The sequence below is a fragment of the Mesorhizobium sp. M0293 genome (genome assembly GCF_040321735.1).
Taxonomy (GTDB): Bacteria; Pseudomonadota; Alphaproteobacteria; order Rhizobiales; family Rhizobiaceae; genus Mesorhizobium.
Genome location: NZ_JAMYSA010000007.1, coordinates 1 through 54,319, shown reverse-complemented (window position 1 = coordinate 54,319; position 54,319 = coordinate 1). Strand labels below are relative to the sequence as shown.

Here is a 54,319-nt window from a genome sequence, read left to right as displayed (position 1 = left end):
CTGATATCATCGGCGCGACATGCGTGGTGTAGTCGAGCGGCACTGAAATATCCGGCAGTTCGAAGAAGTTCTTCGTCTGCGGCAACAGCAAGAAACCGTCGCTGCCGTTGAGTGCGACGCGGGCCGGGTCGTCCGGCCAAGTTTCGCCAAGCCATTTCAGTGCCTGCGCCAGCCGGCCGGTCACCAGCGGCCGCGCCGCCTCGGCGTTGTCGGTGCGGAATTCGTAGGCGGCGTCGAGTTCGGGCACACCGGACGACAAGTCCTGCATCTTGCTGGCGAACATGCCGCGGAAGAAGCCGACGACCGCATTGGTCCGGCGCGTTGCCACCAATACCCCCGGGAACGGCTCGATCGCTTCGAAAGCAACAATGACACCCTTGAAGACTCGCGATGAATCCTTGCCCGACCCTACTCGCAGTTCTGCTTCGTAAAGCTCGAACGGAAATTCTTCGTAACGGCCCGAAACGACATCGTCGAACGACTGCTTGTTGAAGGCGCCGACCGCCTCGCGCGGCAGCCGGTCGAAAGAATTCGGCCTCCCTCCATGCTGGTAACGCATATCCGCGATGAAGCCGAAGATGATTGGCAGCAGAGTCTCGCGGAAAGATTGCTGCAGCCGCGTCGCCGGTCTCATGGCCTCGAAGTAGAGCACGCTCGAAGCCACCAGGCCGATGCCATAGAGAAACACATGTGGCGTCGAGAACCATTGCTCGTTGGGGTCGGCGACCTTGTTGAACAGCCAGGCGACCAGCGCCACGAACACCAGCACAAGGCCGACGAACAGTGGCACCCGCCAGCGCACCTGGCGGACCGCGGACGCCCTTGCCGCCTCATAGGCCCCGATGTCTTTCCGGATACCGGCAATCACCGCGTCGCCAGGCATGAAATCTGCTGTTTCCACCGCCACCCCCGCCAGCTTGCCTCTGCCGGCGCATGATAGCCGGTTTTGCAGGGGCCGCCAGATGGTTAGGCGGTGACGTCCTCTTCGCTTGAAGAGGCAGGAAAGATCGCTCTCAGCCGGCCCTCGGCCTTGCCGCGCATTTGCCCCACCAGTGCCTTCACCGGTACCAGCCGCTCATGGTCGCCGGGGCGCAGGCGCATGAAGGGATGCAGCCGGTAAGACGCAATGGCGCCGCGTGTGCCGGCATCGGCACTGACATCGACAATGAGGATGCAGCCGATGCGACCGGGCCATGGCTGGCGGGCAAAGGCGGTACCGAGGAAATCGCCGAGCCCATAAGCGACGATCGTCTCGTCGATCCTCTCCACCGGCTGCACGACATGGGCGTGATGGCCGGCAATCAGCCCGACCCCCTGCCCGGCCAGCCGCTTGGCCAGCGCTCGTGTTGCAGCACGCGGAAAATGCCTGAACTCCCAGTCCCAATGCGGCACGGCGCAAAGAAGATCGACACCGTCATGCGTCCAGCGAGCCGGATCGCTGTCCATCGACACGCGCCCGGCGAACAGGTTTTCATCCACGTTGCGCCACAGCGTGAAGGCGGCAAAGCCGATATCAAGCGGTCCGACCTGTACAGGCACCACCGGGCCGTCGGCGGCCAGGCCGATCATGCGGATGCCAAGCCGCTGCAACGCCGCGACCGTCACGTCGAAACCGGCGACGCCCTGGTCGAGCACATGGTTATTGGCCAACGACAGCACGAGCTTTTCGCGCGCAATGCCGACCGCCGCGAGCGCCTCGGCCAGGAACCGCACGCTCATCGCATGATGCGTGCCGAGCCTCGTCCCCAGCACCGCGCTTGGTCTGTCCACAACAGGGCTTTCGCAATTGCCGATCACCAGATCGGCAGCGCCGAGCAACGCCTTGATCTCCGGATCACAGTCCGGCGCGCTGCGGTTGGCCACAGCCGAGATATCGCCGACGAAGGCCAGCCGTACCGCCTGCTTTGGCGGCGGATCCATCAGCGTCCCGGCCATCGGCGCAAAGTCTTGCTCGTCACCGGCCAGCGACGGCTTCAGGAAGCGCGGCAGCCAGGACAGCTTGTAGGAAAGCGGATAATTCGACACGCGGCGCCCAATTGTTTGCCCTGTGTAGACCGTCCGCGGGGCGGGTTGAAGCGCGACGCTGCAAATGGTGTATATTTGCTCTGCGCGACAAATATTGGGGGGAAAAGATGACACGACTGGCAAGCCTGCTGACATCCGCTTTCATGCTGATTGTGCCGCTGTCTTCCGCGTCGGCGGCAATGCCCGAAGCGGCATCCGCTCTGTTCGAGGCGAAGACCGTGGCCGCGCGCGACAGCGCCCTGTCGACGCTGGAGGCCGCCGCGCCAAAAGACCCGGCATCAGCTTACGCCGCCGGCGCCGGCGAGTTCTTCACCGCGCTGGAGATCCTGGCCAGCGGCCTGCACCGTCATGGCTTCGAAAGCCCGCAATCCTTCGTGCTGCCGCTGATGCGGCTGCCGGTGCCCGACAATCCCAATCCCGAGCCGCTGACCTATGAGCAATTCCGCGCCATTCTGGTCGCCTTCCGCGACCGGCTGGAAAAATCGGCCGCCACCTTTGCGTTGGTGCCGGCGGACGCCGATATCGGCATGGCCATCGACCTCACCCATGCCGGCATCGACCTCAACGAGGACGGCACGATCGCGCCTGATGAAAGCATGGCGGCGATCATCGCCTCGTTATCACGCGGCGGCATCTCGTCGGACGACGCCGCCCCCACGCTCACATTCCGCTTCGACCGCGCCGATGGTTTCTGGCTGCAGGGTTATGCCGAGTTCCTGATGGCGCAGGCCGATTTCTGGCTGGCGCATGATTTCCGGAGCACTTTCGACGGCTCGTTCCACATGCTGTTCCCGCGCGCCAAGCTGCCGTTGCAGGATATTCTCGTGCCGCCGGCCGGCGACATGGGCAGCAGCATCTTCTCGTCGGAGTGGCGCATCGCCGATTTCATCTCGCTGGTGCATCTCGTCAACTGGCCGGTGGTCGAACCCGAGCGCCGGCAAGCGGCACGCCGCCATCTGCTGGAAATGATCCGGCTGTCACGCGAGGACTGGAAGGCGATCCGCGCCGAGACCGACAATGACCGCGAATGGCTGCCGGGACCGCAGCAGAAGGGCGAGAACCCACTCACCGGCCTCGAAGTCGGCGAGGAGCAGGTCCAGGCCTGGCTCGCCACCTTGACCATGGCCGAGGACCTCCTGGAAGGCCGCGTGCTGCTGCCGCATTTCCGCATTGCCGATAAGGGCATCAACATGAAGCGCTTCTTCGACGAGTCCAAAAACTTCGACCTGGTGCTGTCGATCACCGGCCCGGCCATCGCGCCCTACCTCGAAAGCGGCGAGATCGTCTCCAGCAGCGATTTCGACCAGATCCAGCGCCAGTTCGGCGGCGGCGGGTTCCTGACCTTTGCGCTGTGGTTCAATTGAGGGCGGTCGTCTCCGGCTGGGATTCTTGTGACCGGAGCGAGCCAGGCTCCTAACACGAGTCGATGGCCGTCCGGGGCGGCCGTCTGGGCGAGGAATTTGGGGCCGGACAGCGACAATTTGCCGATGCCATCGGCTTTTTCGGCCTCGCAAAATCGCCCTGCGATCACCGCGTGGCTCGCCGGACCTGCCTCTATCACAAATTGGCAAGGGCTGTTTTGCTTGACTCGGCTGTCAAAAACAGGCAGCAAAACCATCTCGGAGAGGCAACAACACCATTTTCCTGGCCGTGGACGAAGCCTGATTTGGCCCAAATCCACATCTCGTCGTTGGTTTTGAGAGGGATTAATTAACCAACTTTGTCCATATTTTGAAGCAATCGGCAACCAAAGACAGACGCGGCAAACGCGTCGGGGACCACCTGGGATCACTCACAGAATGGTCGTCGCGGCTCTCAAGGCCACGTACGGGGAAACCGGTTGGAGCAAGATTGGTTGCATGGCGTTGTTGAGTAAAAAAATTGTCGGGGACGAGCGTTGGGACGGCGTGACCGCCTGCGACGCGCCGCGTTCCTCTTCCTTCACCCCTGAACGGATCGTCCGCTGGGTCGCCGTGCCCGGTATCAGCGCTGCGGTTGGCCTGTGGCTGATCGGCACCATGGCCGGCCTCAGTTCCGTCGGCGCCTCGCTGTCGGCGACATCAGGTGGCCTTCCGCAGACCCTGTCGATGCCGGGATCCTTTGCCCTTGCCGATCCGCTCAAGCAGCATTTTTTGAGAGCACCCTTCGTACTTGCCAATGCCCATGGCGGCACGCAGGCCCTTCACGACCATGCCGTGCAGTGCGGCGCCAGCTGCTTCAAGCTTGCCCGGTTGAGCCCGCAGGCGGAGAAATCCGCGCGCCTTGTGGCGCAGGCAAAGCCCGTTCCCACTGGTGCAAAGTCGAAGTCGCAGGAGCGTTTCGAGCGCATGGAGGCGTCGCTTTCGCCAATGAAGCTCGCCGCTGCCTTTGCCGGCGTTGGAAAGCCCGTAGTCGTGGCCAACGCGCCGGTGCACCCTGTTATTCCCACCGTCGCGCCGCAAATTGCCGAGGCGTCGCTGGTGCCGTCCGTCCAGGTCATGGCCAGCCTGTCCGACGACATGCCGGCTCCGGCGGCCGAACGTTTCGCCCGGCTGGATACCGGCTCCGCTGTCGTGCAAACCGCGCCGCAACCGATGGGCTTTGCCCAGTCGGATTCGCAGACGCCGGATAATTCGCAGTTGGCGCTGGCCCTCGTGCAGTCGCTGCCGGTCGACGACGAGGCGTTTGCCTCACCGCTGCCGATCGAGGAATCATCGGCTGACGTCGCGGTTTCGCCTGTCGAAACCCAGCACGGACAACCTGGCGATGCTGCCTCGCTGCCGGACGCGCTCACCGACGATGTGCCTTTGCCGACCCGGCGCCCACAATTCGACGCACCGCAGCCCAAGGTTGTACAGCAGTCCAAACCTGTCCAGCAGCCGAATCCTGTCCAGCAACCGAAGCCGGCTCGCGGGACCGTCCAGCAAGCCCAGACTGCCCAACCGGCCAAACCGGCCCGGCAAGGACGGCCGGCCGATGGCGGCAACGTGCTGGCCTATGCCAAGCCGGACACGCCTTCGGGTGGCCTCGGCAAGGCTTTCAGGAACCTGTTCAACTCGCCAGGGTCCAGGAGCGGAGCCAGCAATGGCGTCGCCGTTTACGACATCAGCGCCGGGACCGTCTACATGCCTGACGGCTCGAAGCTCGAGGCGCATTCAGGCATCGGCGCCATGACGGACCAGCCGCGCTATGCCAACCAGAAGAACCGCGGACCGACACCGCCCAACACCTACAATCTGTCGCTGCGCGAGACGCGCTTTCATGGTGTGGAGGCCTTGCGCCTGACACCGGTCGATGGCCGCAACAAATACAATCGCGACGGCTTTCTGGCCCATACCTACCTGCTTCGAGGCCGCTACGGCCAGTCGAGCGGCTGCGTCGCCTTCAAGGACTATGCGCGCTTCCTCGCCGCCTACAAGAAGGGCAAAATCAAACGCCTCGTTGTGGTGCCGCGCCTGTCGTCTTCGCCGACGCAGGTCGCATCGGCCGCCCGGGGCGCGTAGTACCAACGGGCATTCGGCCGCATCTTTCGCGCCTGCTCCTGACAGCCTACTGTCAGGAGCCACGTTGTCCGGTTCGCCTCTCCCCACCGCGCTCTTTCCATTTTGGCCAGGAAATCCCATATTCGGGACATGGCCAAATCTCCCGATAAAAAAACGCCGCCGACGGCGAATGACGACCGCGCCGCGCCGAAGCGGCGCAGTCCGCTGACCGATTTCCTCCACGCTTCCGAGCCGCTGCACAAAGGCGGCTTCGCCGAGATGCCCCAGCCAGAGCTGTCGGGCACGCCGCTGTCCGGTTCGATCGCGGATTGGGCCGACCAGATCGAGCAGGAGGCCGAGAAGGAAGGCCGCGCCACAGGCAAAGGTGGCGGCGCCAAATCGCAGAAAAAGATTCCGGAACGCTCGTCTTCGCCCGGCCGCACCGCACGCGGCACCTCGATGGGTGGCGCGGCATCGGCGCGCGAACGCACGGCAGCCGGCCTCAATCCGGTCGCCGGTCTCGACATTTCGCTGGAAGACGCTGAGACGATGGCCTCGGGCAGCGTCACCGCGACGGTGGCAGCGCTGTCGGCGCTGATCGAATCCGGCAATCCGCTGCACAAGGACGGTGTGCTGTGGACGCCGCACCGCCCTGCCCGCCCGGAAAAGTCCGAAGGCGGCATCGCCATCAAGATGGTGTCGGATTTCGAGCCGGCCGGCGACCAGCCGACGGCGATCAAGGATCTGGTCGAAGGCGTCGACAACTACGACCGCACCCAGGTGCTGCTCGGCGTCACCGGCTCCGGAAAAACCTTCACCATGGCCAAGGTGATCGAGGAGACCCAGCGGCCTGCTCTCATCCTGGCACCGAACAAGACGCTGGCGGCCCAGCTCTATTCCGAGTTCAAGAAATTCTTCCCCGATAACGCGGTGGAGTATTTCGTCTCCTATTACGACTATTACCAGCCGGAAGCCTACGTTCCGCGCACCGACACCTTCATCGAGAAGGAATCCTCGATCAACGAACAGATCGACCGCATGCGCCACTCGGCGACGCGTTCGCTGCTGGAGCGCGACGACGTCATCATCGTCGCCTCGGTGTCCTGCATCTACGGTATCGGCTCGGTCGAAACCTACACCGCGATGACCTTCCAGATGCAGATCGGCGATCGGCTCGACCAGCGCGCTCTGCTCGCCGACCTCGTTGCCCAACAGTACAAGCGGCAGGACATCAATTTCGTCCGCGGCTCGTTTCGCGTGCGCGGCGACACGATCGAGATATTCCCGGCCCACTTGGAAGATCGTGCCTGGCGCATTTCGATGTTCGGCGACGAGATCGAGCAGATCACCGAATTCGACCCACTGACCGGCCAGAAGACCGGCGAGCTGAAAAGCGTCAAGATCTACGCCAATTCGCACTATGTGACGCCGCGCCCGACGCTGAACCAGGCGATCAAATCTATCAAGGAAGAGCTCAAGCACCGACTGGTCGAACTGGAGCGCGCCGGTCGCCTGCTGGAAGCGCAGCGGCTGGAACAGCGCTGCCGCTTCGACCTAGAGATGCTGGAGGCCACCGGCTCCTGCGCCGGCATCGAGAACTATTCGCGCTATCTCACCGGCCGCCAGCCGGGCGATCCGCCGCCGACCCTGTTCGAGTACATTCCCGACAATGCGCTGGTCTTCATCGACGAAAGCCACGTCACCGTGCCGCAGATCGGCGGCATGTATCGAGGCGACTTTCGCCGCAAGGCGACACTGGCCGAATACGGCTTCCGTCTGCCGTCCTGCATGGACAACCGACCGCTGCGCTTCGAGGAATGGGATGCCATGCGCCCGCTCTCCGTCGCCGTCTCGGCAACGCCCGGCGCGTGGGAGATGGAACAAGCCGGCGGCGTCTTCGCCGAACAGGTCATCCGCCCGACCGGGCTGATCGATCCGCCGGTCGAAGTACGCCCGGCCAAGAGCCAGGTCGACGATGTCGTCGGCGAAATCCGCGACACCACCAAGGCCGGCTACCGCACGCTGGTGACGGTGCTGACCAAGCGCATGGCCGAGGACCTGACCGAGTATCTGCACGAACAAGGCATCCGCGTCCGCTACATGCATTCCGACATCGACACGCTGGAACGCATCGAGATCCTGCGCGATTTGCGCCTCGGCGCCTTCGACGTGCTGGTCGGCATCAACCTGCTGCGCGAGGGCCTCGACATTCCCGAATGCGGCTTCGTTGCCATTCTCGACGCCGACAAGGAAGGTTTTCTGCGCTCGGAAACCTCGCTTATCCAGACCATCGGCCGTGCCGCCCGAAACGTCGATGGCAAAGTCATCCTTTATGCCGACCAGGTCACCGGTTCGATGGAGCGGGCGATGGCCGAGACCAACCGCCGCCGCGAGAAGCAGGTGGAGTGGAACGAAGCCAACGGCATCACCCCGGAATCGGTCAAGTCGCGCATCTCCGACATTCTGGACTCGGTCTACGAGAAGGACCATGTCCGCGCCGACATCTCGCAGTTCACCGACAGCGCCGGCGCCATGATGGGCAACAATCTGAAAGCCCATCTCGACGCCATGGAAAAGCAGATGCGCGACGCCGCCGCCAATCTCGACTTCGAGAAAGCGGCCCGCATTCGCGACGAGATCAAGCGGCTGCGCGAGATGGAACTGTCCATCTCCGAAGACCCGCTGGCCAAATACGCCGACATGGAAAGCCCGGTTTCGGGTCGCGAAAAGGGCAAGCACAACAAGGGCGTGGCCAAACATCGTACATCAGAGGAACAGGAGCGTTTTCGCAAGCTCGACCGAGCACGCGCCGCCGAAGAGGCCACCAAGGCTGCCCGTCCTAACCTCTTCCGCAAGCCTGATCTCGACGAGATGGGCGCCGATGGCGCCGTTCCGGTGAAGAAGCCGCTGTTTTCGAAGCCGTCGCTCGACGCGATGGGCCCGGGCACCGATATGCCAACGCCAGCGGGTGCGGTGTCACGCTCGCTGTTCAAGAAACAGTCGGCGGAAGAGGCGCATGGTTCCGATTTCGGCATCCCCGGCGACGCAACCAAACCGCTGTTCAAGAAGAACTCACTCGATGAGATGACCGTGCGGCGGACCGAGACGCCGATCGAGGGTGACAAGCCGGTCAAGCGTGAGCGCGCCGGCATTGGTTCGTATGAGGATCCTGGCGACGCCCGCCGTGAAAAGCGCCGGCCGGGGAAGACAGGCAGACCGGGACGGTAGGGCCTGGAGTCATACTGTTGACTGGCTGGACCACGCTCCCAGCCTTGTCAGTTGCCAGTCGAAGCGATACGGGCCACGGCAGCTTCGCCGCTCCCTACCGCAAGAAACTCCCACGGCCGCCCGCACAATGAAACCCACGGACATCGCCGCCTATATCTTCCTGGCCATCACCTGGGGCTTGTCGTTCCTTGTGCTGCTCAAGGTGGTGCACGCCTTCGGCTGGGTCGGCGCGGTCACCTTGCGCTCGCTGATCGCCGGCATCACGCTCCTGCTGCTTGCCGCCGCGACCCGACGCCGGCTCGATTTCAGCGCCGGCTGGCGGCGCTTCGCCGTTGTCGGCGCGACGACGGTTGCCGCGCAGCTTGTCGGCCTATCCTATGCCACCCCGCGCATCGGCACGGCGGTGGCGGCCATCCTTGTTGCCGCGATCCCGCTGTTCTCGATGATCCTCGGCCAGCTATGGGGGCTTGAGCGCATCACCGTTCGCGGGTTGGCCGGACTACTGCTCGGCGCCTTGGGCATCATCGTCCTGGTCGGTTTTCCCGCAGTGCCGATCACGGCATCCTTCGCTTTCGGCTGCGCCGCCTCTCTGTTCAGTTCCTTCTCGGCCGCTTTCGGCAGCAATTATGCAAACCGACATCTGCGCTCGGCCGGCTCGTGGGAACTCACCAGCGCCGCCTTCCTGTTAGGCGGCCTGATGACGCTGCCACTGCTTCTCGCCGTACCGGTGCCAGCGATGCCGCGCGCCATCGACTTCCTCTATCTCGCTGTCCTCGCCTGCCTGATGAGCGCGTTGACCTACATCGTCTATTTTCGGCTGGTTGCCAGTATCGGCGCGACGAGGACGATCAGCGTCGAATTCGCCGTGACCGTGATCGCGGTGTTGGTCGGCACCAGCATGCTTGGGGAGTCGCTGACCGTAATCCAGGGCTTCGGCGCTGTCGCGATCATCGGCGGCTGCATACTGGTGCTCGATCCGTTCCCGGGCCGGGCGAAAGCGGTAGTCTTGCCATCCGCCACGCCCTTGGTGTAGTCAGTCCGCACACTCGAACGTCTTGAAAGGAGGGCTCACGTGTTCGATTTTTCTCGTCACCATCGTCAGCGTGGCCCGATTTCTGCCCTGCGAGCTTGCTTGCAGGGCTGACCAGGGACGGTCCGGGTTTTCCCGCTTCGATTTTTTGGTCTGCCCTTCGTGGTGCCGCAACGCCGAGCCTGATGGCTGGTAGGCGCACCGTCAAAGTGCATTGAGCCGCTAGAGCATGATCCCGAAAAGTGGGAACCGGTTTTCGGAAAAGATCATGCTCCGACAAAGAGGCGGCCAAGACCAGAGAAATCAAAATGGCCCTGATCAGCCTCAAATCCCTCGGCGTCACCATGAGTGCGCCGCTGTTTTCCAACCTCGACCTCACCTTCGGCACCGGCGACCGGCTCGGCATCGTCGCCGCCAACGGCCGCGGCAAGTCGACCTTGCTCAAATGCCTGACCGGCGAGATGGAACCGACCTCCGGCGACATCACCCGCACGCGCGGCCTGCGCGTCGGCCATGTCGAACAGTCCGTTGCTCCGGCCCTTCTCACCCGCACGTTCCATCAAGTGGTCGCTGACGCCTTGCCGCCGGAGCAGGCCGAGAGCGAGATGTGGCGCGTCGACGTGGTGCTCGATTCGCTCGATGTGCCGGAGCCGATGCGCGAACGGCAAATGCAGGCGCTGAGCGGCGGCTGGCAGCGGCTGGCGCTGATCGCCCGCGTCTGGGTCACCGATCCGGACGTGCTGCTGCTCGACGAGCCGACCAACCATCTCGATCTGGCCCGGATCAGCCAGCTCGAAAGCTGGCTCAACACGCTGCCGCGCGAGGTGCCGGTGGTGATCGCCAGCCATGACCGCGCCTTTCTCGACGCCACCACCAACCGGACGCTGTTTTTGCGCCCGGAACAGTCGCCGGTGTTTGCCCTGCCCTATTCCCGCGCCAGGCAGGCGCTCGACGAAGTCGATGCCTCGACGGAGCGCAAGTTCCAGCGCGACATGAAGGTGGCACAGCAATTGCGCCGGCAGGCGGCCAAGCTCAACAACATCGGCATCAATTCGGGCAGCGATCTGCTGACGGTCAAGACCAAGCAGCTCAACCAGCGCGCGGAAAGGCTGGAAGAGGCGGCGGCTCCGGCGCATCGCGAGAAATCGGCCGGTGCCATCAGGCTGGCCAATCGCGGCACGCACGTCAAGGTGCTGATCACGCTCGACGACGCGGCGGTGGAAACGCCCGACGGCACGCTTCTGTTCCGGACCGGCAAGCGCCACATCTGCCAGGGCGACCGCATCGTGCTGCTCGGCCGCAACGGCGTCGGCAAGTCGCGCTTCGTTACCCTGATCCGCAATGCCATCGTCGAACCGGACACGGTGCCGAATGTGAAGGTGACGCCGTCGACCGTGCTCGGCTATAGCGACCAGGCGCTGTCCGGCATCAGCGGCGACGACACGCCGCTGGCGCTGGTCTCACGCCGCTACGAGGTCGGCGAGCAGCGCGCACGATCGTTGCTGGCCGGCGCTGGCGTGGTCATCGAGATGCAAGAGAAAAAGATCGGCGTTCTGTCCGGTGGCCAGAGGGCACGGCTGATGATGCTGGCGCTCAGGCTCGCCAATCCCAACTTCTACCTGCTCGACGAGCCGACCAACCATCTCGACATCGACGGCCAGGAAGCGCTGGAAGCCGAGCTGCTGGCGCATCAGGCAAGCTGCGTGCTCGCCTCGCACGACCGCTCCTTCATCCGCGCTGTCGGCAACCGCTTCTTGCTGATCGACAAGCGGCGCCTGATTGAAGTCGAAGATCCCGAGGAGTTCTTCCGCTCGGTGGCCAAGGCGGCAGGATGAGGCCCACGGACCATGAAGGGCGACTGGCGTGTAAATTATTTGCTTACAGCCTCTTGATCTGTGTAAGCAATCTGTTTACATATATCAATGATCAAGTCCTTCAAGAACAAGGCGCTATCGGACCTCTTTCAAACCGGAAAAACCGGCAAGATCGACGCCAAGATGCACAAGCGCATTCTTGTCCGGCTTGACCGCCTGGAAGCGTCAGAGAAGCCGGAAGAGATGAACCTCCCCGGCTTCGATTTCCACCTGCTGAAAGGCTTCGATCCCATCCGTTACACGGTCCACGTCAACGGCCCGTGGTGCATAACATTCGAGTTCGACGGCAAGGACGCCGCCCGCGTCGATTTCGAGCAATACCACTGAGGCGGCCAGATTGGAGACGTTAGACTTATGACTGTGCACGAGCCGACGCGTCCTATTGAGCGTTGTCCCTCCCACCCGGGAGCGCTGCTTGAGGACATTATCCCGGCAACTGGAAAGACCAAGGTGGAAATTGCAAATCTGCTCGGGATCTCCCGGCAGCAACTCTATGACATCATCCGCGAAAAGAAGTCGGTTTCGCCGGCTGTGGCCGCTCGCCTCGGGAAGCTGTTCGGCGACGGCGCCGCGATCTGGCTTCGAATGCAGGCGGCTTTCGATGCCTGGCACGCGGAGCGTGAAGTCGATGTTTCAGCCATCCCAACGCTCAAGGTTGCGTAGGCGCCGCTCGGCAGCGCCTGAATAAGATATCAAACGCTGCCAGCAAAAATTTTCGACCGTCTGTCGGATGACCGCCACGCGCCACGTCCTTGGGATGCCGACACGATGATGCCGGCTTCAACCGAGGAGAAAGCATCATGTTCACCCTGTCATCCATAGGTCGCGCTGCCACCCGTTACGCGCAGGCTCGCGCCCGCTATCGCAGCGAGCGCGCCCTCCTTTCACTGCCGATCGAACTGCGCAAGGACATCGGCTGGCCCGAAATCGTCATCGATCCGCAGAACGGCCCTCGTATCTGCAGAGCACCCTGATCGAGGCGCCCGCTGATCAGTCATGCGTATCGCCCGAAAGCGGCGTCGCCTGCATCGATACACGCTTTTCGAAAGCCTTGAACCAGCGCATCAGTCGCGCCCGTGAGCGAAAAGGCGGAAGGTGCCGGAACGCCATCCAGGACAAGGTGGTGGCGAGCGCAATATGGCCGACATGGAGCGGTGCCTCGTCGTCCAGCATGCTTTCGATCCAGTCGTAGCTCGCCTCGATCTTTTCGCGGAATCCGTCGGCAAGAGCACTGTAGCGCAGCTGTTCGGGTCGCCTGTCCGTCTCCCAGCGCAAGCCTATGCCTGTCTGCGCGAGGCCCTGGGCGACCGACTGCAGCCGCAACGCCTGCCAGCGCGCCTCGCCGTCTTGCGGCAGCAGCTTGCGGCCATCATGCAGCGTGTCGAGATAGGCGCAGATAACATCGGAATCGAAGATCGGCGACGCGTCGGGCCGCAGCAGCACCGGTACTTTGCCGAGGGGATTTTCGGCGTAGACGCGGGCATTGTGCAACGTCGGACTGGTCTCGTGATGAATGACCTCGAGCCGATCGGCAATACCGACCTCATGAGCGAAGACGAGCGCCTTGCGCGCGAAGGGTGAGTGGGTCTGATAGTAGAGGATCATGGTCGCCTCAGGAGTTGAGGAAGCATCGGATGATCCACCTGTTCTAGACCGGGAGCTGCGAGAATTGCGCTCTGATTGCGGGGCGTCGGCGCAAGTTCATTTCACGCCTCTCGCTCAAGCCCGCCGGTTGCCCGGTCCGTCCAGACACAGCCTTCGAAGAAAATTCGAGGCCATGTAGGATCGCCGTCATCTCATGCGTCCTATGTCTCGCAAGGCCAAGCCAAACGCAAAGAGGAGCAAGACATGACTGATCAGACCCCCGTTCAGCCCGCGGCCAAAGTGCTCGGCGGATTGACCCCTTATCTGCAGCTGGATGGCGCCTTCAAGGCCGCCGAATTCTACAAGAAGGCCTTCGGCGCGGAGCAGGTCTTTGCCTATCCGGCGGACGAAAAAGGCCGCACCATGCACATCCATCTCCACATCAACGGTTCGACGCTGATGCTCTCCGATTTCTATCCCGAAAACGGGATGCCCGCCGTCAAGCCGCAAGGCTACACCATGCAGCTCCATCTCGGCAGCGACGACATCGATGCCTGGTGGAAGCGCGCCGTCGATGCCGGCTGCGAAGTCGCTGTGCCGCTCCAGGTCATGTTCTGGGGTGACCAGTGGGGCAATATGCGCGACCCGTTCGGCGTCGAGTGGGCGATGAACGCGCCGACGAAGAAAGCCTGATCTATCGCCAACGGCCAGGTCCCTCACCGGCTGGCGCCGGTGGGGCGCTTTGAACTTCCACGAGGAGACCCACAATGTCCTATGTCGATGGCTTCGTGCTTGCCGTACCCAAGGCAAAACTCGACGACTACAAGAAGCTGGCCAATCTCGCAGGCCCTATATGGATGGCACACGGCGCGCTCGCCTATGTCGAATGCATCGGCGACGACGTACCCTATGGCGAGGTCACGTCCTTCCCGCGTGCCGTGCAGGCCAAGGACGACGAGATCGTCGTCTTCGCCTGGGCCGTCTATGAATCGCGGGAGAGCCGCGATGCCGTCATGGCCAAGGTGATGGCAGATCCGCGTTTGAAGGCCGATTGGGAGAAAATGCCGTTCGACGGCAAGCGCATGATCTTCGGTGGCTTCAAGCCATTCATAGAGCTGTAGGCCCGCACACGAAATACTCCAAGCGCGTCGCGCGAGTTCCTTTCGCGCGGCGCTTCCATCGCTTCGTCATCCTATGGCGGAGCCAGGAGCGAAGCGACGCGGCGCAGACCATGGGATCCATGCCGCGACGTGGCCCTTCGCCTAAACTGCAACCAGGCCGCTAATCCAGCCTATCCAGCAGCGGCTTCAGCCGGTCGCCATAGCGCTTCCACAGATCGACCGAGCCCTGATACATCGGCTGGCGCACCTGTGCGGCGGAAGCCGTTCGCACCGGCCGGTCGGTCTCGTGGAAGGACAGCGCCGCATCGTCCCAGGGCAGGCCGAGATGGGCGATCAGCGCCCGCGTCTGGCCTTCCTGGTCGGCGACGAAATCCTCATAGCGCACATCATGCACGACGCCTGGCAGCACGGTGTGCCAATGCGCCATGATATCGGTGTAGAGATTGTGGAAATCGGCGAGTTCGCCGAGATCGTAGCCATAGCGATGGCTGTCGCCACGGAAATGCACCTTGTAGATCGACAGGCAGGTGGCCGCCGCATCGCGTGCGCAATGGACGATCTTGGCCTTCGGCAGCATCAGATGCAGGAAGCCGATCAGCAGGAAGTTGCCCGGCATCTTGTCGGTGACATGCTTGAAGCCGGGATAGCGGCCGTGCAGCATGTCGAGATAGGCCTCGCCGGCCTCGGCAAAGGCCTTGTCGGGCATATCGGCGATCCCTGCCGGGAACCCGCCCTTCATGGTCAGGGGAAACTGCCTGCCGACCGCCGTTTTCAGGATGCTGAGCTCGCCCGCGCCGTAGATCTGGGGATGGCTGGCGATGATCTGCTCGACCAGCGTCGTGCCCGAGCGCGGCATGCCGACGACGAAGATCGGCGTGTCGTCGCTGATTGAGCTGGGCTTGTGCTTTTCGAAGAAGCCGGCATCGAAGGTTGCCTTCATCGCCTCGAACTCGGCCCGCGTCTTGGCCTGGTCGTAGTCGATGCCCTTGCGGCGGATCGCATTGCCTTCGGCGAAATAATCGAAGGCCCGGCCATAATCCTTCAGATCGTCATTGGCCTTGCCGAGACCGAAGGACAACTGCATGCGCGCCAGGCTGTCTTGCGGCGCCTTGGCATGCTGAGCCTCCATGCTGGTCAATTCGCTATCACGTTCCTTCTGGCGCTTGACCTGCGTCAGCATCAGCCAGGCTCTCGCCATGCCGGGATCGACCGCCAGCGCTTGCCGGAACAGGTCGGCCGCTTCATCGAGCTTGCCCTTTTCCATCAGCCCGACGCCGAGCCCATGCAGCAGGTCGCCATCCTTGGGCCGGATCGCCAGCGCTTCGCGGAAGACGGCGAGCGCCTCGTCCAGGCGCCCCGCTTCCTGCAGCGTTTCGGCAAGACCGATGCGGGCGCGGGCGTGGAAAGGGTTGCGCCCGACCGTGCCGCGATAGATCTCTTCGGCGCCCTCGAACTGGCCGAGTTGCTTCAGCGCTGAACCGAGATTGTCGCGCGCCGCCAACTGATCGGGCCGCAGCGTCACCGCCTTGCGGAAGCAGTCGACGGCTGCAGCGACCCGGCCGAGGTCGCGCCGCACCGTGCCGAGATTGTTTTGAAAATCCGGATTGCCGGGCTGCAGGTGCACCGACTGTTCGATCAGGTCCAGTCCTTCGGCGCTGCGCCCGGTCTGGTGCAGCAGCAACCCGAGGAAATGCGCGGCGGCGGCGTGATCGGCCTTCTGCGCCAGCACCTGCCGGTAGATCGCCTCGGCCTCTTGCCGGCGCCCGGCTTGATGCAGCTGCAGCGCTTGCTGCACACGCTGGTCAAGCCCCAGCGGTGGCTGTCCTCCAGCGCCAGATCTGGCTCCCGTGCCCGCCGCTCGTCTCTGATCTCTGTTGATGGGAAACCTGCCGTGTTTTGTCCGCCTGTGGCGATCTAGGCCATCGGCGCGGCAGGTTCAAGGCTTCGCTTGGGGTCCAGCCCTTCCCATCGGTGGCGAAGGTCAGATCAGGCGGTTGGTCTCGGCGACCTGTCTGGCCCGCCTCACGGTGCCATCGGTATCGGCGATCGTTCGCCTTGCCGCCTCATCGCTTCTGATGGTCAGGCGTGCCGACTTGACGATCATCGGCTTGCCGGTCGGGCCGGCGGCACCGGCGTGTATGTTGGTTGGCTTGATGATCGGGTTGATCGCTACGGTCGTGCCTCTCGGGGTTTTGACGGAAACCATGTTTTTGTCCTTTCCGGGGGAACAAATAAAATGCAAATGCCGGGAAAATCGACCCAGCGTAAATTTAAGCATTTTTTTGAAAGCCAATGAGCCATATCAGGATTTTTCAAATAATTATAGCGATCTATTTTTTTGCTGTCGTCCGAGCTCTTCATGAATCTTCTTGAACAATCAGCCCTATCAGCCTATATAGACAGGATCGTTTTGGGCCAGAATTGGCATCTCGCGGCGTCAGAGGTTCTCGACCCGCCAATCTCATTCCAAATCATCGATACCGGGCGCGCGGCCTATTCGCTCCGCGGCCATGTCTCATTCTTTCGAAAGACCCACATGAACACCGGAACCGTGAAGTTCTACAATGGCCAGAAGGGCTTTGGCTTCATTCAGCCAACCGATGGCGGCAAGGACGTTTTCGTCCATGTCAGCGCGCTGGAGCGCGCCGGCTTTCCCGGCCTCGCCGAAGGCCAGAAGCTACGGTTCGAGTTGGAGCGCGACACCAAGGGCCGCGAGTCGGCCGCCAGTTTGCAATTGATCTGATCCGGCCGAATTCGATGAACGCTGACCACGGATGTACTGGCAGCTCTCGAAAGCGGCTTACTTCCAGCGACTGCCGGAAATAGGAAAGCGGGGCTCGTCCCGCTTTTTTGCTTTCAGCACCGCTGCTTTGCATAGGTAAGACAATGCCGGACCGCACCACCCACTCCATCGTGCATTTCGCGGCACCTTTCGTGCTCGGCGGACTGGAAGGGCAACTGCCGGCCGGCGACTACGACATCGATCACGACGAAGAGCTGATCGAGGGCATGTCCCGGCTTGCCTGGCGCCGCGTCGCCACCTTCATCCATCTGCCGGCAAGGGCAGTGAAAAACCCGCCCACCAGCCAGCTTGTCGCCATCGATTACCTCGAACTCGAAACAGCGCTGAAGCGCGACAGGGAGAATGCAGCATGATCCGTTTCCAGCAGAATGCGCGCCCGCGCACCGACACGCCCGCGCACCAGTTTGCGATCGGTCAGACCGTGCGCATGAAGAACCGCACCGGCCTGGTTCAGAAGACCGCCGAACTGTTCCAGATCAAGAGCAGGCTGCCGGTCAAGGACGGCTCGCCGCAATACCGCATCCGCAGCGAGCAGGAGACCCATGAGCGGGTCACCACCGAAGACAATCTCGAACCGGCCAACGACCCGGTCGTCTGAGACCCCACCGCAAAGCCGAGCCAACACGCAACAGGAGCACACACCATGTCCAAGGGTCAACAGCGAAGCAACCGCGAGACGCGCAAGCCGAAAAAGGACAAGGTCGTGGCCAAGCCCGCCTCCCCGTTCGGCTCGTCGGTCAAGCAGGCCGAGAGCAGCCTGAAGCCGAAATCGAAGGGCTGACAAACTGGAGGGCGCGCCTCGTGCGCCCTCTCCGCTGTGTGAGGCGGCGAATTGACTGACTGAGAAGGCCCACGCAATGCTCTGCCACGGAGGCGCGCTTGAACTTCGTCATCGAGTTCTACCGGTCGCGCGACGCCGACGAAGCCACGCTCGACAAGGTGTCGCTGGAAGCGCCGAACCTGCGTGCCGCGCTGCAGGGCGCCACCGCGCTGTTCCACACGCTGGCCATGCCGCAAATCCCCGATCGCCTGCGCATTTGCGACGACGATGGCAGCGAGCTTTACGCTGGCCCGGCCGACGGGGCGTATCCGGCAGGGGTGTGAGGAGCGCCGCGCACTTCCACAGAGTTCTCCCCAAACGGTTGGACGCAATCCTCCCGCGCAACCGGGCCCACGATCATAACATCAGGCTCGGCGTTTTCTCCGACATGGGTAAGGGCGACGACTGGCCGGAGCTGTGCGAGAAGATCGTCACCGCCGACATCTTCATCCTCGGCCTGCCGATCTGGATGGGCCAGCCATCGAGTGTCGCCAAGCGCGTCATGGAGCGCATGGACGCCTTTCTCGAGGAAACCGACGGCAAGGGCCGTATGCCGGCCGCCGGCAAGGTGGCGCTGGTGGCGATCGTCGGCAACGAAGATGGCGCCCATCATTGCCACGCCGAATGCTTCGAGGCGCTCAACGATGTCAGCTTCACCATTCCGGCCAATGGCGGCGTCTACTGGGTTGGCGAGGCGATGGGCGACGTCAACTATGTCGACTTGCCGAAGACCCCGAAGAAGGTCGCCGTCATGATCGAGATGGCCGCGTCAAATGCCGCCCATCTGGCCGCCCTGCTGAAGGGCAAGGCCTATGTCGGGGTAGGGAACACGAGCTCATCATCTAGTTGAGATAAGATTTTAACACAGCTCCATTCTCCAAATCAGTTTTTAGCGTACGCATTATCTCAATCACAAGATCAATGGCTTCCACGATCTCCGCCTCATCCGATTGAAGGAATTCTCCATGGGCGACCTTATTTCTCTTCGCGACTATAATTTCATCGATAAAATTCTTTTTGGTCTCGTAGTACGTCATGTCGAGTCCGCAGACATAGGCGATCTCAGAGAAAACGTCATAGTTAAGATTTCCGACGTGTGAGAGACGACCAAATAGAGAAATTTTAGGCTTCTCATCAGCAAGTTTTTTCACCAACTCTGAGCCTTCGTGCCAAAGTTTGAATGATCTCTTCGACCCAACAATGTCGTCAAATTTCGCCTTAAGCATCGGGCCCATAAAGCAGCTCTTCAAATCCGACATCTTTGCGACTTGGTCGGAAACGAAACTTCCATAATGGTCGGCAACCGTTTTTACAAACCCTTCCCAGTGACAATAAATGATAGGGATCGCCGCCCGCCGAAGGCATTTCCTATGTTCTTCATGGCCAGATAGAACAAGTCTCTTAAAAATCGATATCTCTTTAATTCTCCAAGAAAATTCATTATCCATCAACTCAGAAAAATGATAGATGCTACGGACTTTCATTGCTGAAAGAATTGTTCCGCCGAAGCGAAAATTAGATTGCTCAGACGCTGGGTACCTCGAACACCCGCACCAGTATTTTGCTCAATTTGAGGGTGATTTGGAATATCATCTATCCTCTGCCGAACAAAATCCACATCGTCGCCACCCCGATCAATATATTTTGAAACACCCAAGCATATAAACTCGTAGTATGCCAAAGAGAACCTATTATTCTTTTCAAAAGCTTCAGATTCCTTAGCTTGCCAAATTATATCAAATGCTCCACGAATAACGTTCAGCTCTGCATCTATATCAAAGGCAGAATTTTCACAAATTGCAATGGAGCTCTTGTCAAGATATTCGTGAACGTCAAGCCTACTGTTGTATGGAAAATTCCTATAGACAAGTATCCTAAGAACAAGCTCCGTAAGATACTGTCGAGACTCCCTAACCCCACCAACCGGAACCATCTCCGTAAAATTGTCATCCTGTGACAAGTTGCGCAGAGATATCAAAAGCTCAGGACGTAGAGAGAAAATTATACAATTCCTAATTTCCTGCTCAGATAGATTTGAGCCGCCCGTATTCAGCCTTTGAAACAGCTCAAACTTAACTGTTGCGTCCGTTTCAGGCCCAAGTATTTCTACACGGACTCTCGACCTCTTAATCGTAAGTTGATGCGCTGGCGACAACACATCTACCGGCAGATTGGCGCCATCGATATCTTGCTCTTCTTTTGTCGGCCATCTAACTCCAGTTAACGAGGGCAGGAGATTAGTTCCATCGCACACAAAAGAGGCCTCCTCCCGCAAAATACCAAGGAATTGAAGAAGCGTGGAGACCCGCTGCAACCCATCAACAAGTTCCCACTTACCATTAGGCCGCGTGAAAACAAATATCGGCGGGATTGGGATATTCAAAAGAAGAGATTCTATAAATCTCGTTTTTTGCGTTTCTTCCCAACGGAAGAGTCGCTGATACTCAGGATTAATTACCAGCTCATCCTTCTCATACAATGTCGATATCTCACCAAACGACATATCATATCCGTCACGATAGATAAGTTTTCGCGCCGAGGATATTTCTTCTGCTAAAGGCATGCTCTTCTCTCTATCAAAGCTAAAAATTCGTCAGAAGGGTCCACAGAGATTTTCACCATAGAGGGTGCCCAAAAATAGCAATTGGATTGGGCTTTGCTTTCGGCAACCAAGTCAGTCCGTTTTCCGATATTCCCAGATCAATGGCTCATCAGCAAGAGGCCACATAATACCTATCTGCCTCGGCGTTTGCCTTACGCCAATTCTCCCACCGGATAGGGAAATGAGAACCTCAGCACGGCCCGTCTTCAACGACGCGATAGTCCGCGGCGCGGGCTTCGCAGGAATTGGGGAAGGTACGCGTCTCGCCGTGCCGGCGCGCGCACACCGGCGCATATTCGCGGGTGCAGAACGTCTGCTCTTCGCCGCCACCACCGCCACCGCCACCGCCGCCACCGTCGCGGCACGGACCGTCGCGCACGATGCGATAGCCGGCCCGGTCGGCAAGGCAGGCATTGGCGAAGGTCTGGCGGTCGCCGCCGCGGCGGGCACAGACCGGCTCGTACTGCTTGCTGCAATATTGCGGTTCGGGCCGTGGCGGGCGCGGCCCCGGTCCGTCATCGACCACGACCGTGCAGGCGGCAAGAATTGCCGACAGCAACAGGATGACAAAACCCTGCCGCGAAAAGATTGCCGCCAGAAATTTCATGATGATCTCCCACGATCGCGTCCCCGGTTGCCGATCCTCGCCATTCCCTTGCCAATTGCAACCCCCGTTTGCAGCCCTTTCAGCCGGAAACGGCGCCTGGGCCGTGGTTGGCGACAGCCTCCTCGGCCACCTCGACATCTGGCCCATTCGTGGCCCGGCTCTGGCCGATGACCCCGCCGGCAAGCAAGCCTATGCCGAGCCGATCGATGTTCAGGTCAGTCGATCCATGCGTCGGGATGCGCCAATGCGGCGGCCCGCGGCGCTATCTTGCAACCATCACGTTTCCGTGCGATAAATTCCGTGTTCGGGCATTTGCGACCCGGAGAGCGGAACGTTTTGGACGACCTTTCCCCGATACTGTGAATCTCTGACGGCCCCGTTTTCGGCGGGGGGTTTGACCATGCGCCAATGCATGACTGCCGAAGCAACCACCGGGAACTGCCCTTTGCGCCAGGCGGCGGGCAGGACCACCAAAGACTGAACGGGTGAAGGAGTTTCCCCAATGGCCCAGACCGGCACCGTTAAATTCTTCAACGCGACCAAAGGCTTCGGTTTCATCACGCCCGATGGCGGCGCCAAGGATGTGTTCGTCCATATTTCCGCGATCGAGGCCTCCGGCCTGCGCACGCTCGTCGACGGCCAGAAGGTTACCTTCGACGTCGAGCCGGACCGCATGGGCAAGGGCCCGAAGGCCGTCAACCTCCGCGCTGCCTGAGCCATCGGGACGTCCCTCGGACGCGCGACGAAGGCTCCAATGCCTGAACCTGGCTTGGAGAGGGATCTGAATTTTGAAAGGCGCGGCGATCTTCGTCGCGCCTTTTTCGTGCCGAAGACGCACACCAATGCATATCGCCCAAAAATGGCTGGTTCGGAGAACGATATGCATGAAAACAAGGACTCTGAGGCGCGCCGTGACGCCCTATGGCTGCCCGCAAAACTTTCTCTTGCCGATGACGCTAAAATAAAGGACAAATTTCCACTCGGGCATTTGCCGGCCCGAGACTGGAGTTTATGGGACAAAGGAGCTTCCCATGCCGCAGACCGGCACCGTCAAATTCTTCAACCATGCCAAGGGCTTCGGCTTCATCACGCCCGATGATGGCGCGAAGGATGTTTTCGTCCATATTTCAGCCGTGCAGGCGTCAGGTCTTTCCGGTCTCGAGGATGGGCAGAAAGTGTCATTCGACACCGAGCCGGACAAGCGTGGCAAGGGTCCGAAGGCCGTCAACCTGTCGGTCGGCTGAGCCGGCTCGGCGACGGCAAGCAGTTTCGCCCTCTTGAGAGCGTGTGATCCTTGACGCCTGTTTTTGAATCAACACGTCGAAATCCGTTCAGCCCCCGTTCAGCCACGGTTGCATATTAGTCTTTGGTAAAGCCGCACCGCATCCCCGAAACTGCACGGGCCGGTACGAAGGAGACCAAGATGAACCGAATTTTCAAGACTGCCGTCCTGTCCGCTGCCGTGGTCGCCACCACGCTTTCGGCCTTGCCCGCCGCCAACGCACGTGACTGGCACCGTCATCACGGCAACGGCGATGCCATTGCCGCCGGCGTGCTCGGCCTCGCGGCCGGCGCGCTGATCGGTGGTGCATTGGCCAATGACCGGCCGCCACCCGACGCTGACCGCTACTACGACGACGGTTACTACGATCGTGACGTCGTGGTGCGCCCGGCCCCGGTCCGCCGCTACTATGCGGAGCCGAGGGTTGTCTACGCCGATCGTTATGCCGAGCCGTGGACGCGTGACTGGTACGAATACTGCTCGGACCGCTACCGCACCTTCAATTCCCGCACCGGCACGTTCACCGGTAATGACGGCGAGCAGCATTTCTGCACGGCGAACTAAGACCAAGGGCTTCCCTGCCCCAAGCAAAAAGCGCTGACCGCGAGGCCGGCGCTTTTTGTTATTGAGCCCCTATTTCGATCGGATCGCCAAAGGGCGCCAGGGTGCGTTGAGATTCAGATCAGGCCAGCCTCAGCTGAATATCAGCACAGCCTAGACCAGGAACGGATTGGTACGCCTCTCCTCGCCGAAGCGGCCGCCGGGACCATGGCCGCAGATGAAGCCGATATCGTCGCCGAGCGCCAGGAGCTTGTCCTTGATCGAGGCGATCAGCGCCGCATGGTCACCGCCCGGCAGGTCGGTGCGGCCGACCGAACCGCGAAACAGCACGTCGCCGACATGGGCGAACTTGGCCGCGCGGTTGTAGTAGACGACATGGCCGGGGGCGTGGCCGGGGCAGTGCAACACCTCGAACACATGCGAACCGAACGAGACGGTCTCGCCTTCGGTCAGGAACCGGTCGGGCACGCAGTTGCGCGCGCCCGCGATGCCATAGCGCCTGCCCTGGTTTTCAAGATTGTCGAGCAGCGACTTGTCGGCCTCGTGCGGGCCGATGATCTCGACTCCGAGCGCTTCCTTCAGTTCCATGGCGCCGCCGGCGTGGTCGATATGGCCATGCGTTATCCAGATCGCACCGGCTGATATCGCATTGTCCTTCAGCGCCGCCAGCACCTTGTCGATATCACCGCCCGGATCGACGACGACACCATGCTTGTCGTCCATGTCGAACAGGATGGTGCAATTCTGCTGGAACGGTGTGACCGGCACGATGCCGGCATTGAGCTGACCCATGATCGTCCTTTCGCTATGCCAGCGGTGATGTAGAGATGCCAGTGAAGGGCGTCCACCCTTCGAAAGACGAACAGTCAGTAGCCCTAAAACGGAAATGGGCGGCCGAAGCCGCCCATTTGAAAAGACGAATGGCCGCTTACTTCTTCATGGCGCCCATGACCGCACCGAGAATGCCGGTCAGGATCGCGCCGCCGCCGGCACCGCCGACGATGTTCTGCAGGTTCAGCGCGCTGCCGAGACCGCTCGTTGCCGCCGCAGCCGCGGCCGGATCGACCGCACCGCCGCCGAGCAGGCTGCCGAGGAGCGCCGCACCGCCGACGCCGCCAATGGCTCCGCCCAGGATTTTGGGAAGCTGACCCATCGCCGCTGTCTTGAGCGCCGCACCGACCGCCTGACCACCGATGATACCTGTAATCACCTGTATGATGATCGGAAGAAGCGTGTTCATGTCCATATGATTAGTCCCTCCATAGCTGCCAGCCTCCCGGGCCGACAGCATCATGAGACGCCGAATTGGACGAAAGTCAAATGCAAGAATGCTTAAATAAAAGGGGCGGTCCCAAAACCGCCCCTGCTTGCTAAAAAAGCTGTGACTATCGTTATTCTGCGGCGATCGCGTGCTTGGGTTGAACGGCGGCAGAATAGTCGTTCATAAGGTTTTTGGCGATTTCACCGACCTCGAATCGGTAAGGTCCGATCTCCGAAACCGGCGTTACTTCCGCCGCGGTGCCGGTCAGGAAGCATTGCTCGAAGCCCTCCAGTTCTTCCGGCAGGATGGCGCGTTCGATCACCTCCAGACCGCGATCCTTGGCCAGCCCAATGACCGTGCGCCGGGTGATGCCGTCGAGGAAGCAATCCGGCTTGGGCGTGTGGATCTTGCCGTCCTTGACGAAGAAGATGTTGGCGCCGGTCGCTTCCGCGACCTGGCCACGCCAGTCGAGCATCATGGCGTCGGCATAGCCCTTGGCCTCGGCGGCATGCTTGGACATGGTGCAGATCATGTAGAGGCCGGCGGCCTTCGATTTGGATGGTGCGGTGCGCGGGTCCGGCCGGCGCCATTCCGCCACGTCGAGACGGATGCCTTTCAGCTTCTGCGCCGGATCGAAATAGCTCGGCCACTGCCAGATGGCGATGGCGCAGTTGATGCGGTTGTTCTGCGCCGAAACGCCCATCTGTTCGCTGCCGCGCCAGGCGATCGGCCGGACATAGGCATCCTGGAAATCCTGCTTCTTCAGAAGCGTGGTGGAGGCGTCGTTGAGCTCGGCCACCGAATAAGGAATCTTGAAGCCGAGCAGGCGCGCCGATTCGTGCAGGCGCTCGGTGTGTTCGTTGAGCTTGAAGATCTCGCCGCCATAGGCGCGCTCGCCCTCGAAGACGGCGCTGGCGTAATGCAAGCCATGGGTCAGCACATGGACCTTGGCCTCACCCCATTGGACGAATTCGCCGTTCATCCAGATGAAGCCATCCAGTTGATCGAAGGGAACGGATGCCATGGTAACCTCCCGCGGGCGGCAGCCCGCATAGTGTTGTATCGTTGTGTGTTTCGTGTCGGTCGCGCAAAGCGGCCATTGTGCTGGAGCGTAAGCGGATAATTGCGCTCTGGCAAACTCAGGAAGTTCCGGAAAAACCGGCTTGCCTTGCCTTTTCGTTCGCAATCCGCCCAAAAGCTTGTCAAAAATTACCATTGCAGGGAAATTACGTCAATAGTACTGACATAATCTCTCTTCCCCACGGAGAAATGATGACGGATCGAAGCCACGCAGCCGGGAAACCGATCAGGACCGCGATCACGGACGAGGACGGCATCGACTTCGCCATCATCGAACTGCTCTTCTTCGCCTATCGTGACTTCACCTCCGATCCGGATCAGATCCTGGCCGATTACGGCTTCGGCCGCGCCCACCACCGGGTGCTGCATTTCGTCAACCGCAGGCCGGGCCTGACGGTCGCCGAACTGCTCGACGTGCTGAAGATCACCAAGCAGAGCCTGGCCCGCGTGCTCAAGCAGTTGATCGACACCGACCATGTCGTGCAGTTGCAAGGTCCGCGCGACCGCCGCCAACGCGAGCTTTATCCGACGGCCAAGGGCCGTGCGCTGGCGCTGGCGCTGGCACGGCCACAGTCGCGCCGCATCCATGCTGCATTGGGAGATTCCGGAATAACCGAACGGACCTTGGTGGAACGGTTCCTCGAAGCGATGGTCGATCCGGAACTGAGGGCGCAGATCGACGTGGGGTCCGCAAAAATGTCAGGGAAAAACCATGGAGAGCACTGAACGGGTCGATCACGCGGCCGCACCGGACGACGACGCGCCGCATTTGCTTGTCGTCGACGACGACACCCGCATCCGCAATCTTCTCAAGCAGTATCTGACCGAAAACGGCTTTCGCGTCACCGTCGCCGGCAATGCCGGCGAAGCCAGGCGCAAGCTCGCCGGCCTCGACTTCGACCTTCTGGTGCTCGACGTCATGATGCCCGGTGAGACGGGCGTCGACCTGACAAAGTCGCTGCGCGCCGAAAAGAACGTGCCGATCCTGATGCTGACAGCGCTGTCGGAAACCGATAGCCGCATCAGTGGGCTGGAGGCCGGCGCCGACGACTACCTGCCAAAACCTTTCGATCCGCGCGAGCTGATCCTGCGCATCAACAACATCCTGCGCCGCGGTGGCCCGGCGACCACGCCGAAGGTCGAGCAGCTGGTTTTCGGCCCCTACACCTTCCAGATCGCCAGGCGCGAATTGAAGCGTGGCGGCGAGGCGCTGAAGCTGACCGATCGCGAGCAGGAGATCCTGGCGATCTTCGCCGCGCGAGCAGGCGAGACGATACCCCGCCACGAGCTTGTTGGCGACGATTCGGAAGTCGGCGAGCGCACCATCGACGTCCAGATCAACCGCCTGCGCCGCAAGATCGAGCGCGATCCGTCCAATCCGGTCTGGCTGCAAACCGTGCGCGGTATTGGGTATCGGCTCAGCGTGGAATAGAATGCCGCCTGCGGCCGGCTGAACGGCTGCGGGCAAGCGAAAAGAGCGGATGGCAACCACGGAACTGGAACAGCCGGGCAATGGCGGCTTGAGCGCACGCGCGACGCGGACGCTGAAGGCGGTGCCGCGCGCCTGGAACCGGTTCTGGCGCCTTGTGTCGCTATATATGCCCAAGCGGCTCTATGCCCGCTCGCTGATCATCGTCATCGCGCCGATGATCCTGCTGCAATCGGTCGTCGCCTTCGTCTTCATGGAGCGCCATTGGGCAACCGTGACGCAGCGCCTGTCGCAGGCCACCGTGCGCGACATCGCCGCCATCATCGACCTGATCGAGACCTATCCGCACGACGCGGACTACACCAACATCATCCGCATCGCCCAGGACCGCATGCAGCTAAAGGTCGACCTGCTGCCGCCCGACCCCTTGCCGCCGCCGGGACCCAAACCCTTCTTCTCGATCCTCGACGATGTTCTGTCGTCCGAAATCACCCGCCAGATCAACCGCCCGTTCTGGATCGACACGGTCGGCAATTCCAACATCGTCGAGGTGCGCGTCCAGCTCGAGAACAGGGTGCTGCGCGTCTTCGTGCGCCGCAGCCAGGCCTATGCCTCGAACACCCACATCTTCCTGATCTGGATGGTCGGCACTTCGCTGGTGCTGCTGATGATCGCCATTCCCTTCCTGCGCAATCAGATCCGCCCGATCCTGACGCTTGCCGAAGCCGCCGAAAGCTTCGGCAAGGGCCGGCCGATGCCGCGCGATTTCCGGCCGCGCGGCGCCGAGGAGGTTCGCCGCGCCGGCTTTGCCTTCATGCAGATGCGCGAGCGCATCGAACGCCAGATCGAGCAACGCACCGCCATGCTGACCGGCGTCAGCCATGATCTCAGAACCATCCTCACCCGCTTCAAGCTGCAGCTGGCGCTGGCAGGCGGCAAGGCCGAGACCAAGGCGGCGCTCGACCAGGATATCGACGACATGCAGTCGATGCTCGAAGGCTATCTCTCCTTTGCCCGCGGCGAGGCTTCGGAAGATGCCGGACGGTTCGATCTCGAGGCCTATTTCCAGAAACTCGACGAGGAAGCCAGGCTGCGCAAGCGCAAGCTGTCGACGACGCTTGCCGGCGATCCCGATGTGCATGTGCGGCCGAACGCCTTCGCCCGGCTGATGTCCAACGTCATCGGCAACGCCTTCCGCTATGCCAAGACAGTGGAGGTCAACGCCACCCATGGCCGCGGCTCGCTACTGGTCACCATTGACGATGACGGCCCGGGCATTCCGGCCGACAGGCGCGAAGACGTGTTCAAGCCCTTCGTGCGGCTCGACGAGGCGCGCAACCTCGACGCCAGCGGCACCGGGCTCGGCCTGTCGATTGCCCGCGACATCGCCCGCAGCCATGGCGGCGATATCACCCTGGACGACAGCCCGCTCGGCGGCCTGCGCGCCGTCATCAAGGTTCCAGCATAGCGGAGCATGATCCCGAAAAGTGGAAACCGGTTTTCGGACAAGATCTTGCTCCACTAAAACACGGGCTTCATCCGCCCGTCATGAAACCATGGTCAAGAGCGCGAATGAAGCGCGCGACCTCGATTGATTCGGCCTTGCCGCCTCACTTCGACCCCGTACCCGCCCGGGTGCGCTGGAGCGAAGTGAGGGTAGCCAGTTGGTCGCCGTTCCGGCATCGTCTCAAGGCAACCGTCGACCTTTCCTGCAAAGGGCCGCCATGCGCATATTGATGGTCACCGACGCCTGGCGCCCGCAGGTCAATGGCGTCGTCCACACGCTGGAGCGGCTCACCGAAACGCTGAAATCCTTCGATGTCGCCGTGGATTTCCTGACACCCAACATCTTTCACACCTTGCCCTTGCCGACCTACCCCGACATAAGGCTGGCGCTGACCACGCCCGGCCATGTCGCGCGCTTGATCGAAGCCGGCAAGGCCGACCATATCCACATCGTCACCGAGGGTCCGCTCGGCATCATGGCGCGGCGCTATTGCCGCAATGCCGGCCGGCCGTTCACCACCAGCTATCACACGCGCTTTCCCGAATATCTCAGCGCCCGCCTGCCGGTGCCGGAGAGCTGGGCCTATCGCTGGCTGCGCGATTTCCACAATTCCGGCCAGGGCACGCTGGTCGCCACCCAGTCGCTCGCCGACGACCTTTCGGCGCGCGGCTTCACCAAGCTCAGGCCATGGACGCGCGGCGTCGACACCGATCATTTCCGGCCGGACAAGAAGAAGGATCTCGGCTTCCCCGGGCCGGTCTTCCTCTGCGTCGGCCGCGTCGCCATCGAAAAGAACCTGAGCGCCTTCCTCGACCTCGACTTGCCCGGCAGCAAGGTGATCGTCGGCGAAGGCCCCGAGCTTGCCCGGCTGAAGGCGAAGTACACGCAGGCGCATTTCCTAGGCCATCGCCCCAATGACGAACTGGCCGAGATCTATGCCTCCGCCGACGTCTTCGTCTTCCCCAGCCGCACCGACACGTTCGGCAACGTCATCATCGAGGCGCTTGCCAGCGGCACGCCGGTCGCTGCCTATCCGGTGACTGGACCGATCGACATCGTCGGCGACGGTTTTGGCGGCGCGGTTTCGAACGACCTGCGCGAGGCAGCGCTCGCCGCGCTCAACGTCGACCGCGCCGAGGCGCGCGAACGCGCCATGCGCTATAGCTGGAAAGCCTGCGCTGAAATGTTTCTCGACACGGTCGAGGAAGCACTGGGAACGACGCGGAAGCTGGTGGCCTAAAATAACCTGCCGCCGTCCGGCACCCTGCGCTCGATAGCGCCAAGCACGACGGCGCCCTCTTCGTCGGGAAAGCCGAGCGTCAGCACTTCCGACATGAACGGGCCGATCTGGCGCGGCGGGAAATTGACCACCGCGAACACTTGCCGGCCGATCAGCGTTTCGGGCGTATAATATTTGGTGATCTGCGCCGACGATTTCTTGATGCCGATGCCGGCGCCGAAATCGATCTTCAGCTTGAATGCTGGCTTGCGCGCCTCCGGAAACGGTTCGGCTTCGACGATCGTGCCGGCGCGGATGTCGACACGATCGAAATCGGCAAAACTGATCTCGGGCATAAGCGCGCTGCTCGAACTCATCTCTGTCTTGTCTGCCTACTGTGGTTCAGGCGTTGCCGTAGGTCTCGAACAGCACGCCGGCCAGCGCGTCCTTGGCCGAGGTTCCGGACCAGACGACGAATTGGAAGGCCTGGAAATAGCATTCGCAAGCTTCCAGCGCCGACGACAGCAAGACTTCAACCTGCTGGCTCGACGGTTCGACCCCCCCGGCCAGCAGCAGCGACTGGCGGAACATGATCGCGCCCTCCTGCTCCCAGAGGTCGAAATGGCCAAACAGCATCTGTTCGTTGATCAGCGACAGCAGCCGCATCACTTCCAGCGCGCGGGTCTCCGGCACCTTGATGTCGAAGGCGCAGGCCAGGTGCAGCGCCTCGAAATCCTCCATCCACGAGAAGGAGACGTGATAGTCGGTCCAGCTGCCGGCAACCGAGATCGAAATCTCGTCGTCGCCAGCCCGCTCGAAGGACCAGTCGTTGTTGTGGGCCACCTGCTCGATAACATCCACCGGATGGATTTCGCGGGACAATTCGAGTTCGAGAAGTTCCATGGAATGCTTCCTGTCGTTCTGTACGAGCGCCGCCACACGCTCCGCGGGAGGGCACACACAACGAACAATCTGATCTAGAACTCGGACGGTCAGGACTTTCTTCGCGCAAAGAGCACTTCTCGACACAAAGACCCCAGACCGGACCCCACCGCCCGGCCGCATGACCCTGCTCCGAATCATGCAACAAATTCAGTCTATTGATCGGGAGTCGCGTGAACAGCCCAATTTTTCGCACTGCGTCATTCGCATGTGGAAAGCCGCTGTCACAAAGATTCATGCAATGCCGTTAAGCGATTCACGGCAAAGCGCTTTTCAGGATCGGGCTATGTGGAAAAGTTTAACGATTATTTTTTTGCGCGGGGCTTGGCCGCCGCCGCCGGTGCGGCGTCACCGCCCAGTTCGGCGAGCTTCGCCTCGAGCACCTCGATGCGGGCGACAAGGCGGGTGTTTTCTTCCCGAGCCTTGGCGGCCATCTCGCGTGCGGCTTCGAACTCTTCGCGCTGCACCACATCCATGGTGTTGAGAATGCGCTCGGCCTGCCCCTTGAAGGCGGTCTCCACCTCACGGCGCACGCCCTGGGCGGCCCCGGCGGCGTCGGTCATCAGCTTGGCGAATTCATCGAGAATGCGGTTCGGTCCGGTCGACATGGCAAATCCTCGCTTGCTTAAATTGACGTAGTGGCGCTGCGCGCGGAATGCAAGAACGTTGGAGCCTGCTGCGGCATCACGTCGGATCCACCCTTTATCCAAACACTGGCAAATCCGGTCAATAACTATTATTATTTGGAGCAGTTCGCAGGAGCACCGACATGGCCATTAGCGCAGACTTAGGCACCCGTCTCGAAGACATCGTCAACCAGCTTGTCAGCACCGGTCGCTATAATTCGAAGAGCGAAGTGCTGCGCGAAGGCGTGCGCCTTGTCGAAGAGCGGGAGAAGCGCCTTGCCGCTCTCGATGCCGCTCTCGCCAAAGGCATTTCGGATGCTGATGCCGGGAGGGTGAAGCCCGCAGACGAGGTGTTTGACCGGCTGGAGGCCAAATACAGAGCGATGGCAGAGAAGAGCAAGTGAAGCGGCTGGTCTTCACCAATCAGGCGGAGGCAGACCTTGAAGCCATTGGCGACCATATCGCACTGGAGAGCCCGTTTCGTGCTGCGACATTCATCCAGGAATTGCGCCACGATTGTGTCGAGTTGCGTGCCATGCCTGAACGGTATTCACTCTTCGAGCGACATCGATCCTCAGGCATTCGGCGACGCGTCCACGGCAACTATCTGATTTTCTATCGCGTTGGCACAGAAACCATAGAGATCCTGCACATCCTGCACGGCGCGATGGACCTTGGACCGATCCTGTTCCCTGACAGTTGACGACGACCACCTTGCCTTGACCCTGCCAAAACCCTGCCGCATGGTCCGCGCGCAAACGCGTTTCGCAACCAAGAGTTCCCAGTTGAACGAATATTTCCTGCTGCCGCTGGCCTCCCTGCCCTTCCCCAACATCAACCCGATCCTCATCCAGATCGGGCCGCTGGCGGTGCATTGGTACGGCGTCGGTTACATCGTCGGCATCCTGTTTGCCTGGTGGTATGCCAAGCGGCTTGCCGCCAATGCCAAGCTATGGCCGAACGGCGTCCTGCCGATGAAACCGGAGGACCTCGACGATTTCATCGTCTGGGCGGCCATCGGTGTCGTGCTCGGCGGCCGCACCGGCTATGTGCTGTTCTACGATTTGGCGCGCTACATTGCGCACCCGCTCGACATCTTTGCGGTCTGGCAAGGCGGCATGTCGTTCCATGGCGGCTTGCTTGGCGTCATCCTCGCCATGACGCTGTTTTCCGTAAAGCGCGGCATCCGCACATGGTCGCTGTTTGACGTCGTGGCCGCCGGCGTGCCGGTCGGCCTTGGCCTGGTGCGCGTCGCCAACTTCATCAATTCCGAGCTGTGGGGCCGGCCAACCGACGTGCCCTGGGCGTTCGAATTCCCCAATGGCGGCCCGTTTGCCCGCCACCCGAGCCAGCTCTACGAGGCGCTACTCGAGGGCGTGGTGCTGTTCCTCGTGCTGCGCATCCTGACCCATTCGCGCCTCAAGCTGAAAACGCCGCGCTTCGTCGGCGGCGCCTTCATCTGCGGCTATGGCCTGTCGCGCATCTTCGTCGAGTTCTTCCGCGAGCCCGACCAGCAGCTCGGCTATCTCCTCGGCACCAACTGGCTGACCATGGGCATGATCCTGTCGACGCCGATGGTGCTGGCCGGCATCTGGGCGATGCTGACCGCCAAGCCGGTGCCGCAGCCGCAGCCGGCATGACACGGCTGAAAACCCGCATCGTCGACCTGATCGAGGCACTGGGGCCTCTTCCCGTCAACGAATACATGGCTCTGTGCCTGTTCGACCCGCGGGACGGTTATTATACGACGCGCGAGCCCTTTGGTGCGGCCGGCGACTTCGTCACCGCACCCGAGATCAGCCAGATGTTCGGCGAACTGGTCGCTGTGTGGATATACCAGGCCTGGCTGGCGAGCGGCCGGCCGCTGCCGGCCACCATCGCCGAGATCGGCCCTGGACGCGGCACGCTGATGAAGGACATGCTGCGCACGCTGTCGCGACTTGATCCCGATCTGGCCAACGGCGCCACATTCGCCATGATCGAGACCAGCCCGCGTCTGGCCGAGGTGCAGCAACAGACGCTTGGCGTCACACCCTTCGCGATTGGCTGGCACGAAACCATCGACACCTTGCCGCGGCAGCCGCTGTTCATCGTCGGCAACGAACTGTTCGACGCCGTGCCCGTCCGTCAGTTCGTCCGCGCCGGCGCCGGCTGGCGCGAGCGCATGGTCGGCCTCGATGACACCAACGCGTTGCGCTTCTTCGCCGGTGCCGGCTCGGTTGACCCGACCTTGTTGCCCGTCGATGCGGCCGAAGCGCCGCAAGGCGCTATCGTCGAAGTCGCGCCGGCCCGAACCGCACTGATGGCAGCCTTCGCCGAGCGCATATCCCGCCATGGCGGCGCCGGGCTATTCCTCGACTATGGCCATCTCCAGCCGGGTGTCGGCGACACATTGCAGGCCTTGCGCGGCCACAATCACGAAGATGTGCTGGCCAACCCCGGCGAGGCCGACCTGACCACCCATGTCGATTTCGCCGCCCTTGCTGCAACCGTGCGCGCGCACGGCCTTGACGCCCATCTGTCGACGCAGGGCGATTTCCTGCTTGGCATGGGTATCCTCGAGCGCGCCGGCCGGCTCGGCGCCGATGCCTCCCAGGCCGCGCGCGACAAGATCACTGAGGCCGTCGAGCGCCTCGCCGGCCCGCAAGCCATGGGCGAACTGTTCAAGGTACTTGCGGTGCTGCCGCACGGCTTGGGGGTTCGGCCCTTTGCCACAGCGGATTGACTTTTCACCGCCGCCCCTCCCAATCTCCCGTCTGGCAAAAAGAGTGGCCCGACCGCCAGCCCCGCCTTCTTCTCAACGAAGCACCTTCTTCTTGACGAAACCGCCTACACGGACAACAACGCCCGCATGCTGAATCAGACCAAACCGGATCCCGTTCGGTCGTCCTTGCTGGACAAGGCACAGGCGCAAGGCATCCGCCACGGCTATTTCACCCGCGTCGGCGGTGTCTCCAGGGGCATCTATCAGGGCCTCAACATCGGCACCGGATCGAATGATGACCAGGCGCTGGTGGCCGAGAACCGCGGCCGTGTCGCCGCCTGGATGGGTGTACCGGCAACCCATCTGTTGACCGCCTGGCAGATCCATTCGCCCGATGTCATCATCGCCCGGGAGCCCTTTGCGGGCGAGCGCCCCAAGGCCGACGCCATCGTCACCGACCGGCCGGGCATCGCCATCGGCGCCTCGACCGCCGATTGCGGTCCGGTGCTGTTCGCGGATGCGCAGGCGCGCGTCATCGGCGCCGCACATGCCGGTTGGAAAGGCGCTTTCACAGGCGTGCTCGAAAACACCATCCTCGCCATGGAAAGCCTCGGCGCCCGTCGCGACAACATCGTCGCCGTGCTCGGCCCCTCGATCGGCCCGCAAAACTATGAAGTCGGGCCGGAATTCGTCGCCCGCTTTGTCGAGGCCGACGCCGAAAATAGCAGCTATTTCGCGCCTTCGGCCAACGCCGGCCATGCGATGTTCGACCTCAACCGCTACACGGTCGACCGGCTGGCCAAGGCCGGCGTGACGGCCGAGGGCCTCGACCGCTGCACTTATGCCGAGGAAGATCTGTTTTACTCCTACCGGCGCACCACGCACCGCAAGGAGCCCGATTACGGCCGGCAGGTTTCGGCAATCGTTTTGGAGAGACAATAATGGCGCTGCATTTTGAACGATCGGAATTCGACGCGCGGCGCGACCGGCTGATGATCGAGATGGCCGAGAAGAAGCTCGACGCCATCCTGCTGTTCGCGCAGGAGAGCATGTACTGGCTGACCGGCTACGACACGTTCGGCTTCTGCTTCTTCCAGTGCCTGGTGGTGAAGGCCGACGGTTCGATGGTGCTTCTGACCCGCTCGGCCGACCTGCGCCAGGCGCGCCAGACATCGATCATCGACAACATCGTTCTGTGGACCGACCGCAACGGCGCCAATCCGGCGGTCGACCTGCGCAACCTGCTCAACGAGCTCGACCTGCTCGGCGCCCGCATCGGCGTCGAATACGACACTCATGGCCTGACCGCCTTCAACGGCCGCCGCTTGGATGAGCAGTTGCAGACCTTCGGCCAGATCGCCGATGCATCCGGCATTGTCGGCCGGCTGCGCCTGTTCAAGAGCCCGGCCGAGATCGCCAAGGCCGAGAAAGCCGCCAATCTCTCCGACGACGCGCTCGATGCGGCCTTGCCGCTGATCAAGCAGGGCGGCGACGAAGCCCTGATCCTGGCCGCCATGCAGGGCGCGATCTTCGCCGGCGGCGGCGATTATCCGGCCAACGAGTTCATCATCGGTTCCGGCGTCGACGCGCTGCTGTGCCGCTACAAGGCCGGCCGCCGCAAGCTCACCAAGAACGACCAGCTGACGCTCGAATGGGCCGGCGTCTTCAACCACTACCATGCGCCGATGATGCGCACGGTGCTGACCGGCAAGGTCTCGAAGCGCCATCAGGAGCTGTTCGACGCGGCCCGCGCTGCTCTTCTGGCCGTCGAGAAGGCGATGACGCCGGGCAACAGCTTCGGCGACGTGTTCGATGCCCATGCCCGCACCATGGAGGCACACGGCCTGACCAAGCACCGGCTAAACGCCTGCGGCTACTCGGTCGGCGCCCGCTTCACGCCGTCCTGGATGGACATGCCGATGTTCTACCAGGGCAACCCCGAACCGATCGCGCCGAACATGACGCTGTTCGCCCACATGATCATCATGGATTCCGACACCGAGACGGCAATGACGCTTGGCCGCACCTACCTGACCACCGAATCCCAGCCGAAGCCCCTGTCCCGCCATGATCTCGACTTGATCGTACAGTGAATCCATAATGGGAGGCGTTCTTCTCCAAGGAGTTAGAAGGCAAATGAGACGATCGCATGTGACGACCGTGTCATTGCTTGTGGCATTGGCTCTTGGCGCCTGCACCAACGCAAAGGACGTGCTCGAACCGTCGGCGATCACCCCGCCGGCGACATCGGCACAGACGCAGCCCGCCACGCCGGGCAACGCGGCAACAGCGGTTCCGGCACCGGCCCCGCCTGCCACCAGCACGGCGAGCGCTCCAGCAACCACCACCACACCGGTCACATCAGCCCAAAGCGCTGCCATCCTGTCGAAGACCCGCCTGCAGATCGCGCCGATCGTCGGCGCGTCGGTGGAAGCCGCGACACCGCTGACGGCGGAGTTGCAGACCCGCGCCAGGCAGCGCGGCATTACATTGGCCGGCAGCGCTGACGCAGCCGCGACCCATGTGCTTAAAGGCTATTTCTCGACGATGTCGGAAGGCGCGGACACCACAGTCATCTATGTCTGGGACGTTTATGATCCGGCCGGCAACCGCCTGCACCGCATCAACGGCCAACAGAAGGCGCCTTCGGTCAATTCCGGCGGCAGCGGGGGCGGCGACAGCTGGAAGGCGGTCTCACCGGCCACCATGCAGGCGATCGCCGACCAGACGATCGACCAATTCGCGGCCTGGCTTGGCGGCAAGGCTGGCTAGGGGCATCGGACCAAAAGTGGAAACGGTCTTGGGAAAATCCGATGCCCAAACGAGAGGAGGAGCAGCGGAAGTCCGCTGCTTCCTGTTGCCTGCCGGCGAAGGCGCGGAGCTTTCTTGAGTTTAGCCGGCGGATTCCCGATCTCGGCGCTTGCAATACCGGCGCGGGCCGCTAAAAGCCCGGTTAAAGGGCGCAAGCGAGTCCGTCAGGGCTTTCCATCCTCCACCAGGAACGGTGCATGAAACTCTTCGCGGGCAATTCCAACAGGGTGCTGGCCGAAGCGGTCGCCCGGTACCTCAACGTCCCGCTGGGCAAGGCCACTGTCAGGCGCTTCGCCGATCAGGAAATCTTCGTCGAAATCCAGGAAAATGTGCGCGGCGAGGATGTCTTCATCCTGCAGTCGACATCGTTCCCGACCAACGATCACCTGATGGAACTGCTCATCATGATCGATGCCTTCATGCGCTCGTCGGCCAAGCGCATCACGGCGGTGATCCCGTATTTCGGCTACGCCAGGCAGGATCGCCGCGCCTCCGGCCGCACTCCGATCTCGGCCAAGCTGGTCGCCAACATGATCACCCGCGCCGGCGTCGACCGCGTCTTGACGCTCGACCTGCATGCCGGCCAGATCCAGGGCTTCTTCGACATCCCGACCGACAATTTGTTTTCCGTGCCGGTCATGGCCCGCGACGTGAAGGCAAAATACAAGCAACTCGGCAACGTCGTGGTGGTATCGCCCGATATTGGCGGCGTGGTACGGGCTCGCGCGCTTGCCAAGCGCTTCGATGCACAGCTCGCCATCGTCGACAAGCGCCGCGAGCGTCCCGGTGAATCGGAAGTCATGAACATCATCGGCGCGGTCGCCGGCAAGGATTGCCTGCTGATCGACGACATCGTCGATTCCGGCGGCACGCTGTGCAACGCCGCCGATGCGCTGCTGGCCAACGGCGCCACCAGCGTCACCGCCTATATCACGCACGGCGTGCTGTCGGGCGGTGCGGTTGCCCGCATCAGCGGCTCGAAATTGCAGGAACTGGTGATCACCGATTCCATCCAGCCGACGCAAGGCGTGCTCGACGCTCCCAACATCCGCGTCATCTCGATCGCCGATCTGATGGGCGAAGCCATCTCGCGCACGGCGACCGAGGAATCGGTGTCGAGCCTCTTCGACTAAGACCGATACCTGACCTTACGGCGCAGGACTCTCCAATCGAACCGGGCCAATCAGGCGGCGAGCGACTTCGACGCTTTCGCGTGCGCCACGCATATAGCCACGCGGCGACGCGCCCAGCATGCGTTTGAACATGGTGATGAAGGCCGGCACACTGTCATAGCCAAGATCGAGCGCCACCCTGGTGATCGGTTCGCCATCGGCCAGCCGCGGCAGCGCCGCGAACAGGCAGGCTTGCTGGCGCCATGTCGACAGCGACAGGCCGGTCTGGCGCTGGAAGGCGCGGGTGAAGGAGCGGCGGCTCATGCCGGCGGCATCAGCCCACTCGTCGATCGTCGCGTGCGGCGAAGGTGCGGCGACGAAGCGCCGGCATAGCGCCGACAGCCTGGGATCGGACGGAAACGGCAAGCCGAGCGGCCGTTCCGGCAGAGTCGGGATTTCGTGCAGCAGCAGTTTCATGATCAACCCGCCGCGCCCTTCCAGCTCGCCGCCCTGTGGCAGCTTTTCCGATTCCACGATCAGGCTGTGCATCAGGTCGGTGACGCCGACGACGCGCAAGCCTTCGGGCAGCCCGGGGATCGCCTGCGGCATGACATAGACCGAACGCATCGAGACATCGCCCAGCATCTCGACGGAATGCTCGGTGCCGGCTGGAATCCACATCGCGTGGTCGGGCGGCACCATCCAGCGCCCGTAGCGCGTCGTCACCAGCACCACGCCAACCAGCGCATGCAGCAGCTGGCTGCGGCTGTGGCGGTGTTGCGGCACACGGTAACCGTCCGGATATTCGGTCGGCAGCGCCACCGCCGGCCCGGCCACTTGCTCCAGCCACTGCCAGCGGCTCTCGTGCAACTGACCGAGACTGGCATTGCCAGCGTGAAAGACCTCTTTGCCGTGCGGCATCCTGTATGGCCCACTTGCGAAACTATTGGACCAAAGCACGAAAGAAGTCGTGCGGCAAGCGGCTTATAAGGCACAGTCCTTAAGGGCGGCCGCAGGAGCGTCCGTCTACTGCCTGCGGGCGTGCCCGCCAAAAAGACCACGGAGCCTACCTTGACCGATACGACAGCCGCCAGCGTCGCCCCACCGGCGAGCGCCAGTCACGCTTCAGCCCAGGCGACGGCCTTCACCGTCATCCTGGCGGTGAGCTTCTGCCACTGCATCAACGACATCATGCAGTCGCTGCTATCGGCCATCTATCCCCTGCTGAAAGAGAACTACGGCCTCGACTTCTGGCAGATCGGCCTCCTGACCTTCACCTTCCAGGTGACCGCATCGCTGCTGCAGCCGGTGATCGGCATGATCACCGACAAGCGGCCGATGCCCTATTCGCTGCCCTACGGCATGGCGTCATCGCTGATCGGCCTGGTCGTGCTCGCCTATGCCGGGCATTATTCGCTGCTCCTGATCGGTGCCTCGCTGATCGGTATCGGTTCGGCGATCTTCCACCCGGAATCCTCGCGCATCGCCCGCTTCGCCTCCGGCGGCCGTTTCGGCCTGGCGCAGTCGCTGTTCCAGGTCGGCGGCAATTTCGGCCAGTCCATGGGACCGCTGCTGGCCGCCTTCATCGTCGTGCCCTTCGGCCAGACCAGCATATCCTGGTTCGCCGTCGGCTCGCTGATCGGCATCATCGTTTTGTGGCAGGTCGGCGGCTGGTACAGCCGGCTGCGCGCCGCACAGGGCAACCGCAAGACGGCGAGCTTCGTCTCGCCCTTCCCGCGCCGCAAGGTGATGTGGGCACTGGCGGTGCTGACGCTGCTGGTGCTGACCAAGAACGCCTACATCGCCAGCCTCGCCAGCTACTACACCTTCTATTCCATCCATAAGTTCGGCGTTTCGGTGCAGATGTCGCAGGTCATGCTGTTCCTGTTCCTCGGCGCCTCGGCGCTGGGCATCCTGCTCGGCGGCCCGTTCGGCGACCGCTATGGACAGAAGGCGATGATCTGGTTCTCCATCGTCGGCGTGCTGCCCTTCACGCTCGCCCTGCCCTACGCCAATATGGAATGGACGATGGTGCTGACGGTGCTGATCGGCCTGATCCTATCGTCGGCCTTCTCCAACATCGTCGTCTTCGCCCAGGAACTGGTGCCGGGACGTGTCGGCATGATCGCCGGCATCTTCTTTGGCTTCGCCTTCGGCATGGGCGGCATCGCGGCTGCCGTGCTTGGCGTCGTCGCCGACATGAAGGGCATCGATTATGTCTTCCAGATCTGCTCGTATCTGCCGCTGCTTGGGCTGCTGACGGTGTTCTTGCCGAACATGAAGGAAGCCAGGAAGGCTCAGGCGGCCGCTGCAACCCGCTAGACCTGAACCGGGCGAGAAAGCCACCCGCCCGATGGCGGGTGGCTTTTTTCTTCGAAAATATTCTAGGCCTTGAAGAAGGCCAAGAGGTCGGCATTGATGACATCGGCATGGGTCGTCGCCATGCCATGCGGGAAGCCCTTGTAGACCTTGAGCTCGCCCTTCTTGAGCAGCTTGATCGTCAGCAATGCCGAGTCGGCGATGGGAACGATCTGGTCGTCGTCGCCATGCATGACCAGCACCGGCACGTCGATCGCCTTCAGATCCTCGGTAAAGTCGGTCTCCGAGAAGGCCTTGATGCAGTCGTAGTGCGCCTTGGTGCCGCCCATCATGCCTTGGCGCCACCAATTGTCGATGATCCCTTGCGAGACCTCCGCGCCCGGACGGTTGAACCCATAGAACGGACCGGCCGGAACATCGCGGAAGAACTGGGCGCGGTTGGCTGCCTGGGCAGAACGGAAGCCATCGAAGACCTCGATCGGCAGGCCGCCGGGATTGGATGCGGTCTTGAGCATGATCGGCGGCACCGCGCCGATCAGCACCGCCTTGGCGACACGGCCCTCGGCGCCGTATTTGGCGACATAGCGCGCCACTTCGCCGCCGCCGGTCGAATGGCCGATATGGATGGCGTTCTTGAGGTTCAGATGGGCGGCGAGTTCCGCGACATCGGCGGCGTAGGTGTCCATCTCATTGCCGATATCCGTCTGGGTCGAGCGGCCGTGACCGCGGCGGTCATGGGCAATGACCCGGTAGCCTTGTGCCAGGAAGAACAGCATCTGCGCGTCCCAATCGTCGCTGCTCAACGGCCAGCCGTGATGGAAGACAACAGGCTGCCCGGTGCCCCAGTCCTTGTAGTAGATCTGCGTTCCGTCCTTGGTGGTGATCGTGCCGCTGCCGGAGCTGGGCTTGGTCTGCGAGGTCATCTCAATCTCCGTTCTGTTGTTTCGCGATAAACAATATCGCGATAACGATATTGCTAACGCAGCCTGAAATCCTTGTCCACAAAAATATGTATCGCGATATTATTTTTCGTGGTAGGCAATTAACGATCAGTCGGCAAAAGGAATGCGCCGTGCCTCTCCCGTTGGACAATCAACTCTGTTTCACGCTCTACGCCACCAGCATGGCGATCAATCGTACCTACAAGCCGATGCTGGACAAGATGGGGATCACATACCCGCAGTACCTGGTGCTCAACGCGCTGGCGGAAGCCGACGGTATGTCGGTCGGCACGGTCGCCCACAGGCTCGCTTTGGAATCGAGCACCGTCACGCCGTTGGTAAAGCGGATGGAGCAGGCTGGCCTGGTGACCCGCCAGCGCAGCCAGGTCGATGAGCGCCAGGTGCAGGTCGATCTAACCGCCGCAGGGCGCGCGCTGCTGGTCCAGTGCAACTGCCTGAACGAGACCTTGATCGAGCGCTCGGGCATGACGCTGAGCGAGCTCGATGCGCTGAACCAGCAAATCCAGGCGCTGCGCAATGCCTTGAGCGGCAATCAGGAGTAGCCGAGCCCAGCCATCTACATCGCTGAAGCCGGAGGGATCCTGCGCAGCGGCTTCAGATCGCGCGGTGGCGGAGCGCCAAAGAAATGCCCCCAAGCCACGGTGCCACCGCCCGCATCGTCATCATGCGGACTTAAGCACGGTGAATGACCGTTTGCGCATGGACCGCTTTGCCTGAAAACTGACGGCGGGAGCGGGGCGGCCGACATGGAAGCCCTGGATCTTGTCTATGCCGAATTCGCGCATAAGGGTCATCTGTTCGTCGGTTTCCACCCCTTCGACCAGGATCTTGTGGCCGCGATTTCGAACCAGGGTGATAATGTCCTGGAGCATTGCCTTGCCGCTCGGGGCGCTGCAGTCGTGCAGAAACGAACGGTCGATCTTCACCGTATCGAAATCGATCAGACGAAGCCACGAAAGGCCCGCGAAGCCCGTCCCAAAGTCATCGAGCCATATCTTGATCCCGAGCAGCTTCAGGTCGCTGATGCAGCGCAGTATGTCCGAATGCATCTCCATCTCCAGTCCTTCGGTGATTTCGAAGGCCAGCCTGCTGCCGGCGACGCCGGTCTCGCCCAGAATGGTCGCGACAGACGTTGCGAAACCGGGCGTCTTGAGCTGGATTGGAGAGACGTTGACACTGACGACACGAACGTGGTCGTCCGCCAGGAGTTCGGCGCACACTGTCCTTATTGCCCAGCGCCCGAGTTCCAGGATAGCGCCTGTTCGTTCCGCGACGGGAATGAACAGGCTCGGCGGAACCGATGTGCCATCCAGCATTTTGAGGCGCATCAGAGCCTCTACGGCTTCAACCCGGTCCGTTTTGATATCCTGGATAGGTTGATAAACGAGTGAAACGAGGTTCTGGCCGATAGCGATCTTCAGCAAAGCCGCAATGTTCTCACTCTCGTCGCTGCTCTGGGGATCGGTTGGGTCGAAAAGCCGGGCACAGTTTCGGCCACCGGCTTTTGCCAGATAGAGCGCGCGATCGGCCTCGTGAATGATCTTCTCCAGCTTGGCGCCGGTCTGCGTCCTGGTGAATGCAGCGCCAACGCTCACCGTCACGATCGAGACGCCGTCGCGCCGCAGTTCGTGGGTAAGCGCCAGATTCTCCACCGTGCTGCAAATGGCTTCCGCGATATCCAGGATCTGCTCTTTTTTCTCCATGCGAGCCAGGACGATGAACTCTTCACCACCATAGCGGCCGATGGAGCCATTATACTGCTTGATCATATCGCTAAGCGCATTGGCGACATGGATCAGGCAGCGGTCGCCTTCTTGATGGCCGTAGCAGTCATTGAACTTTTTGAAGAAGTCCACGTCGATGAGGATCGCCCCAAAACTGGTGCCAACCTTTTGCCAGTCACTCCAGTAATCCCGCAGCTTCTCGTCGATCGCCCGCCGGTTCTCCAGGCCCGTAAGCGGATCGGTCCGCGACAATCTCAGCAGGGCCTTACCGCGTTCAGTCGCCTCGTTGTGCTGAATTTTGGCTTCCAGGGCGTTCAGGAAGACGTTGTAGCGTTCCTCATTCAGTTTCCAGTTCACATATGAGGTGAATGTGAAACAAGAAACGTAGAAAGCTCCAAATACCATTTTGTATGTTATGGTAGAAGGCACGAAATAGTTTACGATATAAAGTATACATAGAATTATTGCAGAAGTTACTATCGAAAGTCTAAAATTGAACGTGAAGAAAAGATTGGCACTCATCATGAAGATAGTGCCGAAGACCATATAGTAGGAGACGCTTTCCTTGTCCGCACCGAAAACAGCAGGGCACAGCCAACCGACATAGCCAAAGATGATGGCTCCGGCGCATGTCACGTCGAGCCATTGCGTTGCGACACCCCGGCGAAGCTGTTCTTCCAGGATCAAAAGCGCGGTCAGTCCGACCGCGAAGCGCGCCGTGATCGTATAGACGGCCACATCTGGAATCAGCAGCAGATCCGTTGCCGAAAACAAGAGATAGATGACAACGGCGATCCAAAGCCCTGGCCGGGCATCCCCCCTCCGCGTCGCGTGAGCTTCCGTGCGGTAAAGGGCGCGGAGTTCGTCCGCCCCCAGTTCGTAACGCTGTTCGTACGGTTCCGTGTGAGCACTATCGGCCAACGCGGATGACGCGTGATCGTTCATCACAGCAAACCCCGTTTGATGGGGATTTTCGGCACCGAACTCATTTCTAGTTTCTGCCCCCACGCAGGCCGACTCCCTGGGACGCGACAGCGATTGCGACGCTACGCATACAAATGCAATCGCGCAGGACAAGTTTCCGTTAACTCGAACCTGGAATCCGACCCGGAAGATGTGCAATGAATAAAGATAGTTAGCGGGAAATTAATCATACCGCTAAAATGCGCTCGGGACGTCATTGGCAAATGGAGCATTCTACGCAATAAGTTAACTGACTGTTAACTATGGAGTGATGGCGTGCAGACCGTTCTTGATGGCAAAAGCTTGATTACTGCCGAGATGCTGGCCGGCAGCCTCCCTCGAGGGAAGCTCGAGCATCATGGCGAAGCGTTCGAAACCGCTCGCGCGGAGCTGGCGCTCATTCTCCACGCGACACACCAGCAAGTCGAACAGAGCAAGGATCCCGCCGAAATCGTTGGGCGCCTGCTCTCCTACTTAAGCGCGCTGCGTTCCAAGGTTCATCCCGACGTTTGGCATGCATTGATACCGGTGGCGCAGAACCACCCGATCCTGAAGTACTTTCTCGAGGATCCGCTGACCCACTGGTCCTTCACCAAGCCCCGGGGCTATTCCGGCGACGCGCAGTTGCTCGACTACATCTATTGTGATCCCCACGTGGCAGAGAGCGTGGCGAGCGCCTCGGAGATCGGCAAAGCCCTTTACAGCCACACCCAGAACGTACCGTCATGCGTCGCTGCACGGGAACGACGCGATCTCTTGACCCGATATGTCGATGAGATCGCGGCCAAGAACGGACCCCAAACCGAGGTCCTGGCGATAGCGGCCGGCCATTTGCGGGAGGCCAATCGCTCGGTCGCCCTGGCGGAGGGCCGTCTCAAGCGTTGGGTTGCGCTCGACCAGGATCCCCAGAGCGTCGGGCTGATCGCGCGCGACTTCCAGGGCACCGCGGTCGAGGCCATCGACGGCTCGGTGCGAACCGTGCTGACGAGAGGCCACAAACTGGGCAAGTTCGACTTCGTCTACGCCTCCGGCCTCTACGACTACCTCGCCCATAACGTCGCCGTGAAGCTCACGAAGACGTGCCTGCAGATGTTGAAGCCGAACGGGACATTCCTGTTTGCGAACTACGCCGAGGGCACCCCTGACGCCGGATACCGGGAGACGTTCATGGACTGGGTGTTGCTGCTGCGGTCGGAGGTCGATATGTGGAACATCGTCAATGCCAGCGTCGACCGCAACGCCGTCGACGCGCAGGTGTTCTTTGGCGAGAACCGCAACGTGCTCTATGCCGTCATCGAAAAGCGCGGATAATCGCCGCCCCGGACCGCGCGCCGGCGGGCGAGCCTTTGGCTTGCACCCCCGGCCGCCTTCGGCTATAGAGCCGCCACCCGCGTAGACACCCTTGGAGGCAACGCGGCGGAAGGCCGCCTTCCCGCATGATCCCGAAAAGTGGATTCCGGTTTTCGGACCAGATCATGCATGGGTATGTCGGCTTTCGACGTTTACGGTCCAGGCACTCTGCTAACCGTGAGCGCTCCAGAACAAACCGAAAGGAAATGCCATGAGCCACGACACTTACGAGCTCAAGGCCGAAGCACGCGAACAGGTCGGTAAGGGGTCCGCCCGTGCAGTTCGCCGCAACGGTAAAGTGCCTGCAGTAATCTATGGTGACAAGCAGCCTCCCCTGGCTATCGCACTCACCTACAAGGACATCTACTACAAGATCCATGGCGGCGGGTTTCTGACCACGATCGCCACGATCGATGTCGACGGCAAGAAGATCCAGGTCCTGCCGAAGGACTTCCAGCTCGACCCGGTCAAGGATTTCCCTGTCCATGTCGACTTCCTGCGCATCGGCAAGGACACCCAGGTCAATGTCGACGTGCCTGTCCACTTCATCAATGAAGAGAAGTCGCCCGGCATCAAGCGCGGCGGTGTGCTCAACATCGTGCGTCACGAAGTCGAGTTCCACTGCCCGGCCAATGCGATCCCGGAATTCATCACCGTCGATCTCACCGGCGCCAACATTGGCGACTCGATCCACATCTCGGCGGTCAAGCTGCCGGCCGGTGTGAAGCCTGTGATCTCCGACCGCGACTTCACCATCGCGACCATTGCCGGTTCGTCGGCGATGAAGCCGGAGACGGAAGAGACGGCTGAAGTGGCTGCACCCGAAGCGGCTCCTGCCGCCGAAGAGAAGTAACTCTTTCCCGCCCGGAGCAGACGATGCTTGTCTTTGCAGGCCTCGGCAATCCGGGCGCGAAATATGCCAACAACCGTCACAATGTCGGTTTCATGGCAGCGGACGCAATCGCCCGCCGCCATTCCTTTTCACCCTGGTCGAAGAAATTCCAGGGCCTGATTTCAGAAGGCACGCTTGGCGGCGAAAAGATCGTCCTGATCAAGCCGCAAACCTTCATGAACCTGTCCGGCCAGTCCGTCGGCGAAGCACTGCGCTTCTACAAGCTTGAGCTTTCCGCACTCACCGTCTTCTATGACGAGATCGACCTTGCCGAAGGCAAGCTGCGCATAAAGACCGGCGGCGGTGCCGGCGGCCATAACGGCATTCGCTCGATCGACGGCCATGTCGGCAACGCCTATCGCCGCGTGCGCATCGGCGTCGGCCATCCCGGCGTCAAGGAAATGGTCCAGCATCATGTGCTTGGCGATTTCGACAAGGTCGATCGCGAATGGCTGGAACCGCTGCTCGATGCGATCGCCGACAATGCCGCCATGATCGTCAAGGGCGACGAATCCGGCTTCATGAACAAGGCCAGTCTCGCCGTCCAGGGCAAGGCCGGCGCCGAACCGGAAAAGCCGGCGCAGAAGCAGCAGGGCTCAAAGCAGCAGAGCCACATCCGCCAGGCCCGCCCGCAACAGGCGCCCGCCAAGCTGCCGGAATCCGGCCCGATGGCCGCGATGCTGAAGAAGCTGTTCGGCGGCAAGGACTGAGCAGGATCGGCGCCGCAGGGCTTGACGTTGATCACCCCGATCGCCCATAGCCCTGATCAAATTTCTATTTTCCCGATAGGACCGGACAAAAATGGGTTTCAAATGCGGCATCGTTGGCTTGCCCAACGTCGGCAAGTCGACGCTTTTCAATGCGTTGACCAGGACGGCGGCGGCGCAGGCCGCCAACTATCCGTTCTGCACCATCGAACCGAACACCGGCGAGGTGGCGGTGCCTGATCCGCGCCTGCAGAAGATCGCGGCGATCGGCAAGTCGAAAGAGATCATCCCGACCCGCATCTCCTTCGTCGACATTGCCGGCCTGGTGCGCGGCGCCTCGAAGGGCGAAGGGCTGGGCAACCAGTTCCTCGCCAACATCCGCGAGGTCGACGCCATCGTGCATGTGCTGCGCTGTTTCGAGGACGACGACATCACCCATGTCGAAGGCCGCATCGACCCTGTTGCCGACGCCGAGACGGTCGAAACCGAGCTGATGCTCGCCGACCTCGACAGCCTCGAGCGCCGCATCGTGCAATTCCGCAAGCGCGCCGGCAGCAAGGACAAGGAAGCGACCACCGTGCTGCCGATGATGGAGGCAGCGCTCGAACTGCTGCAGGCCGGCAAGCCGACCCGCATCCTGCTCAAGGGCATCTCGGCGGAAGATCTGCGCATCCTGCAGGGGCTGAACCTTCTGACCTCGCACCCCGTGCTCTACGTCTGCAATGTCGCCGAGGCAGACGCCGCCACCGGCAACGAGCACACCAGCGCCGTGGAAAAGATGGCCGCCGCGCAGGGCGCGGGCACCGTGGTGATCTCGGCAGCGATCGAGGCGGAAGTCGCCCAGCTCTCGGACGAGGAAGAGATGGAATTCCTGTCCTCGCTGGGCCTCGACGAACCCGGCCTGAACAAGGTCATCCGCGCCGGCTACGATCTGTTGCATCTGATCACCTATTTCACCGTCGGGCCGAAGGAGACGCGCGCCTGGACCATCCACAAGGGCGACAAGGCCCCCCAGGCGGCCGGTGTGATCCACACCGACTTCGAACGCGGCTTCATCCGCGCCCAGACCATCGCCTACAATGATTTCATCACGCTTGGCGGCGAAGTGGCGGCCAAGGAAGCCGGCAAGGCGCGTGACGAAGGCAAGGAATATGTCGTCCAGGACGGCGACATCCTGCTGTTCAAGTTCAACACCTGATGGCAGCAGCACGTTCAAACTGAGTGCTTGGGAAGCCACTGCCTGCCCGCTCTGTAGACATCCATAAAGTGAACAATTTCAATCTGAAGATAAATTCCATTATGTGAACAAATTCCTATTCCATTTCTTAATGGCGCATTTACCCTGTTCGGGCACTGTCTCGTCGCGAGGGAAACTATATGGCCGACACATCTATCGAATGGACAGACGCGACCTGGAATCCGGTCGCCGGCTGCACGATTCTTACCGCTGGATGCACTAATTGCTATGCCATGCGTATGGCGGCGCGACTGGAAGCCATGGGCGTCGAGAAGTACGCCGGCCTTACCCGTAAAACTGGTGGCCGCTCAAAATGGACGGGAAAGATAAACCTAGATCGTGCCTCGCTTCTTATTCCGGCCACATGGTCCAAGCCTCGCCGTGTCTTCGTCAATTCAATGTCCGATTTGTTCCATGCCGATGTGCCGCCAGAATTTATCCGTGACGTGTGGAATATCATGGAGGAAACGCAACGTCACACATATCAAATCCTGACGAAGCGCCCTGACCGAATGGCCGATATTTTGTTAAAGGAAGACTTCAAGGTGCTTCCCAACGTTTGGCTAGGGACAAGCGTTGAGGATGGTCGAGTGCTTCATCGTATTGATGAGCTTCGGTTGGTGCCCGCAGCAATCAGGTTCGTTTCCTACGAACCGTTGATTGGATCGGTTGCGGGTGCCAGGTTGGAAGGCATTCATTGGGCAATCGTTGGTGGTGAAAGTGGCCCGAACGCGCGACCAATGGATCCGAAGTGGATCGATGAGATTTTCGATCAATGCACGGACTCCGACGCTACCTTCTTCTTCAAGCAGTGGGGCGGCAAGAATAAGAAAGCAGCAGGTCGGACCTATCGTGAGCGCACATGGGACGCCATGCCGGAACTGAGAATATGATCTCCGAAACGTTTGGCCAAACGAACTGCCGCGTCTGACGGGTTAGCTATAGCAAAGAACAGGGAAAACCGCTGAGGCTTCTGAACAGGCGGCAGAGGAAACGGTCTAAAACCAGCGGGAAAATCTCCTTTAGTCGGTTTTTCACATATGCCTCCAAGCCGGCTACGTCAGCGTTGCGTTGACGAATCTCGGGTTTCTCTAAGCCTTCCAAAAAATCATTGGGCGCCTGCACGGTGCTGTACAATTCGTCTTCCCAAGCAGATGTTCCGAGCATTCTCGTCAAGGCACGACGCTTGACTTCGTCGACAGCACTAATGTTTCGTGCTGCTTGACGATATAGACCCGAGAGCGGAAAAAGATACCAGACGTCGATGGCTTTTGTATCAGCGATTGCCTTGAGAGTATCCCATTCAACTTCCATTCCATAGGGATCCAAGAACATTACCGCTCGCGTCTGCCTCCAGCCATCCCACTTGATCTCGTCTTGGATCAATCGGTTGGCATCGCCATTTAGCACGGTAATGTCCCGCCCTTTGTAGATGTCGCGCAACGCTTCCAATGCTTCACAATGCTCATGGCTATGATCCATGAACACAAACCGGTCGAATCCAGGTGTAATATCAAGGGCAATACGGGCCGAGCCGCGGCGTGTTTCCGTTCTAGCAGGAGCGGGCGCATCGAAAAGATCGCCATCGCGAGCCTCGACCCTAACGGTCCGCGACCCTGTTCCCGCGAAAGCATCAATATACCAGAGTTGAGAAAACTTCCCTCGAAGTGCGGCAGTGTAAGCCTTCAGATATTTCTCAACCAACTCCAGTTTTATTTCTGTATGCTGACCACCAAATTCGTGATCTGTACCTGTCGTCATTTTATCCCCCAAAGCCCAGAAAATAAAACGCCGAAAATAGCAAACTGTCTAGCGATCGAGTAACGAATTGAGTAACGACAAGGCGGGCACTCGCTCGACGAACCCGGCCTGAACAAGGTCATCCGCGCCGGCTACGATCTGTTGCATCTGATCACCTATTTCACCGTCGGGCCGAAGGAGACGCGCGCCTGGACCATCCACAAGGGCGACAAGGCCCCCCAGGCGGCCGGTGTGATCCACACCGACTTCGAGCGCGGCTTCATCCGCGCCCAGACCATCGCCTACAATGATTTCATCACGCTTGGCGGCGAAGTGGCGGCCAAGGAAGCCGGCAAGGCGCGTGACGAAGGCAAGGAATACGTTGTCCAGGACGGCGACATCCTGCTGTTCAAGTTCAACACCTGACGCCTCAAGCGGCCGGGTATCCAACCATCCCGGCGAGCTTCTTTCTCGACGAGTTCTTCCGAGCGGCCGACGCCCATCCGCCGGGCAGCCGCTTGTCTTGATTTTGTCATGCCACAGGTCTAAGCGGCAGGCGCGAGGTCGGCGCTGGCGCCGAGAACCGTGCAATCCGACACGACGCGTCAATCCGAACGCACCCTTTGGCCCCCAGCAAGGGAGACCCGGCGATGATCAAGGCCTTCGTCGTGGACAATGACCGCCTGCGCGCTGTCGACGATCTCTTGGCAAACAGCGACAATGTCGTCTGGGCCGATTTGCTCAACCCGACCAAGGAAGAGGAAGCGGCGATCGAGACCTGGCTCGGCGTCGCCATTCCAACGCGCGAGGAGATGGAGGAGATCGAGATTTCGAGCCGCCTCTACGTCGAGGATGGCGCCTACTTCATGACCGCCACCCTGCCCGCCCAGACCGAAATCGACGATCCCCTGATGTCGCCGGTCACCTTCGTGCTGGCCGGGACCAGGCTGATCACCGTGCGCTATCACGAACCGAAGGCCTTCAAGACCTTTCCGCAGCGCGCCGAGAAGGTGGCGACCGGCTGCACCAGCGGCGACACCATCCTGATCGGGCTGCTGGAGGCGATCGTCGACCGTCTCGCCGATATTCTGGAACGCGCCGGCCGCGACATCGAAGTAATCTCGCGCGACATCTTCGAGGCGCGGTCGACCAAGGTCTCCAAGCGCAACCGCGACTTCCAGGAGCTTTTGAAAGCTATCGGCCGCAAGGAGGACATCGCCTCCTCGATCCGCGACAGCCTGATCTCGCTGCAGCGACTGGCCGGCTTTTTCGCCCATGCCTCGACCCGCACCAAGATGAGCAAGGACACCAAGGCGCGCATCAAGACGCTGTCGCGCGACGTGCTGTCGCTCGCCGACCACGCCACCTTCCTGTCGCAGAAGATCTCCTTCCTGCTCGACGCGACGCTTGGCATGATCTCGATCGAGCAGAACGCCATCATCAAGATCTTCTCGGTTGCCGCCGTCATCTTCCTGCCGCCGACGCTGGTCGCCTCGATCTACGGCATGAACTTCGACGTCATCCCCGAGCTCAAATGGGAACTGGGCTATCCCTTCGCGATTGCCATGATGGTGTTGTCGGCGATCCTGCCGTTCTGGTATTTCCGTCGCCGCGGCTGGCTCTGATCCGACCGCCAAAGGCCATGCAGCCACGACTTGGCGCTATAGAAATCTCTTGACCAAATGTGCTGCGGCCTGCATCCGGAAACCCATCGTCAGCCGGATTTCAGACCATGACTGCAAAAACAAAAACCTGGGCCTATGAGGATTTCGTCGAGGGTGCGTCGCTCGATCTCGGTAGCAAGCTGGTGAGCGCCGCCGAGATCGTCGAATTCGCCACAGAATTCGACCCGCAGCCGATGCATCTCGACGAGGAAGCCGGCAAGGCCAGCATCCTCGGCGGTCTGGCGGCGTCCGGCTGGCACACCTGCGCCGTGTTCATGCGCATGCTGTGCGATGCGTTCCTGCTGGATTCGACCTGCCAGGGTGCCCCCGGCGTCGATCAGGTCAAATGGAAGAAGCCGGTCCTGGCCGGCGACCGGCTCACCGGCACTCTGGTGGTTGTTGCCAAGCGCCTGTCGAAATCGAAGCCGCAACTCGGCTTCGTGACCATGCGCAGCGAGATGTTCAACCAGCGTGGCGAAAGCGTCTTCGAGCTTGAGAATTCCGTCATGTTCCTGACGCGCGATGCCGCAGGGTATCAGGCATGACGCTCGACGAGTTCTTCCGCATCGGCACCACGGTGACACTCGGCTCGCACATATTCGAGCCCGAGGCGATCAAAGCCTTCGCCCGCAAATACGACCCGCAGATCTTCCATGTCGACGAGGACGCAGCGAAGAAGAGCGTACTCGGCGGGCTCTGCGCGTCCGGCTGGCATACCGCCGCCACCTGGATGAAACTCAATCTCGAAAACCGCATGGATGCCGAGGTCGCCGCGTGGAGTGGGCCCGGTCCGGTACCGGAATTCGGCCCCTCGCCCGGCTTCAAGAACCTGAAATGGCTGAAGCCGGTCTATGCCGGGCAAACCATCACCTTCACACGCACGGCACTGTCCCACCGCCCGATCGCTTCACGCCCCGGCTGGCGCCTGCTGGCGCTGCGATGCGACGCTTTTGAGTCGGCCGGCGACAAGGTGCTCGAGTTCGAGAGCGCGGTGCTGGTGAAGGTGGAGTAGTGAATGGTGAATGGTGAATGGTGAATGGTCAGTAGTCAAGGCGTCTGTCATCGAAGCTGATATTCACTATTCACTATTCACTATTCACTATTCACTATTCACTATTCACCATTCACTAATGCCCCTCGAACCCAATCAGCGTCCGCACCGGCACGCCGAGCGCTTCGAGCTTGGCGCGGCCGCCGAGGTCCGGCAGGTCGATGACGAAGCAGGCGGCGAGGATGTCGGCGCCGATCTGGCGCAGCAGCTTGACCGCCGCCTCTGCCGTGCCTCCCGTGGCGATCAGATCGTCGACCAGGATCACCTTCTCGCCGGGCGAAATACCGTCCTTGTGCATCTCCATTTCGTCCAGCCCGTACTCCAGGCTGTAGGCGACGCGCACCGTCTCGAAAGGCAGCTTGCCCTTCTTGCGGATCGGCACGAAACCGGCCGAGAGCTGATGGGCAACGGCGCCGCCGAGGATGAAGCCGCGCGCCTCGATGCCGGCGATCTTGTCGATCTTCTGGCCGGCATAGGGATGCACAAGCTCGTCGATGGCGCGGCGGAAGGCGCGCGCATTGCCGAGCAGCGTGGTGATGTCGCGAAACAGGATGCCAGGCTTGGGATAGTCCGGAATGGTGCGGATCGCGGCAAGCAATGTGTCTTCGAGGGAGGATTTCATGGTTCGAGATTACCTGAATCGGAGGTTCTTGCGCGACAATTGTTCGATCGAACTGCAGCCCATCAGCTTCATGCCGCGTTCGATCTCGACCCGCATCTGTTCAAGCGCGCGTTCGACGCCGGGCTGGCCGGCCGCTGCCAGCGGGAACAGGTAGTAGCGCCCGACGCCGACGGCCTTGGCGCCGAGCGACAGTGCCTTGAGCACATGCGTGCCGCGCTGCACGCCGCCATCCATGATGACGTCGATCCTGTCGCCGACCGCATCGACGATCTCGGCAAGCTGGTCAAACGCCGCCCGCGAGCCATCCAGCTGCCGCCCGCCATGGTTCGACAGCACAATGCCGCTGCAGCCGATGTCGACGGCGCGCCTGGCATCCTCCACCGACATGACGCCCTTGAGGCAGAACGGACCCGACCACAGCTTGACCATCTCGGCGACGTCGTCCCACGTCATCGACGGGTCGAGCATCTCGGTGAAATAGCGGCTGATCGACATCGTGCCGCCGCCCATATCGACATGCTCGTCGAGCTGCGGCAGCTTGAACCCCTCATGGGTGAAATAGTTGATCGCCCAGGCCGGCTTGAGCGCGAACTGCAGCATGCCGGCCAGGTTGAGCTTGAAGGGAATGGCAAAGCCGGTGCGCTTGTCGCGCTCGCGGTTTCCCCCGGTGATGCTGTCGACGGTCAGCATCATCACTTCGACGCCAACGTCCTTTGCCCGCTGCATCATCGCCCGGTTGAGGCCGCGATCGCGGTGGAAATAGAACTGGTAGACCTGCGGGCTGCTGCTGATCCTGCGCGCCTCTTCGAGGCTGACGGTGCCAAGCGAGGAGACGCCGAACATGGTGCCATATTTGGCGGCGGCCTTGGCGACCGCGCGCTCGCCCTGATGGTGGAACAGCCGCTGCAAGGCGGTCGGCGAGCAATAGAATGGCATCGCCAGCTTCTGGCCCATGACCGTCACCGACATGTCGATCTCGCTCACCCCGCGCAGCACGTTGGGGACCAGGTCGCAGGTCTCGAAGCTCTCGGTGTTGCGGCGGTAGGTGACCTCATCGTCGGCCGCGCCGTCGATGTAGTTGAAGATCGGCCCGGGCAGCCGCTGCTGCGCCATGCGGCGGAAATCGGAAAAGTTGTGACAGTCGCTGAGCCGCATCATCGAATTCCAAACATCATGCCGGGGGCAATTCTTTCGTCAAAGATGCTGCGTGGCATACCAATCACAGGGCGCCGTGCCAACGGACCTGTTCGACGACCGCACCTGACCACCCGGTTCGCCAGCCCCCGGTTTCAGCAAAAAGGGCGCCTCTCAGCGTAATGCGGTTCACTTAAGAACCTTAACGATCTTGAATTGGTAGCGTTGGGGCGGTTTTTTAACGACACGGGGGCATGTTCGCCCC

Annotated in this window: 62 protein-coding genes and 1 pseudogene (1 of these 63 cut by a window edge); 43 read left to right on the top strand and 20 right to left on the bottom strand. The window is 61.3% G+C overall.

Going from position 1 to position 54,319, the window contains the following annotated elements:
* Both NKJ06_RS04830 and NKJ06_RS04825 read right to left on the bottom strand, forming a co-directional pair.
* A protein-coding gene (locus NKJ06_RS04830; protein ID WP_352627647.1) for a hypothetical protein crosses the window boundary here: on the bottom strand, window positions 1–901 show its 5' portion. The gene continues 68 nt to the left of window position 1, outside the view; only the first 901 of its 969 coding nucleotides appear in the window; the start codon lies at window positions 899–901; its stop codon lies off the left edge, out of view.
* A 65-nt stretch (window positions 902–966) separates the two neighbouring features.
* Window positions 967–2,025, bottom strand: a complete 1,059-nt coding sequence (locus NKJ06_RS04825; RefSeq protein ID WP_352627646.1) for a CapA family protein — start codon at window positions 2,023–2,025, stop codon at window positions 967–969.
* 107 nt (window positions 2,026–2,132) lie between these two features.
* Here NKJ06_RS04825 and NKJ06_RS04820 point away from each other — a divergent pair, with 107 nt between their 5' ends.
* From NKJ06_RS04820 to NKJ06_RS04780, 9 genes are all read left to right on the top strand, one after another.
* A complete protein-coding gene (locus NKJ06_RS04820) occupies window positions 2,133–3,389 on the top strand; it encodes a hypothetical protein (protein WP_352627645.1) in 1,257 nt (418 codons plus the stop codon).
* 62 nt (window positions 3,390–3,451) lie between these two features.
* A complete protein-coding gene (locus tag NKJ06_RS04815; protein WP_352809272.1) occupies window positions 3,452–3,739 on the top strand; it encodes a hypothetical protein in 288 nt (95 codons plus the stop codon).
* 145 nt (window positions 3,740–3,884) lie between these two features.
* Window positions 3,885–5,507 (top strand): DUF2778 domain-containing protein, encoded by a 1,623-nt coding sequence (locus NKJ06_RS04810; RefSeq protein ID WP_352627644.1) that lies wholly within the window; start codon window positions 3,885–3,887, stop codon window positions 5,505–5,507.
* 129 nt (window positions 5,508–5,636) lie between these two features.
* A complete protein-coding gene (gene uvrB, locus NKJ06_RS04805) occupies window positions 5,637–8,714 on the top strand; it encodes an excinuclease ABC subunit UvrB (RefSeq protein WP_352627643.1) in 3,078 nt (1,025 codons plus the stop codon).
* A 127-nt stretch (window positions 8,715–8,841) separates the two neighbouring features.
* Complete coding sequence (locus tag NKJ06_RS04800) at window positions 8,842–9,747, top strand: DMT family transporter (protein WP_352627642.1); 906 nt, start codon at window positions 8,842–8,844, stop codon at window positions 9,745–9,747.
* 305 nt (window positions 9,748–10,052) lie between these two features.
* Window positions 10,053–11,579, top strand: a complete 1,527-nt coding sequence (locus tag NKJ06_RS04795; protein ID WP_352627641.1) for an ABC-F family ATP-binding cassette domain-containing protein — start codon at window positions 10,053–10,055, stop codon at window positions 11,577–11,579.
* Window positions 11,580–11,666: 87 nt separating this feature from the next.
* On the top strand, window positions 11,667–11,945 hold the full coding sequence (locus NKJ06_RS04790) for a type II toxin-antitoxin system RelE/ParE family toxin (protein WP_352627640.1): 279 nt from the start codon (window positions 11,667–11,669) through the stop codon (window positions 11,943–11,945).
* A gap of 27 nt (window positions 11,946–11,972) precedes the next feature.
* Window positions 11,973–12,281 carry a HigA family addiction module antitoxin gene (locus NKJ06_RS04785; RefSeq protein WP_352627639.1) on the top strand — a complete coding sequence of 103 codons (309 nt, stop codon included), beginning with the start codon at window positions 11,973–11,975 and terminating at the stop codon, window positions 12,279–12,281.
* Window positions 12,282–12,418: 137 nt separating this feature from the next.
* The gene (locus NKJ06_RS04780; protein WP_352627638.1) at window positions 12,419–12,592 is read left to right on the top strand and encodes a hypothetical protein; all 174 of its coding nucleotides are present in this window, start codon (window positions 12,419–12,421) and stop codon (window positions 12,590–12,592) included.
* A gap of 16 nt (window positions 12,593–12,608) precedes the next feature.
* On the opposite strand, the gene NKJ06_RS04775 is transcribed toward NKJ06_RS04780, so the two are convergent.
* Window positions 12,609–13,223, bottom strand: a complete 615-nt coding sequence (locus NKJ06_RS04775; protein WP_352627637.1) for a glutathione S-transferase family protein — start codon at window positions 13,221–13,223, stop codon at window positions 12,609–12,611.
* A 243-nt stretch (window positions 13,224–13,466) separates the two neighbouring features.
* Here NKJ06_RS04775 and NKJ06_RS04770 point away from each other — a divergent pair, with 243 nt between their 5' ends.
* Both NKJ06_RS04770 and NKJ06_RS04765 read left to right on the top strand, forming a co-directional pair.
* A complete protein-coding gene (locus NKJ06_RS04770) occupies window positions 13,467–13,895 on the top strand; it encodes a VOC family protein (protein ID WP_352627636.1) in 429 nt (142 codons plus the stop codon).
* A 74-nt stretch (window positions 13,896–13,969) separates the two neighbouring features.
* On the top strand, window positions 13,970–14,323 hold the full coding sequence (locus NKJ06_RS04765) for a DUF1428 domain-containing protein (RefSeq protein ID WP_352627635.1): 354 nt from the start codon (window positions 13,970–13,972) through the stop codon (window positions 14,321–14,323).
* Between the two features lie 160 nt (window positions 14,324–14,483).
* On the opposite strand, the gene NKJ06_RS04760 is transcribed toward NKJ06_RS04765, so the two are convergent.
* Window positions 14,484–16,118 carry a tetratricopeptide repeat-containing sulfotransferase family protein gene (locus NKJ06_RS04760; protein ID WP_352809271.1) on the bottom strand — a complete coding sequence of 545 codons (1,635 nt, stop codon included), beginning with the start codon at window positions 16,116–16,118 and terminating at the stop codon, window positions 14,484–14,486.
* A 186-nt stretch (window positions 16,119–16,304) separates the two neighbouring features.
* Window positions 16,305–16,529 carry a hypothetical protein gene (locus NKJ06_RS04755; RefSeq protein ID WP_352627633.1) on the bottom strand — a complete coding sequence of 75 codons (225 nt, stop codon included), beginning with the start codon at window positions 16,527–16,529 and terminating at the stop codon, window positions 16,305–16,307.
* Window positions 16,530–16,859: 330 nt separating this feature from the next.
* On the opposite strand from NKJ06_RS04755, the gene NKJ06_RS04750 reads away from it, so the two are divergent.
* The 6 genes from NKJ06_RS04750 to NKJ06_RS04725 all read left to right on the top strand — a co-directional run bounded on the left by NKJ06_RS04750 (window position 16,860) and on the right by NKJ06_RS04725 (window position 18,796).
* On the top strand, window positions 16,860–17,066 hold the full coding sequence (locus tag NKJ06_RS04750; protein ID WP_352627632.1) for a cold-shock protein: 207 nt from the start codon (window positions 16,860–16,862) through the stop codon (window positions 17,064–17,066).
* Window positions 17,067–17,209: 143 nt separating this feature from the next.
* Window positions 17,210–17,479, top strand: a complete 270-nt coding sequence (locus NKJ06_RS04745) for a hypothetical protein (RefSeq protein WP_352627631.1) — start codon at window positions 17,210–17,212, stop codon at window positions 17,477–17,479.
* A complete protein-coding gene (locus NKJ06_RS04740) occupies window positions 17,476–17,724 on the top strand; it encodes a hypothetical protein (protein ID WP_352627630.1) in 249 nt (82 codons plus the stop codon). The genes NKJ06_RS04745 and NKJ06_RS04740 overlap by 4 nt, the downstream gene beginning before the upstream one ends.
* Window positions 17,725–17,769: 45 nt before the next feature.
* Window positions 17,770–17,907 (top strand): hypothetical protein, encoded by a 138-nt coding sequence (locus NKJ06_RS04735; RefSeq protein ID WP_164482279.1) that lies wholly within the window; start codon window positions 17,770–17,772, stop codon window positions 17,905–17,907.
* 98 nt (window positions 17,908–18,005) lie between these two features.
* A complete protein-coding gene (locus tag NKJ06_RS04730) occupies window positions 18,006–18,230 on the top strand; it encodes a hypothetical protein (RefSeq protein WP_352627629.1) in 225 nt (74 codons plus the stop codon).
* Window positions 18,231–18,268: 38 nt separating this feature from the next.
* On the top strand, window positions 18,269–18,796 hold the full coding sequence (locus NKJ06_RS04725) for a flavodoxin family protein (RefSeq protein WP_352627628.1): 528 nt from the start codon (window positions 18,269–18,271) through the stop codon (window positions 18,794–18,796).
* Here the strand turns inward: NKJ06_RS04725 and NKJ06_RS04720 are convergent.
* The 3 genes from NKJ06_RS04720 to NKJ06_RS04710 all read right to left on the bottom strand — a co-directional run bounded on the left by NKJ06_RS04720 (window position 18,789) and on the right by NKJ06_RS04710 (window position 21,155).
* Window positions 18,789–19,430, bottom strand: coding sequence for an MAE_28990/MAE_18760 family HEPN-like nuclease (locus NKJ06_RS04720; RefSeq protein WP_352627627.1), 642 nt, complete (start codon window positions 19,428–19,430; stop codon window positions 18,789–18,791). The two genes, NKJ06_RS04725 and NKJ06_RS04720, sit on opposite strands and share 8 nt — an antisense overlap.
* Window positions 19,427–20,509, bottom strand: coding sequence for a GmrSD restriction endonuclease domain-containing protein (locus NKJ06_RS04715; protein ID WP_352809270.1), 1,083 nt, complete (start codon window positions 20,507–20,509; stop codon window positions 19,427–19,429). Before NKJ06_RS04715 ends, NKJ06_RS04720 begins: the two co-directional genes overlap by 4 nt.
* Window positions 20,510–20,738: 229 nt before the next feature.
* Window positions 20,739–21,155 carry a Kazal-type serine protease inhibitor family protein gene (locus NKJ06_RS04710; protein WP_352627625.1) on the bottom strand — a complete coding sequence of 139 codons (417 nt, stop codon included), beginning with the start codon at window positions 21,153–21,155 and terminating at the stop codon, window positions 20,739–20,741.
* A gap of 502 nt (window positions 21,156–21,657) precedes the next feature.
* Here NKJ06_RS04710 and NKJ06_RS04705 point away from each other — a divergent pair.
* The 3 genes from NKJ06_RS04705 (at window position 21,658) to NKJ06_RS04695 (ending at window position 23,001) form a co-directional block, all read left to right on the top strand.
* Window positions 21,658–21,870: a cold-shock protein gene (locus tag NKJ06_RS04705; RefSeq protein WP_006202520.1), complete on the top strand. Its 213-nt coding sequence runs from the start codon at window positions 21,658–21,660 to the stop codon at window positions 21,868–21,870.
* A gap of 316 nt (window positions 21,871–22,186) precedes the next feature.
* On the top strand, window positions 22,187–22,399 hold the full coding sequence (locus NKJ06_RS04700) for a cold-shock protein (protein WP_352627624.1): 213 nt from the start codon (window positions 22,187–22,189) through the stop codon (window positions 22,397–22,399).
* 179 nt (window positions 22,400–22,578) lie between these two features.
* A complete protein-coding gene (locus NKJ06_RS04695) occupies window positions 22,579–23,001 on the top strand; it encodes a BA14K family protein (protein ID WP_352664159.1) in 423 nt (140 codons plus the stop codon).
* A gap of 150 nt (window positions 23,002–23,151) precedes the next feature.
* Here NKJ06_RS04695 and NKJ06_RS04690 read toward each other — a convergent pair whose 3' ends face one another.
* From NKJ06_RS04690 to NKJ06_RS04680, 3 genes are all read right to left on the bottom strand, one after another.
* A complete protein-coding gene (locus NKJ06_RS04690; protein WP_352809269.1) occupies window positions 23,152–23,790 on the bottom strand; it encodes an MBL fold metallo-hydrolase in 639 nt (212 codons plus the stop codon).
* Window positions 23,791–23,926: 136 nt separating this feature from the next.
* Window positions 23,927–24,244, bottom strand: a complete 318-nt coding sequence (locus tag NKJ06_RS04685) for a hypothetical protein (protein WP_352809268.1) — start codon at window positions 24,242–24,244, stop codon at window positions 23,927–23,929.
* A 145-nt stretch (window positions 24,245–24,389) separates the two neighbouring features.
* Window positions 24,390–25,283 (bottom strand): branched-chain amino acid aminotransferase, encoded by an 894-nt coding sequence (locus NKJ06_RS04680; RefSeq protein WP_352809267.1) that lies wholly within the window; start codon window positions 25,281–25,283, stop codon window positions 24,390–24,392.
* Between the two features lie 248 nt (window positions 25,284–25,531).
* Here NKJ06_RS04680 and NKJ06_RS04675 point away from each other — a divergent pair, with 248 nt between their 5' ends.
* From NKJ06_RS04675 to NKJ06_RS04660, 4 genes are all read left to right on the top strand, one after another.
* Window positions 25,532–26,065, top strand: coding sequence for a MarR family winged helix-turn-helix transcriptional regulator (locus tag NKJ06_RS04675; protein ID WP_352627718.1), 534 nt, complete (start codon window positions 25,532–25,534; stop codon window positions 26,063–26,065).
* On the top strand, window positions 26,052–26,771 hold the full coding sequence (locus NKJ06_RS04670; protein WP_013530014.1) for a response regulator: 720 nt from the start codon (window positions 26,052–26,054) through the stop codon (window positions 26,769–26,771). Before NKJ06_RS04675 ends, NKJ06_RS04670 begins: the two co-directional genes overlap by 14 nt.
* A 49-nt stretch (window positions 26,772–26,820) precedes the next feature.
* The gene (locus NKJ06_RS04665) at window positions 26,821–28,236 is read left to right on the top strand and encodes an ATP-binding protein (RefSeq protein ID WP_352663986.1); all 1,416 of its coding nucleotides are present in this window, start codon (window positions 26,821–26,823) and stop codon (window positions 28,234–28,236) included.
* A 256-nt stretch (window positions 28,237–28,492) separates the two neighbouring features.
* On the top strand, window positions 28,493–29,515 hold the full coding sequence (locus NKJ06_RS04660; protein ID WP_352809264.1) for a glycosyltransferase family 4 protein: 1,023 nt from the start codon (window positions 28,493–28,495) through the stop codon (window positions 29,513–29,515).
* On the opposite strand, the gene NKJ06_RS04655 is transcribed toward NKJ06_RS04660, so the two are convergent.
* From NKJ06_RS04655 to NKJ06_RS04645, 3 genes are all read right to left on the bottom strand, one after another.
* The gene (locus NKJ06_RS04655) at window positions 29,512–29,871 is read right to left on the bottom strand and encodes a tRNA-binding protein (RefSeq protein ID WP_352809262.1); all 360 of its coding nucleotides are present in this window, start codon (window positions 29,869–29,871) and stop codon (window positions 29,512–29,514) included. The genes NKJ06_RS04660 and NKJ06_RS04655 overlap by 4 nt on opposite strands.
* A 25-nt stretch (window positions 29,872–29,896) precedes the next feature.
* Window positions 29,897–30,397 carry a type III secretion system chaperone family protein gene (locus NKJ06_RS04650; protein ID WP_269905202.1) on the bottom strand — a complete coding sequence of 167 codons (501 nt, stop codon included), beginning with the start codon at window positions 30,395–30,397 and terminating at the stop codon, window positions 29,897–29,899.
* A gap of 344 nt (window positions 30,398–30,741) precedes the next feature.
* Window positions 30,742–31,044: an accessory factor UbiK family protein gene (locus tag NKJ06_RS04645; RefSeq protein ID WP_352809260.1), complete on the bottom strand. Its 303-nt coding sequence runs from the start codon at window positions 31,042–31,044 to the stop codon at window positions 30,742–30,744.
* A 161-nt stretch (window positions 31,045–31,205) separates the two neighbouring features.
* Between NKJ06_RS04645 and NKJ06_RS04640 the strand changes: the two genes are divergently transcribed.
* The 8 genes from NKJ06_RS04640 to NKJ06_RS04605 all read left to right on the top strand — a co-directional run bounded on the left by NKJ06_RS04640 (window position 31,206) and on the right by NKJ06_RS04605 (window position 37,710).
* Entirely contained in the window at window positions 31,206–31,466 is a 261-nt protein-coding gene (locus NKJ06_RS04640) for a type II toxin-antitoxin system ParD family antitoxin (RefSeq protein ID WP_352809258.1), read from the top strand.
* Window positions 31,463–31,765: a type II toxin-antitoxin system RelE/ParE family toxin gene (locus NKJ06_RS04635; RefSeq protein WP_352809257.1), complete on the top strand. Its 303-nt coding sequence runs from the start codon at window positions 31,463–31,465 to the stop codon at window positions 31,763–31,765. The genes NKJ06_RS04640 and NKJ06_RS04635 overlap by 4 nt, the downstream gene beginning before the upstream one ends.
* A gap of 82 nt (window positions 31,766–31,847) precedes the next feature.
* On the top strand, window positions 31,848–32,702 hold the full coding sequence (gene lgt / locus NKJ06_RS04630; RefSeq protein ID WP_352809255.1) for a prolipoprotein diacylglyceryl transferase: 855 nt from the start codon (window positions 31,848–31,850) through the stop codon (window positions 32,700–32,702).
* Window positions 32,699–33,787: a class I SAM-dependent methyltransferase gene (locus NKJ06_RS04625; protein ID WP_352809254.1), complete on the top strand. Its 1,089-nt coding sequence runs from the start codon at window positions 32,699–32,701 to the stop codon at window positions 33,785–33,787. The genes lgt and NKJ06_RS04625 overlap by 4 nt, the downstream gene beginning before the upstream one ends.
* 126 nt (window positions 33,788–33,913) lie before the next feature.
* On the top strand, window positions 33,914–34,708 hold the full coding sequence (pgeF, locus tag NKJ06_RS04620) for a peptidoglycan editing factor PgeF (protein WP_352809252.1): 795 nt from the start codon (window positions 33,914–33,916) through the stop codon (window positions 34,706–34,708).
* A complete protein-coding gene (locus tag NKJ06_RS04615; protein WP_292184807.1) occupies window positions 34,708–35,859 on the top strand; it encodes a M24 family metallopeptidase in 1,152 nt (383 codons plus the stop codon). The genes pgeF and NKJ06_RS04615 overlap by 1 nt, the downstream gene beginning before the upstream one ends.
* Window positions 35,860–35,902: 43 nt before the next feature.
* Window positions 35,903–36,538: a hypothetical protein gene (locus tag NKJ06_RS04610; protein ID WP_352627612.1), complete on the top strand. Its 636-nt coding sequence runs from the start codon at window positions 35,903–35,905 to the stop codon at window positions 36,536–36,538.
* Window positions 36,539–36,774: 236 nt separating this feature from the next.
* Window positions 36,775–37,710, top strand: a complete 936-nt coding sequence (locus NKJ06_RS04605; RefSeq protein WP_013530002.1) for a ribose-phosphate pyrophosphokinase — start codon at window positions 36,775–36,777, stop codon at window positions 37,708–37,710.
* Window positions 37,711–37,725: 15 nt separating this feature from the next.
* On the opposite strand, the gene NKJ06_RS04600 is transcribed toward NKJ06_RS04605, so the two are convergent.
* On the bottom strand, window positions 37,726–38,610 hold the full coding sequence (locus NKJ06_RS04600; RefSeq protein ID WP_352627611.1) for an AraC family transcriptional regulator: 885 nt from the start codon (window positions 38,608–38,610) through the stop codon (window positions 37,726–37,728).
* A gap of 150 nt (window positions 38,611–38,760) precedes the next feature.
* Between NKJ06_RS04600 and NKJ06_RS04595 the strand changes: the two genes are divergently transcribed.
* Window positions 38,761–40,011: an MFS transporter gene (locus tag NKJ06_RS04595; protein WP_352627610.1), complete on the top strand. Its 1,251-nt coding sequence runs from the start codon at window positions 38,761–38,763 to the stop codon at window positions 40,009–40,011.
* 62 nt (window positions 40,012–40,073) lie between these two features.
* On the opposite strand, the gene NKJ06_RS04590 is transcribed toward NKJ06_RS04595, so the two are convergent.
* Complete coding sequence (locus NKJ06_RS04590) at window positions 40,074–40,931, bottom strand: alpha/beta fold hydrolase (protein WP_352627609.1); 858 nt, start codon at window positions 40,929–40,931, stop codon at window positions 40,074–40,076.
* Window positions 40,932–41,080: 149 nt separating this feature from the next.
* Between NKJ06_RS04590 and NKJ06_RS04585 the strand changes: the two genes are divergently transcribed.
* The gene (locus NKJ06_RS04585) at window positions 41,081–41,512 is read left to right on the top strand and encodes a MarR family winged helix-turn-helix transcriptional regulator (RefSeq protein WP_352627608.1); all 432 of its coding nucleotides are present in this window, start codon (window positions 41,081–41,083) and stop codon (window positions 41,510–41,512) included.
* A 120-nt stretch (window positions 41,513–41,632) separates the two neighbouring features.
* Here NKJ06_RS04585 and NKJ06_RS04580 read toward each other — a convergent pair whose 3' ends face one another.
* Entirely contained in the window at window positions 41,633–43,639 is a 2,007-nt protein-coding gene (locus tag NKJ06_RS04580) for a putative bifunctional diguanylate cyclase/phosphodiesterase (protein WP_352627607.1), read from the bottom strand.
* A gap of 294 nt (window positions 43,640–43,933) precedes the next feature.
* Here NKJ06_RS04580 and NKJ06_RS04575 point away from each other — a divergent pair, with 294 nt between their 5' ends.
* The 5 genes from NKJ06_RS04575 (at window position 43,934) to NKJ06_RS04555 (ending at window position 48,736) form a co-directional block, all read left to right on the top strand.
* Window positions 43,934–44,968 (top strand): class I SAM-dependent methyltransferase, encoded by a 1,035-nt coding sequence (locus NKJ06_RS04575; protein ID WP_352627606.1) that lies wholly within the window; start codon window positions 43,934–43,936, stop codon window positions 44,966–44,968.
* Between the two features lie 250 nt (window positions 44,969–45,218).
* The gene (locus NKJ06_RS04570) at window positions 45,219–45,860 is read left to right on the top strand and encodes a 50S ribosomal protein L25/general stress protein Ctc (protein WP_352627605.1); all 642 of its coding nucleotides are present in this window, start codon (window positions 45,219–45,221) and stop codon (window positions 45,858–45,860) included.
* Window positions 45,861–45,883: 23 nt separating this feature from the next.
* Window positions 45,884–46,609 (top strand): aminoacyl-tRNA hydrolase, encoded by a 726-nt coding sequence (gene pth, locus NKJ06_RS04565; protein WP_352627604.1) that lies wholly within the window; start codon window positions 45,884–45,886, stop codon window positions 46,607–46,609.
* A 91-nt stretch (window positions 46,610–46,700) separates the two neighbouring features.
* Window positions 46,701–47,804 (top strand): redox-regulated ATPase YchF, encoded by a 1,104-nt coding sequence (ychF, locus tag NKJ06_RS04560; protein WP_023760727.1) that lies wholly within the window; start codon window positions 46,701–46,703, stop codon window positions 47,802–47,804.
* A 179-nt stretch (window positions 47,805–47,983) separates the two neighbouring features.
* Window positions 47,984–48,736, top strand: a complete 753-nt coding sequence (locus NKJ06_RS04555) for a DUF5131 family protein (RefSeq protein ID WP_352627603.1) — start codon at window positions 47,984–47,986, stop codon at window positions 48,734–48,736.
* A 46-nt stretch (window positions 48,737–48,782) separates the two neighbouring features.
* Here NKJ06_RS04555 and tcmP read toward each other — a convergent pair whose 3' ends face one another.
* Window positions 48,783–49,604: a three-Cys-motif partner protein TcmP gene (gene tcmP / locus NKJ06_RS04550; RefSeq protein ID WP_352809250.1), complete on the bottom strand. Its 822-nt coding sequence runs from the start codon at window positions 49,602–49,604 to the stop codon at window positions 48,783–48,785.
* A 93-nt stretch (window positions 49,605–49,697) separates the two neighbouring features.
* Between tcmP and NKJ06_RS04545 the strand changes: the two are divergent.
* The 4 genes and pseudogenes from NKJ06_RS04545 to NKJ06_RS04530 all read left to right on the top strand — a co-directional run.
* A pseudogene (locus NKJ06_RS04545) lies at window positions 49,698–50,009 on the top strand (DUF933 domain-containing protein); the annotation flags it as partial.
* Window positions 50,010–50,233: 224 nt separating this feature from the next.
* Complete coding sequence (gene corA, locus NKJ06_RS04540) at window positions 50,234–51,208, top strand: magnesium/cobalt transporter CorA (protein ID WP_352809248.1); 975 nt, start codon at window positions 50,234–50,236, stop codon at window positions 51,206–51,208.
* Window positions 51,209–51,315: 107 nt separating this feature from the next.
* Window positions 51,316–51,792: a MaoC family dehydratase gene (locus NKJ06_RS04535; RefSeq protein WP_352664018.1), complete on the top strand. Its 477-nt coding sequence runs from the start codon at window positions 51,316–51,318 to the stop codon at window positions 51,790–51,792.
* Window positions 51,789–52,259, top strand: a complete 471-nt coding sequence (locus NKJ06_RS04530; RefSeq protein WP_352809246.1) for a MaoC family dehydratase — start codon at window positions 51,789–51,791, stop codon at window positions 52,257–52,259. The genes NKJ06_RS04535 and NKJ06_RS04530 overlap by 4 nt, the downstream gene beginning before the upstream one ends.
* Before the next feature lie 115 nt (window positions 52,260–52,374).
* Here NKJ06_RS04530 and NKJ06_RS04525 read toward each other — a convergent pair whose 3' ends face one another.
* Both NKJ06_RS04525 and NKJ06_RS04520 read right to left on the bottom strand, forming a co-directional pair.
* Complete coding sequence (locus NKJ06_RS04525; protein ID WP_352664022.1) at window positions 52,375–52,920, bottom strand: adenine phosphoribosyltransferase; 546 nt, start codon at window positions 52,918–52,920, stop codon at window positions 52,375–52,377.
* 9 nt (window positions 52,921–52,929) lie between these two features.
* Complete coding sequence (locus NKJ06_RS04520) at window positions 52,930–54,075, bottom strand: alpha-hydroxy acid oxidase (protein WP_352664024.1); 1,146 nt, start codon at window positions 54,073–54,075, stop codon at window positions 52,930–52,932.
* Window positions 54,076–54,319 lie beyond the last annotated feature (244 nt).

Bases quoted from the DNA above. Each gene is read 5' to 3' on its own strand.
- NKJ06_RS04615 (WP_292184807.1), top strand. From the start codon at position 34,708: ATGGCGCTGCATTTTGAACGATCGGAATTCGACGCGCGGCGCGACCGG.
- NKJ06_RS04785 (WP_352627639.1), top strand. From the start codon at position 11,973: ATGACTGTGCACGAGCCGACGCGTCCTATTGAGCGTTGTCCCTCCCAC.
- NKJ06_RS04590 (WP_352627609.1), bottom strand. From the start codon at position 40,931: ATGACCTCGCAGACCAAGCCCAGCTCCGGCAGCGGCACGATCACCACC.
- NKJ06_RS04665 (WP_352663986.1), top strand. From the start codon at position 26,821: ATGGCAACCACGGAACTGGAACAGCCGGGCAATGGCGGCTTGAGCGCA.
- pth (WP_352627604.1), top strand. From the start codon at position 45,884: ATGCTTGTCTTTGCAGGCCTCGGCAATCCGGGCGCGAAATATGCCAAC.
- NKJ06_RS04815 (WP_352809272.1), top strand. From the start codon at position 3,452: ATGGCCGTCCGGGGCGGCCGTCTGGGCGAGGAATTTGGGGCCGGACAG.
- NKJ06_RS04535 (WP_352664018.1), top strand. From the start codon at position 51,316: ATGACTGCAAAAACAAAAACCTGGGCCTATGAGGATTTCGTCGAGGGT.
- ychF (WP_023760727.1), top strand. From the start codon at position 46,701: ATGGGTTTCAAATGCGGCATCGTTGGCTTGCCCAACGTCGGCAAGTCG.
- NKJ06_RS04775 (WP_352627637.1), bottom strand. From the start codon at position 13,223: ATGATCCTCTACTATCAGACCCACTCACCCTTCGCGCGCAAGGCGCTC.
- NKJ06_RS04640 (WP_352809258.1), top strand. From the start codon at position 31,206: ATGGCCATTAGCGCAGACTTAGGCACCCGTCTCGAAGACATCGTCAAC.
- NKJ06_RS04530 (WP_352809246.1), top strand. From the start codon at position 51,789: ATGACGCTCGACGAGTTCTTCCGCATCGGCACCACGGTGACACTCGGC.
- NKJ06_RS04770 (WP_352627636.1), top strand. From the start codon at position 13,467: ATGACTGATCAGACCCCCGTTCAGCCCGCGGCCAAAGTGCTCGGCGGA.
- NKJ06_RS04675 (WP_352627718.1), top strand. From the start codon at position 25,532: ATGACGGATCGAAGCCACGCAGCCGGGAAACCGATCAGGACCGCGATC.
- NKJ06_RS04710 (WP_352627625.1), bottom strand. From the start codon at position 21,155: ATGAAATTTCTGGCGGCAATCTTTTCGCGGCAGGGTTTTGTCATCCTG.
- tcmP (WP_352809250.1), bottom strand. From the start codon at position 49,604: ATGACGACAGGTACAGATCACGAATTTGGTGGTCAGCATACAGAAATA.
- corA (WP_352809248.1), top strand. From the start codon at position 50,234: ATGATCAAGGCCTTCGTCGTGGACAATGACCGCCTGCGCGCTGTCGAC.
- NKJ06_RS04690 (WP_352809269.1), bottom strand. From the start codon at position 23,790: ATGGGTCAGCTCAATGCCGGCATCGTGCCGGTCACACCGTTCCAGCAG.
- NKJ06_RS04570 (WP_352627605.1), top strand. From the start codon at position 45,219: ATGAGCCACGACACTTACGAGCTCAAGGCCGAAGCACGCGAACAGGTC.
- NKJ06_RS04740 (WP_352627630.1), top strand. From the start codon at position 17,476: ATGATCCGTTTCCAGCAGAATGCGCGCCCGCGCACCGACACGCCCGCG.
- NKJ06_RS04600 (WP_352627611.1), bottom strand. From the start codon at position 38,610: ATGCCGCACGGCAAAGAGGTCTTTCACGCTGGCAATGCCAGTCTCGGT.
- NKJ06_RS04745 (WP_352627631.1), top strand. From the start codon at position 17,210: ATGCCGGACCGCACCACCCACTCCATCGTGCATTTCGCGGCACCTTTC.
- NKJ06_RS04625 (WP_352809254.1), top strand. From the start codon at position 32,699: ATGACACGGCTGAAAACCCGCATCGTCGACCTGATCGAGGCACTGGGG.
- NKJ06_RS04800 (WP_352627642.1), top strand. From the start codon at position 8,842: ATGAAACCCACGGACATCGCCGCCTATATCTTCCTGGCCATCACCTGG.
- NKJ06_RS04720 (WP_352627627.1), bottom strand. From the start codon at position 19,430: ATGAAAGTCCGTAGCATCTATCATTTTTCTGAGTTGATGGATAATGAA.
- NKJ06_RS04520 (WP_352664024.1), bottom strand. From the start codon at position 54,075: ATGCGGCTCAGCGACTGTCACAACTTTTCCGATTTCCGCCGCATGGCG.
- NKJ06_RS04650 (WP_269905202.1), bottom strand. From the start codon at position 30,397: ATGGAACTTCTCGAACTCGAATTGTCCCGCGAAATCCATCCGGTGGAT.
- NKJ06_RS04580 (WP_352627607.1), bottom strand. From the start codon at position 43,639: ATGAACGATCACGCGTCATCCGCGTTGGCCGATAGTGCTCACACGGAA.
- NKJ06_RS04795 (WP_352627641.1), top strand. From the start codon at position 10,053: ATGGCCCTGATCAGCCTCAAATCCCTCGGCGTCACCATGAGTGCGCCG.
- NKJ06_RS04750 (WP_352627632.1), top strand. From the start codon at position 16,860: ATGAACACCGGAACCGTGAAGTTCTACAATGGCCAGAAGGGCTTTGGC.
- NKJ06_RS04820 (WP_352627645.1), top strand. From the start codon at position 2,133: ATGACACGACTGGCAAGCCTGCTGACATCCGCTTTCATGCTGATTGTG.
- NKJ06_RS04765 (WP_352627635.1), top strand. From the start codon at position 13,970: ATGTCCTATGTCGATGGCTTCGTGCTTGCCGTACCCAAGGCAAAACTC.
- NKJ06_RS04555 (WP_352627603.1), top strand. From the start codon at position 47,984: ATGGCCGACACATCTATCGAATGGACAGACGCGACCTGGAATCCGGTC.
- NKJ06_RS04810 (WP_352627644.1), top strand. From the start codon at position 3,885: ATGGCGTTGTTGAGTAAAAAAATTGTCGGGGACGAGCGTTGGGACGGC.
- pgeF (WP_352809252.1), top strand. From the start codon at position 33,914: ATGCTGAATCAGACCAAACCGGATCCCGTTCGGTCGTCCTTGCTGGAC.
- NKJ06_RS04735 (WP_164482279.1), top strand. From the start codon at position 17,770: ATGTCCAAGGGTCAACAGCGAAGCAACCGCGAGACGCGCAAGCCGAAA.
- NKJ06_RS04695 (WP_352664159.1), top strand. From the start codon at position 22,579: ATGAACCGAATTTTCAAGACTGCCGTCCTGTCCGCTGCCGTGGTCGCC.
- NKJ06_RS04605 (WP_013530002.1), top strand. From the start codon at position 36,775: ATGAAACTCTTCGCGGGCAATTCCAACAGGGTGCTGGCCGAAGCGGTC.
- NKJ06_RS04755 (WP_352627633.1), bottom strand. From the start codon at position 16,529: ATGGTTTCCGTCAAAACCCCGAGAGGCACGACCGTAGCGATCAACCCG.
- NKJ06_RS04645 (WP_352809260.1), bottom strand. From the start codon at position 31,044: ATGTCGACCGGACCGAACCGCATTCTCGATGAATTCGCCAAGCTGATG.
- uvrB (WP_352627643.1), top strand. From the start codon at position 5,637: ATGGCCAAATCTCCCGATAAAAAAACGCCGCCGACGGCGAATGACGAC.
- NKJ06_RS04790 (WP_352627640.1), top strand. From the start codon at position 11,667: ATGATCAAGTCCTTCAAGAACAAGGCGCTATCGGACCTCTTTCAAACC.
- NKJ06_RS04655 (WP_352809262.1), bottom strand. From the start codon at position 29,871: ATGAGTTCGAGCAGCGCGCTTATGCCCGAGATCAGTTTTGCCGATTTC.
- NKJ06_RS04715 (WP_352809270.1), bottom strand. From the start codon at position 20,509: ATGCCTTTAGCAGAAGAAATATCCTCGGCGCGAAAACTTATCTATCGT.
- NKJ06_RS04610 (WP_352627612.1), top strand. From the start codon at position 35,903: ATGAGACGATCGCATGTGACGACCGTGTCATTGCTTGTGGCATTGGCT.
- NKJ06_RS04680 (WP_352809267.1), bottom strand. From the start codon at position 25,283: ATGGCATCCGTTCCCTTCGATCAACTGGATGGCTTCATCTGGATGAAC.
- NKJ06_RS04705 (WP_006202520.1), top strand. From the start codon at position 21,658: ATGGCCCAGACCGGCACCGTTAAATTCTTCAACGCGACCAAAGGCTTC.
- NKJ06_RS04780 (WP_352627638.1), top strand. From the start codon at position 12,419: ATGTTCACCCTGTCATCCATAGGTCGCGCTGCCACCCGTTACGCGCAG.
- NKJ06_RS04670 (WP_013530014.1), top strand. From the start codon at position 26,052: ATGGAGAGCACTGAACGGGTCGATCACGCGGCCGCACCGGACGACGAC.
- NKJ06_RS04525 (WP_352664022.1), bottom strand. From the start codon at position 52,920: ATGAAATCCTCCCTCGAAGACACATTGCTTGCCGCGATCCGCACCATT.
- NKJ06_RS04660 (WP_352809264.1), top strand. From the start codon at position 28,493: ATGCGCATATTGATGGTCACCGACGCCTGGCGCCCGCAGGTCAATGGC.
- NKJ06_RS04685 (WP_352809268.1), bottom strand. From the start codon at position 24,244: ATGGACATGAACACGCTTCTTCCGATCATCATACAGGTGATTACAGGT.
- NKJ06_RS04700 (WP_352627624.1), top strand. From the start codon at position 22,187: ATGCCGCAGACCGGCACCGTCAAATTCTTCAACCATGCCAAGGGCTTC.